The following is a 57,671-nucleotide window of genomic DNA, read 5'->3' as shown; positions in this document are numbered from 1 at the left end:
AATAAACTTTTATATCCAATCGATTTTATTAAATTATTTTCTCCAACAGAAGAAGATATGAAAATAATTAAAGATGATTACGAGAAGATAGTTCGTAAAATTCAAAATGGAAGAGCGCATGAACTTTCTGAGGGTGACACAATGTACCTAGGTGCCTGTACGAAGGGAGCTACAGCTAAAAAAAGTACCGTTCCACAGTACTATGGGGAAAATATTCCTGCGCGCAAAAGGGCTTTTGGTTTTAAAAATTCATATATGACATATATTTTGAATAAGTATATTGCGAAAAATTTAGATACTTATGAACCTATTGTTCAGGAGGCAGGAGAATTAAAGCATATTACATTTGATAAACTGGTTATATCGAAGATTAATTCTTATGTAGGATACATGGATAAAGAGCTATGTGACTTATTTGGTCGAGAATATAATGGTAATAAATCTCAATGGATTGATTTAGCATACCGAATGCTAGGAATAAAATCTAATAGAGCAGCAGAGTTTTTAAAGGCTAATATTGTTGTGAAAGCAATAAGGTTAGAAGAGAATGGCTCTATAAAAGAAAGTAGTTCTCTGCCCCAAATGAAATTAAAGGAATTTATTAATGAGGAATGGGAAGAGTCGAAACTACGATCTTATTTTGAAGAAACAAAGTTTTTATTTGTTGTTTTTAAAAAAAATGGACAATTTTACGAGTTAAAAGGGTGTCAAATATGGAATATGCCCTATACAGATTTAGAGTGTATTGTAAAATCCGGATGGCAGAATGTAAAATCTATTGTTACTAATGGTGTTAAATTGATTAAAACGGAGCGGTCAAATGGTATAGTTATTATGAATAATTTACCTGGTAAGAAGGAGAATGCTATCATTCATATGAAAGCACATTGTGGTCAATCCTTTTACGTATTGGAAGATGGAGAAGAAGTAGGTAAAGGAGATTATTCTCATGCAGAGGAATTACCTGATGGTAGATGGATGGTAAAACAAAGTTTTTGGATTAATAATACTTATATTTTGAAACAACTTAATGGGAATTTGAAATAGGTAGGGATAAAGGAAATAAGCTGTGAGATTAATTTTGTTGAAAAGAAAACAACGTGGATGTCTTTTACAGCCACGTTGTTTATTTTTCTAATGAAAATAAACGAATTTTCATTGGTTATTTCGAATTGATAACATCAGCTATGTACAAATTATTCAACCAATAACACTGCTTTGTAATTTGCTGCCCATCAGGTAAAGTTACTTTGTCAGAGCCATTACGAGCTTTTGGTCTAATATGCGCAACGCCGTTGAAATTTATTTTTGGTAGGTTATTTGTTTCAACGACTTTATCACCACGTTTTTTATATTCAATTTGAATACCCTCATTTATTACTTTATTAACTTCCTCCCATAGTTCACGTACTTCTTTTTCTATTGTAGGGACAGGCATGTTCCAAAGTTTAATACCTTTAAAGTAGAGTTTACGGTTTGGATTTTCTTTTTTTGTTTGGTTAAATTCAAAAATTACGAATAAAAACTTGGTTTGATAGAAGCGTTCTCGAATTTCACTTTCTTCCCATGATTCATTTTTCCATTGATGAAAATCAATCGTTTCAAATGACATGCTTTGTTCTGGCTTTCCGTTTGGTTCTAAACGAATTGTCTTGAATTCTATATTGGCTTTCGCAAATTCTTCAATTTTATCGAGTCGAGTTCCTTTAATACCAAGTAAAGAGCTTACTAATAATGGAACAAAGCTCTTAGTTGTAGGTTTGTAATCGATAAATAATTTTTGAGCGATTTCTTGATCGGTTAGGCCTATGTAATTCTCAAACTTTGAGTAAAGGATTTCTTCTAAAGATTTTCCTTTTAGTTCATTTTTTGTTGTGAAACTTACTAGTTCTTCGTTTAGGAGATATCTACGAACTAGTGCTGTCATATAAGAAGGCTTTAATGAAAAAGCTCTTTGCATTGCTTGAATTTCAGAACACGGTTGTGAGCGAAGTGAATTTTTATTGGATCCTTTTGTGCAAGCTCCTAAATAGTTTGTATCACCTTCAGATAATTCATGTGCTTTGCCTGCACGAATTTTATTTACGATGGTTTCCCAGTCTTGTTTAATTATTTCTAAATCAGCTTCAGGATAGGTGAATAGAAAGCTTTTTGTAATATGAAAATCTTTACGATCTACGTCAGGTACCCATTCATAGAACATTAATAGTAGCTTTTCGTTTTTCTTCCAAAAGCTTGATGTCCCAAAGTGTGTATGAACTTCTTCCATATAGTTGATAATATTTAAAACTAAGCGCTCTTTGGCTGATAATGAACCGTTTTTATTTTGTTTAAATGCAGTTACTTTGAGTTCAATACCAAGGTGTTTAAAATCAGCTTCTGCATTTGAATTTACTTCATATCCGAAAAAGCTCTCCTCAATTACTTGACCTAATCCACCTTTTGATTTTGCGTTTGCGAGTCGGTCAGTTGTATCGATTTCACCAAATGTTTTTCCTTCAGCTTCATGTGCTTTTTTCATTAGTTCTTCTATTGTAGTGTATTCCATAATAAGCTCCTTTCCATATCTATTGCTGCATTATATGTTTATAAAACATTGCATATAAAGTTATGCTATAATTAAAAGCTGTTTCAATTTTATATAAGTAAAATTTATAAGAAGGAAAAGTTAGTTGTTACCATTAAAAAACAGTTATATTGGATCTTTTCAAGATAATTTATTTCGTTTATAATATTGATATGGTAGCGAAGTATGCTCTTAATTGTTATAAGCTAAAAAAGGATGGTTCTTAAACTGTTATAGATAATCTTTTCCTCACTTTTAATTATAAAGAAGCATAAGTAAATAAAATACCGAAAGGATGTTCGTGTATTTATGGTGAAAGTAGTAGAACTTTTTGCGGGAGTAGGAGGTTTTAGATTAGGACTGGAAGCAAACGAAAACTTTGACGTTCTTTGGGGAAACCAATGGGAACCCTCAACTAAAGCACAACATGCATTTAATTGTTATGCAACTCGCTTTGAACATAAAGGAATACATGTAAATAGAGATATAGCTGAAGCTTGGTCGGAAATACCTGAGCATGATTTATTAGTAGGAGGCTTTCCTTGCCAAGACTATTCTGTAGCACGTACTTTATCAAATGAAAAAGGAATACAAGGGAAAAAAGGTGTTCTTTTTTGGGAGATAATGAACATAGTTAATTCTCGCAAGCCAAGATTTGTTTTGTTAGAGAATGTAGATAGATTATTGAAGTCACCAGCAAAACAAAGAGGTCGTGATTTTTCTATTATGCTGGCTAGCTTTAGAGATGCAGGGTATGCAGTGGAATGGAGAGTTATTAATGCCGCGGATTATGGAAACTCACAAAGAAGACGAAGAGTATTTATTTTTGCGTACTTAAAAGAATCTCATTTCGCATCTGTTCAAAATGGAATGAAGTCGTTAGAAATACTATGTGAAAATGGATTCTTCGCTCCGATTTTTAATGTGCATGAAGCATCTGAGCAAAACAAAAAAAGAGGGCAATTTGAGTTGCCGGTCGATATTATTGAGGTTTCTGATACATTTAAAGAGGAATACTATAATTCTGGCGTGATGATAGATGGACAAGTATACACTGAAGAATTAGTCCCAGTAACTGAAAATCCAGAGACTTTAGGTGAGGTTGTTCAGAAAGTATATGATAAATTTGGTCCTGTAGATGAATCATATTATTTGAAAATGGATAAGGTTAACAAAAAGGGAAGAACAGAATTTGAGGAACTTAAATACCTTAAAGGTCCTAAAAAGGAAGAAAGAGTATCAAAGGCGACGGGTCATAAATACTTCTACGCTGAGGGAGGAATGGCTTTCCCAGATGGTTTAGATAAGCCTGGACGTACAATGTTAACAAGTGAAGGAACATGTAATAGAAGTTCTCATGTAATTGAAGATCCTTATACGAAAAGGTTAAGATATTTAACACCTGCAGAATGTGAACTGTTAAATGGTTTCCCGATGGACTGGACAAATACTGGTATGCCTCAAAGAAATAGATACTTTTGTATGGGAAATGCTTTAGTGGTTGATTTGGTTGAGCGAATGGGTCAAAGGATTTTAGAGATTAACAAAGAAGAAGAGAAGATGGATAGTATTGTGCAGTTGAGTTTATTCTAAGAAATAAATAGGGCACATGCTTATTAGATATTTAAAATAATAAAGTATGGGAATAACCTGATTCTATAGCTAGCTATAGAATCAGGTTATTTTTTATGCAAGTTTTTAATTGAGAAGGGAGTAGTTAATAGGGAAATAATCAAATTTATCGCGGAGTAGCAATCCACTAATTTCATTTGTACTTAATACCAACAATTCCTCTATAGATATTGTATAATATGGAATATATTCGAAACGTATTTTTATATTAAGAGGTGTTACATCATTGGAGAAATATACATTTGATTTTCTACAAGAGATATTCCCTGAGTTAGCGGAAATTGGTAGGGATATTGAAAATATTTTTTATCAAGATCCCCAAGCGGTTTTAATTAAGGGAAGAGTATTCTCGGAGTTATTATCAAAACGCATTGCAGAAGAACATGAATTGTACGATATTCAATATTTAAAGCAAGTAGATCGTATTCAAAAATTAGAAAGAGAAGATATTTTATCAAAAGAAATTTCACGTTCATTTGATACAGTTCGCTACTTAGGAAATAAAGCAGCGCATGAACATATTGAAAGTGGAGTAGAGAGTGCTTTTAAAATGCATAAAAATCTATTCCAAATTGCAGTGTGGTTTATGGAAGTATACGGGAGTTATGAGTTTGTCGCTCCGAAATATAAACACCCACAGCCGAAGAGTAGTGTACATATTGTGGAGAAATTAGAAGAAAAGATATCTGCTAGTTTAGAAGAAAAGTTAAAAGTGCTAATTGAGATTGCAAGCAAACAAAATACGCCAAACCAAACCGAGGAATTAATAGAGATAAATAACCCTGAGATTGCAGTAGGATTAGAAGTTGAAGATAAACAATCTGTGGATAATGAGGAAGAAACAGACAACCATTTTGGGTATGATGATTTTATTTTTGGAGAAGGAGAGAGCTATTTACTGGCAGAACTCTCGAAGCTGAAAGAATCATCTCAAGAGGCAATCGAAAATCCTAATGAATTTAGTTCTTTTAAGGATTATTTACATGTTGAAAGAACGATACAGAACGATATGATGTTGGCTCTAACAACAGCAGCAGGAGAAAATACAAGTCAATTAATTTTCTTGTGTGGTAGCGTTGGAGATGGGAAATCACATTTATTATCGTATGTGAAAAATAAATATCCTGAATTGATGGAAGAATTTTCGGTTCATAATGATGCTACGGAAAGTTTTGATCCGCAAAAGAGTTCTCTTGATACATTAGCGGAAGTGTTAAAGCCGTACAGTGATAGTGAGATTGATAGTTCTGGATGTAAGCTAATTTTAGCTATTAATTTAGGGGTGCTGCATAACTTTATTGAATCAGATTATGCAAAAGAGCACTATCAAACTTTAACGAAATTTATTGAGGACTCAGGAATATTCGAGGCGAATGAGGTTGCTACGAATCAACAAAGCAGTAACTTTTACTTAATTAGCTTTAGTGATTATCAACCTTTTGAATTAACTAGTGAGGGGCCAAAATCAGATTATTTTTCATCTATTTTAAAGCGAATTGTAGTCGATTCAGAAAGAAATCCATTCTATCAAGCTTATTTGAAGGATAAGAAACGTGGTATAAATGGATTCTTCATGGTGAATTATGAGTTATTGCAACAGCAACAGATAAGAGATGGTGTTTTAAGCATATTAATTGAAGCAATAGTTAAGCATAAGATGATTATTTCGACACGATCCATGCTTAATTTTATTTATGATATTTTAGTACCTTCTCATGGGAATGAAGATTTTCTTGAGGCAGGTATGATGGAAAAAACAGAAGCTTTATTGCCGAATTTATTATTTGATGGTCAAGAAAAATCAAATCTACTAGCAGTGATTTCTAAAATGGACCCTATTCATCTTCGATCAAATAGTTTAGACCAGATGCTAATTGAGCTAAACAACTCAGTAAATATGAAGAATACTTTCCAAAAACATTTAGTTCTAGAAGGGCTTGATAAATGGGCAAATGGGCTAGAAGAGATGGGACCTTTCTTTGAGTTAAGTGATTCATCTAGGCAGGTATTCAATAAAACGTTAATACGCATGTCATTCTTTTTATCCCCAGCTTTAAATGAGATATTCGCGGATGAAAATTATAAGGAATATATGGAATATTTATATGCCTTTAATAAAGGAAATCGATCCGATTTAAGAGATATGTATAATTTAGCGAGAAAATCGATTTTCTTATGGAATGGAAGTCCGAAGTCAGATTATGTATTTATGGATTATTCAAATGACACTACTCAGGTTGCACAATCACTTAAGGTTAAACCGGTTGTAGGACATTTGAAGGGAACAGCACTAGAGGTATTAAATCGATTTAAATTAAATATATTACTTGCCTTTTCTAACGAAGATAAAGTAAATCCCGTATATTTAGAAATAGATTATCCGCTATATGAAATGATGGTTAAACTTTCAAAAGGTTATCGTCCGAATAAAAAGGACAAAGAAGATTGTATTCAGTTTGTTGAATTTGTGGATAAGATAATGAAATTAGGAAATAGAGAAAAAGAATTATTGTTTGTTCAATCTAATGAAAATGGAATGTTTAAACTAACATACGATGAAGATTTTGAAGAATTTACGTTTAGAAGGGATTAGAAAATGATTGTAAGAGAGAATTTAGAGCATTTGAGAAGTTCTTTAAGTATTAAATCAGAAAAATTAGGATTAAAACATACAATAAATAAAAAAACGCCTCTGTTACCTTTCTCTACACGAGGAACAGAGCGAGCAAAATTTGTTAAAGGATTTCAGGGAGTACTAGGAGAATTCACACGTCTTGTTAGCGGGAATAAACTGAAAATGGAAGTTAATCTAGAAGAACTTATTGGAGAGATTAGTGAATCTGTTGATGTCTCGCAGCAAGATAGGTTGCACTTTGAACAAATATTACGTACTTTTTTACAAGATAGTGACAATACAATTAAAATTTTTCATTTGCATTTATTTCAATATTTACCGTTAAGTGAAAGTGCAGATAAAAAAGGAGAACAAGATATTGCTAGGTTTCTTTTAGATGTCTTATTAGGTGAAAAAGAAACAGTAAAAGAGATTTTTGGAAAAAGTGATTCAACAGATTTAATGTCACGTCTTGTGTTAAAGCGATTGGATCATTTAGAGAAAGATGAAAAAGAAATCCGTTATGTTAATCAAATTCCATTTATTTCGAAGATATTCAAAGAAGATTTTCAATTTTTAGCGGAGCATAAAGATTATTTTAGAAACCATTATCACTTGTTTCTTAGTTATTATTACTTCTTATATATTACTCAATTGACTTTAAAACTTTCACAAGGTGGGAAAGCGAACTTTAGTGAGAACAACGAAGTTTATTTTACACTCGACTGGGAGTCTACGAGTAAGAATAGAAAAGGTTATACTCATGGTTATCAAATGATTAAAGATACAGGTAGACATTTACTACTTCATATTAATTGCTTAGAGCATTTAAATTTCTTAATGGGAGTAGAAAAAGCAGGCGGCTATCCTGAATTGAAGGAAACATATCAGCAATTATCCGATGAGGATAAAGAAGTATTTTTAGAGATGCTTTGTGATTGGGTTATGGAATATAGAAGACATTTAGGTCTTGGGATGTATGAAGAAAATTTAGAATTAGAATATGATACGCTTGTACAATCTTTATTCCATAGTATAGAAGAAGCTTATGAAAAAGATACGATGCAAGGACCTCGACATAGATATTCTTTATCAATAGAAGAGATTGGAAAAAAATATTTCTTAAAAACTCGAGGTTCACTTGGTTATATGCTTAATATTAGTCAAGATATGTTATTGCTACTAACAGCATTAAGTTTGAAAAAGGAAAGAAAACCTTTGAAGCAAGTATTTATAGATTTAGAGGCTAGAGGTTTATTCTTTGATCGATACTCAAAAGAAGAAATTGTACAGTTATTTGATAAGCTGAATTTAATAGACAAAAAAAGTGATAGCGGTGATGCACAGTATGTTAAACCAATTTTATAATTATCTTTCAGATAAACTAATAAATTATTTAAAAGCGGAAAATCTTAGAGGTGGAGAGCGATTTTATCTTCAATTTGATAATCATGAACAAGTGAAAGCGTTTTATGACACATTAAAAGAACAAGATTTATCGCAGGCGTTTTATTATCAGCATAAGCAAGGTGCTCCATACGAAACGATTGCTATTAGGATTTCAGAGGAAATGAAGGTAGTTGTTGCGACTACATCAGAAAATGTTACTCCTGACTTTTTAGTAACACTTCGTAATGAAGTCGGTGAACAAAAGGATGTTTGGGAAAAAACAGCTTTACTTAGTATATGTCATGAGACACTAGACAGTATTAAGGGTGGTAGCAGTGATTTACAAAAAGAAGGCATGCCATTTAATGTAAAATCAATTTTGAAAACATTAAAAGAAGAAATTGAAACTTCTGATCTAAACAAAGAAGAAAAGGAAGTACTATCATTTTATTTACGTAAAAAATTAGATGATACAATTGTGCGACCATCTCTTTGGGATTATGAAGAAATTCTTGGATTTTTATCAAAGCAAGAAATTGTGAGAGAAGATTATTCTAATTTAGGCATTTTCTATGATGAAAATTTAAATCAATTTACTTCAGCTCAAATGAAAAAAAGGCTAGAAGAAAATGCTTCATTTTTTGAGAAAGTACAACATATGCAAGAGTATGAGCATTTAGAGAGTCAATTAGAAAAATTATTCGATGAGAAAGGTGTTTCTCGTCTAAAGAAGGAAGATTGGCAGCAAGCGGATTATGTTCTTGTTAAAGATTCTTATGACAAAATGACTGAAATAGATCGCCCATTAGAATATATCGAATCAGCAAAGAAATATTCAAAAGAAGGTCTGTTATATTGGGAAAAAGCACAAGCTGAGACAAAGGCTGGTAGACGTAAACGCCATATTATTGTTTTTAATCCTACACAGGTAGAAAATATCAACATAAACTTTGAGTTTGAAGAAAAATTGAAGAAGGAATACATTCATAAAAATTCACAGGATTTTTGTGGGGTATCTGGGAAAAAACTATCTGTAAATTTAGTGCATAAGCAAAATGGAACCTCATTCCATAAAGTTGTATATACACATAAAATGCAATCTAAGTCAAAGTATGAGTTTCATATTGCTGTTGTAGAATGTGAAGCCGCATTTTTACAAGCTCTCCAAACAATTTATGAAGTGAATGTGAATACGAAAAATGTAGTTATGAATAAAGCAGAAGAAAGTATTGTTTTTGGAGATATTTCTAGTGAGCCAGAAGAAATATTTATTGAAGAAGATGCACAGATTATAAATTGGCAAGGAGGAAGTTTTGAAGTCTCTGAATCTTCCCCTGCATGGAATGATGATAGCTTATCTTTTTCTGTTCAAATTGAAACAACTTTAATCCCTATTCTTATTAGAGAGCAAGTTGCAAAGACTGTTCCAGTATCAGGAGAAAGGGTATGGAAATTAAAAAGAGAACATCAAGAAAGTTTCGAATATAACCTTGATACAAATAAATTAAAACAGGGTGCAAGGGAATTTTCAGCACGAGAAGGATTTCGAAATTATTTGCAAGACGAGAGAGTATGGATTGAAAATGAAATTGCTTTTGCAGTTAGAGGAGTATCAGGTCTAAATAAGGTTGAATTATCAATTAATCCATCATTGAGAGATGCGTACCAAGAATTATTAAATTACTATAAATTTAATAATACGGTTCCTAGTCTTTGTTTTGTGGATGATCAATTAAGAGAGGTATCTATAAGATACTTGAAAGCTTTTAACGAAAGCGTTGCTCATATACAAGAAAATGTAATGCTAAAAGAAGAAGAAAAGAATCTGTTTAAATTGGGAGTTATAGAGGAGGAACAAAGAGTTATACTAACACCGTTGCATCCTCTTAATGTTGCCTATCAGTTAAGTATTAATGATGAAATTAAAAATGAAGTAGTTGAAATGCATATTTTAAATCGTCTGCATCCTAACAATCTATTGCCATATATATATGGACAGAATGAGGAATTGTATCGTCCAATTGCTCAAAATGAAGCTCCCGAGTGGATTGTCTATGAACCGCTTCATAAGGTAGCGATAGGTGAATCTAATGCATTTCTCGCTAACGTAGTTGAGGAAAAGCTTCAACAATTTGTGGAGCATTTCCAATACTTATTTTTACAAGAATCTAAATCTCCGATAAGAATCAATGTTATTAATATCAATAATGATAAAGAAGTTGTAAGAGGTTTAGTACATTTTATTAAGAAGCAAATAGATAAAAAGGGACCATCCAAAATTATACCGGTAGAGGTCGCTTTATATCATGAAAATAATATATTAAGTGCCTTTGAAAAGTTTTCTATATATGATGATGTTCAAAAGTTCGAGGAGTTCTTTGAATTATCGTTAGCATCAAAGAATCTTGATGCTGTAGATGTATTAAGATTGATTCGAGAAAATGTTTTTTATTATAAACTTATAGGTACGAAAGAATATGGTTATGCTCATATTTCATTCTATAAAATGATTTCAAATGAGAAGCATGCAAAAAGTACAATGGAGGATATTGAGACGGGCTTATCATTAAATGGAATGTTATCCTCTCTATCATCTATTAGTACAGAAGTAGATTATCGTACAGGTTTTGGATTGAAAAATGTATTGAATGATGAACACTTGTTGATTCAAATTGCTAGCTGTATGAATGAACTGGGAAGTAATTTAAATAACGATGGTACAAACCCTTACCGTAAGAATGAAACAATTGTTACGAGAACTTCTACTTATGATGAACAAGTTCTTGAACATTTATATGAGTCTTCTTATTGGGTAACATTTATTGAGCCTAATGTTGGTTTGGATTTCTTCCAAGATTCATCACGCAATTTATTGGTCATTCATTATAGTGATCAATATTCTTCATCAAGTCAGTACGATGCAATTACAGTAACGGATAAAGCAAGACAATACCGATCAGTTATTGAACAGTATTTGGCAGAAAAAGAAATTGTTTCGACACCTGAAAAAATCAATACAGCTATTAGAGCTTTCAATAGTTTAAATGGTGAGTGGTTGCTACGAATTATTGGAAGTAAAGGACAATTCTCAAGAGAAAAGTTAAGCATCATTTCGGCTGTGAAATATATATTAAGTACTTTAGATCATGAGAATATCTTATGGATTCCTATCTCATTAGAAGAAATATTACGTGTTGCTGGAGCGGTAAAATTAACGAAGAGTGAAGGGGTATTTTCTGCAAAAAATCTTGGCGGAAAAGGTGCACATAGTGACGATTTACTGTTAATTGGGATAGAAATGCAAGATAATAATTTATCAGTGCATTATTATCCAGTAGAAGTAAAAATCGGTTTAAATCAAGAAAGTGCCATTGCAAAAGCGAAGGAGCAAATTAATGCTACTAAGCAACTGTTTGATACGCAACTTTCTAAAGTAAGTGAAGATGGTTTACATGTATTTAAACATAAGTTTTTCCGAAACTTTTTCGTACAGTTACTGCTAGCGAATGCAGAGAAATTTATAGCAAACAACATTTGGCCAGAAAAATCTTATGAGAAAATTGAAGAACTAAAGAAAAGATTATTAAATGATGATTATGAAATGAGTGGAGAATTGGATAGTAAAATTGGGAAAGGTGCGATTTTATCATTCAAAAAGGAACAAGCATGGAGATCCATTAAAATAGAAGAAGATATTTTATTAGTGGAATTAACCGAAGAGGATGGATATGAAGGAGTAGTTGAAGAAATTGAGGTGCTCAAAACGAAAATCCATTCTGGTGGAACTGATATTAATCCAGATAGATTATTGAATAAGAATCATGATTCTAATCAAGAGTTAAAAAAACCTAGCAATAAAGTCGTTCCAACTGTACCTCATTCTGAAGAAGAAAAAGAAACAAAAGAATTAAAGGACATCCGCGTTTTGTTAGGAACAGTAGAGGGATCGACTCAAGAAATATATTGGGAATTCGGAAATCCAGAGCTAGCAAATAGACATATTTTAATTTCGGGTAAATCAGGGCAAGGTAAAAGCTATTTCATTCAATGTTTACTTCTTGAACTGGCGCAAAATGGAATTTCTAGTATGATATTTGACTATACAGATGGATTCAAGAATTCTAAGTTAGAACCGGAATTTAAAGAGAAACTTCAAGATAATATTGAACAATTCCTAGTAGCAAAAGATAAATTCCCAGTAAATCCATTTAAGCGAAATCAAAAAGAATTGGATGAAGGAATTTATATCGATGAAGATAATACAGATGTTGCTGAAAGAATTAAAAGTGTATTTTCAGCTGTATATAAAGATTTAGGCATTCAGCAACAAAACGCTATCTATGAAGCAGTAATGCGTGGTTTAGATAAATATGATGAGAATATGAATTTAAATTATTTATTAGCAGAGCTAGAAGAAGATACTTCTGGTCCAGCTAAAACAGCAAGGTCACAGATTAAGCCATTTATTGATAAGAATCCATTTAATCATAATGCTGTATATGATTGGGGAGACATACTGAACCAAAAAGGTAAAGTGTTTATTGTACAATTAACAGGGTTTAATCGCGATGTACAGCTCATGATTACAGAATTTATTTTGTGGGATATTTGGAACTATCAATTGCACCACGGGGATAAAAATAAACCATTCCCAGTTATTTTAGACGAAGCGCAAAATCTTGATCATAGAGAAAAATCACCAAGTGCCAAAATTTTAACCGAAGGAAGAAAATTTGGCTGGTCAGGTTGGTATGCAACGCAATCATTAAAAGGGCAATTTACAACGGATGAAATTTCACGATTACAGAATTCAAGTCAAAAAGTGTATTTCATGCCACCAGAAAATGAAATTAGTGCCATTGCATCGAACCTTGCTCAAGATTCAGCTGTACGTAAAGAATGGGAAAAACGACTTGCAACATTGAAGAAAGGTCAATGTATCACTTCAGGGCCAATGTTACAGAAGGATAGTACGTTGAAGTCGGGTAGTCCTGTGATTATTAATATTAGTGCGTTGCAGGATAGATTGAAGTAATACTTAATAGTGAGATGAAAGTTTTTGAAAACCACCTTGGACAGTATATTTGTTTAGGGTGGTTGTTGTATTTTTAAAGTATATTGAAATTAAAGATGAAAAAGGCACATTATTAACCGTAATATTTGAAGTCTTCCCATCAAAAGTTGATTATAAGAATGATTACAGAGCCCTATGATGAAGTTTATAATTTAGAGTTTCATCTTTAGAAGAACAAAAAGAAATTTTAGCACCTGTTAAAAGAATGATGGAGATTCACAATGAAGTATACGAAGAAATTGAACAAGACGGTAAGTACTTTATAAAGAAAGCCGATGGACATCTTATTGGTGCCAAAAATAATATAGAGTGTAGAATAGAGAATCAAAATCAAATACCAACCAGATATGTTTCAGCTTAGGGGTGCTATATGATTTGCCGAATGTGTACTTAGGAAGTGAAGATGGAAGTAAAGTGACGAGTTAAACAGAGGTAGAGAGATTTATTAATAAGTGTAAATGAAAAACAGGTATTAGGATTGAAATAACAATTCTAATACCTGTTTTTGTTTAGGTGGAGATTGGTATAAATGTCTAAATTAGATCCATATATTTTCTAGTAATTTCTAAAAGTGACGTAAATAATACTGGTTAATTTGTTATTCTTAAGACATTAGATGTTAATTATTTGAAATTGAATTTAGATAATACTAATCATATTTCATGATATTGAAGAAAGAAGTTGATAGGATGTCTCGAGAAATAGATGAATTTTTAAGAACTTATACAAAAGCAATTGAAGAATCGACGGCTGCGGTCTTTGCTGGTGCGGGACTTTCAAAACCAGCAGGGTTTGTAAATTGGAAAGAGTTATTAAGAGATATTGCGGATGAAATAGGTCTCGATGTGGATAAAGAAACGGATTTAATTGGAGTAGCTCAGTATCATGTTAACGAAAATGGTGGCAATAGAGGAAGAATAAATCAGGTTTTAATAGAGGAATTTACAAAAGATACTTATGTGACAGAGAATCATAAAATACTAGCTAAATTGCCGATTCGAACATTTTGGACAACAAACTATGATCAATTGATAGAAGATTCATTAAAGAGTGAACATAAGAGGAGTGATGCTAAAATTACTCCAGAAAATTTTGCGACAACAATGCCGAATTGCGATGCTGTTATATATAAAATGCATGGTGATATTACACAAGCGCATAAGGCAGTTCTAACTAAGGATGATTATGAAAATTATAATTTGAAAAGGCAAATATTCACAACTGCTCTTCAGGGAGATTTGGTTTCAAAAACCTTTTTGTTTATTGGATTCAGCTTTGATGATCCTAACCTTGAATATATTTTAAGTAGAATTAGAATTTTACTAGGGAATAATCAACGCCCGCATTATTGTTTTATGAAAAAAGTTCAAAGAAATGAGTATGAAAAAGAATCTGATTTTTTGTACGCAGAAATTAGACAGGGGCTTAAGATTAAGGATTTAAAACGTTTTAACATAAAAGTACTATTAGTAGAAGAATATAGTGAAATTACTGATGTACTGAGAATGTTGGAAGTTAAGTCGAAACAGAAGAATATTTTTATTTCGGGAAGTGCTTCTAATTATGGCGATTGGGGAGAAAAGCGTTCCTTCGAATTTGCTAGTTCTTTAAGTAAACGACTTATTCGAAATGGTAATAATATTGTTACTGGTTTTGGATTAGGAGTAGGTAGTTGTGTATTATCGGGCGCTTTAGAAGAAATATACAAAATAAGAACTAAAAGAGTAGAAGAAAGATTGATATCAAAGCCATTTCCTCAAGCTGCTGCTGCTGAAGTTGATTTAAGAAAATTATGGACTATCCATCGTAATAATATTATAGATAATATTGGTATTTCAATATTTATATTTGGTAATAAGATAAACCAATCAAATGGTGATGTTCTTGATGCTGATGGGATGATAGAAGAATTTAACATAAGTGTGGACAAAGGTTCAATCCCAATTCCTATTGGAATTACTGGGTTTACTTCAAAAAAGCTGTGGGAAACAGTAATGGGAGACTTTAATAAATATATCCCTGATCAAAAATTAGAGAAATATTATCATGTTATCGGGAATGAAGAATGTAAAGATGAAGAGATTATTCAAAATGTAATTCACATAATAAATCATTTGAAAAGAAGAAAATAAATTTTTAGAATAGGAGATTTGGAAAATATGGCACATAAGACGTTTATTTCGTATAAATATAGTGAAGCTCGAGATCTAAGAGATGATATTCTTGCTGCATTAGGAGCGGACGCGCAGTACTATAGAGGAGAAACCAGCGATTCTCCAGATTTAACTGATACAACAACAGAAAATATTAAGAAGAATCTACGTGATATGGTATATGAGACTTCTGTATCGATTGTAATTATTTCTCCTAGTATGATTGATAGTGAATGGATTGATTGGGAGATTGAATATTCATTGAAAGAAATTACGCGAGCAGATAGAAAATCTAGGACTAATGGTATTGTTGGTGTGATCATGAAGCACAATGGTGGTTATGGATGGATTGAAACTAATCAAAAGAATGCGGATGGTTGTACTTCAAGGGTCATTAGTAATGGCAAACTCTACAGCATTATATCGAATAACAGATTTAATTTGAAAAATCCAGAGTATACATGTGAAAATTGTAAAACGATTAATTCGTTAACAGGGTCGTATATATCCATAATAAATGAAGAGGATTTTTTAGCAAATCCAAGTGAGTATATTGAAAATGCATTTGAGAAAAGTCAGGAAATTGACAAGTTTAATATCATAAAATCTCGATAACTAATATAAAAGGGCATCTGTGCTTCAGCCACAGCATATCAAAAGGGTATTTCTTCATAATCAATGATCGCTGGATAGCAAATGTCTCTAATGCTTTTGAAATGAGCTTGTTATCAAATAATTAAGTAGTTTAAAAATAGCGGATATAAAGAAGGTTTTTTTAAAGTTTGTTATTAAAATTAAGGTGAAATGACTTGGGGGTGCTTAGTAATGGGGAAAAAAATATTTGTTTCTTATAAATATACTGATAGTAACGTTTATCCTTTAAATGGAAAATACGATACGACAGTAAGAAATTATGTAGATGAGCTTCAAGGTAAATTAAAAGAAGAGGATCATATTAATAAAGGTGAAGCTGACGGTGAAGATTTAAGTGATTTTAAAGATGAAACAATATGGACGAAGCTAAAAGATAAAATTTTTGATAGCAGTATTACGCTTGTTTTAATATCTCCGAATATGAAAGAATTTTTTACTAGTGAGGAAGACCAATGGATTCCTTGGGAAATTTCCTATTCTTTAAAGGAACAGAATAGGAATGGAAGAGTAAGTGGATCAAATGCTATCTTGGCTGTGGTCTTGCCTAATCAAAATAACCGCTATGAATATTTTGTTGAAGATAATTCCTGTTCATATTGTAATTGTACAACTCTAAAAACACATACTTTATTTACAATACTCAAGGAGAACATGTTTAATATTAAAACACCCGCTTATAATGAGTGTGACAATCACTATGAGGATAATAAGGTTTATATAGGAGAATCTTCGTACATTCGTACAGTTAAGTGGAAAGATTTTATTGATGATATTGAAGGATATATTAATATAGCATTTGCAATCAAAGATAACATAGAAGACTATAAAGTTTGTAAAAATGTATAAAGTTTAATAAAAGAGTTTTTATATAATTAAGATTTATTTAATACTAAAAAATATTAAAATAAAGTGAAATTGTTTTATATTTGGAAAAACATCCGTTCATGTATAATTAAAAAGGAACGGATGTTTTTAATATTTGATGTGAAGGGGGATTTTGGTGCACACAAAGGATGATTTTACAGAAGTAACAGGAGTTGCTAGGTATGTTTCTACGGATTGTTCTATTGAAGAACAGTGGAATATTATGAAGCACTTAGATTTAAACAATCAGCAACATTATTTTGTAGAAAAAAAGGATATTGCTAGGTTTGAAATTCTTGAAGCAGTATGTAAGTTGGTAGGAGCTATGGTACAAAAAATCAATGAGAATACAATTAAAGGTAAAAAATCATATTATTTTTATATAGGAAATAACGGCTCTTTTAACGCTTTTGCATACAGATATAAAGACATCGATATATATTGTTTGAATGTAGGTGTGTTTCATGAAGTTTATGAGTTTTTTGGTAATGTTATATCAGATGAGTTATTTCCTGAAATAGGTGGAGACTTAGAATTGAGAAAAGATATTATATATTGGGGACAAATGTTTGTCATACTTTATGTAGTATCTCATGAATTAGGCCATATTTACAATGGGCATCTAGATTTATTAGATAAAAAGGAATATTTTTATATGCTAGAAAAAAGTAATCTAGATGCTCAGATGGCGCTAGACAATCGAACAATTGAAATGGATGCCGATGCATTCGCAATGGCTCGGATATTTAACCTAGTTTATAATACAAATTTTAATGGGAGTTCGATTATTATAAAAAAACTGGGAGAAAGCTTTTTTTATAAGTTAATGATGTTTTCACTTCATTCTTTTTATCTCTTTTTTGAAGAAGAGAAATTAAATCTAGGGGATATGGCGTATGAAGCGTATTTTCCAATTAAAGTTCGACAATTTTTAAATTTAGATGTAGCAATTGCTCAATTAAAGAAAAGTGATGTCTTAAATCAAAATGAGATTGAAGATATTTTCTATGAGATGTGTATAGAAGCAGAAAAAACATGGGCGATATATAAAGGTAAAGATTTAGATTTAACGGTGTTTGGAAATTTAGTAGATCCTAGGATTACTCAATATGTAGAGGAAGTTCTTTTTGAAAATTGGAATATCATGAGAGATAAATTAGGTGAATATGCAAGGCTAGAGTTAGCACCTAAAAGGACTGTAAGTAAGGAGAAATGACATGTACAAAACATTTAATCTTAGAGTAGATGGGGATTATTCAGGGTATCATGATATTGGACTTAGTCTGTATCGATTACAAAAGAAAAATATTGATGCTGATTTAAAAAGTTATTTTATGAGAGAATCTGTAGAAGTATTGGATGCGAATTCTATTGAAAATGAGTGGTTCCCATCTATTGAAGCAAGTATTTTTATTTCACATTCACATCTTGACGAAGCGAAAGCAATTCAGTTGGCTGGATGGTTATATTCAGAGTTCGGGTTGAAATCATTTATTGATTCTGGTTTGTGGGGGCATTCGAATGAACTGTTAAAATCTTTAGATGAACATTATTGTTTGCAAGATAATGGTAAGTATAATTATCAACAAAGGAATTTGACAACTAGTCATGTATATATGATTTTGTCTATTTCTTTAATGAAGATGATTGATAAATGTGAAGCATTCTTTTTCATTAATAGTAATAATGTTTTAGATTATTCTATTAATAAATATATTGATGGTAGTTTTACTCAGTCACCATGGATATATAATGAGTTGAGTATAGTAGAGAAAATTAGGATTTCTCCCCCGGAAAGATATAATTTTTTAAACTTTAAAAAAAGCAGTAAAAAGGACTTGGAAATATTAAATGAGGCACAGAATATAAAAATCGCTTATGAGGTAACAGGGGCATTACAAAAAATGATTCCCCTCCATGAAGAACATTTGGGTTTGTGGATGAAAAATTATCAGGAGAAATGTAAAGAGTGCAGCTTCAATAGAAGAGAAAGTTGGCATCCACTGGATGTTCTTTATGCGCAACATGAAAGGTGAATTTGATGCATGCTAGCTGTGATTACCAAACTTATTGAGCGATAATGATGTAAGGTTTAGGTGCCAAATATATTTTGTAGATAAGCTATGGTGAACAAATCTAATCATTTTATAGTTGTAAATTATCAAGGAGGGGATATGAATGAGTTATAATCGAAGAAAAATGATAAAGGGTTTTATTAAAAACTTTACAGAAGACTTAATTGATGAAAACGTTGCGGTTTTTGGTGGTGCGGGACTTTCAGTAGGGGCTGGGGCTGTTAGTTGGAAAGAATTATTAAGAGAAGCAGCGAATGATATTGGTATAGATGTCGATAAAGAATATGACTTAGTTTCTGTAGCGCAATATATTTATAATGAATCTAATTCTAGAACGAAAATTACTAAATTAATTAAAAATCATATACAAAAGAAAGGTGAAATTACTGAGAACCATAGAATTTTAGTTAATTTGCCGATAAAAACATTTTGGACTACGAATTATGATGAATACATAGAGAAAAGCTTTGAACAAAATAATAAGTTGTATGATGTGAAAAAAAGTGTACAAGATTTATCGTCAGAAGTGAGAAATTCAGAAGTAACTATTTATAAAATGCATGGTGATATTAATCGCGCGCATGATGCTGTACTAATTAAAGATGACTATGAGGTTTATGATAAAAAGAATGAACTATTTACTCAAGCATTGAAAGGGGATTTAATTTCTAAAACCTTTTTATTCATTGGATTTAGTTTTGATGATCCTAACTTAGAAAATATTTTATCAAGAGTACGAGTAATGCTGGAAGGGAATACTAGAACACATTATTGTTTTTTTAAGGAAATCCATAAGAAAGATTATGAGTTTCAAAAAATAAAAAATAAAAAGGCGAGAGTAAAGGCATGGGAATATGCTAGAAATAAACAGTATCTTAAAATTAAGGATCTAGAGAGATATGGAATAAAAGCTATTTTAGTTAAGGAGTATTCAGATATAACAAGTATACTTAAAAAGATAGAACAAATATATTTAAGTAAGAATATATTTATCTCAGGCAGTTTTGATGATACACAAGAATATTGTATTGAAGGTAAAGTTGAGAGTTTTGTAGAAAATTTAGCAAAGAGGTTACATGAAGAGGATTATAGGATAACAAGTGGTTATGGGATGGGGATTGGGAGTCTAGTTATTACAGGGGTTTTAAGAGGGAGTAAAATTACTGGAAAAGAAAATCTGGACCGAATCTTAAACTTAAAGCCATTCCCTTTACATATCATAGATAAAAAAGAAAGAGAGACTATCTGGCATAAGTATAGGGAAGATATGCTGGAAAACTGTGGAACTGCTATATTTTTACTAGGAAATAAAAAAAGTGATGGGAAATTACAACTTGCTGATGGGGTAAGAAAAGAATTTGAAATAGCTAAGTCACAGGGAATTAGTCTAATTCCTATAGGTGCTACAGGTTATGTTAGTAGAGAATGTTTTAAAGATATTTGTACTAATTTCAATCAATATTATCCTAATGGGGATAGGAAATTATATAAAGCATTTAAAAAAATGGGTATTAAAGATTTATCAGAAGAGAAAATTATTGATAATATAGTTGGATTTCTTAAATTGTTAAGAGAATATCAAATGAAAGTATAATCACGAACAGAACTTTTATGTGTAATTAGGATTAGTTTGTTTGCCATAAAACATGAACAATAGACAAGAAAAGAATATCGTGGCTTATAAAACATTTATAGCTTATAAGTGTTTTATAAGCTAAAGAGTTAAGGGAAAGCGACACTTGATAAAGCGAATGTTGAACAAACTGAAATACAAGATGAAAAGGGGACATAACTACCGGTTGTTACGATGAATATGATTATGGAGAAATCAGTTGATAATAAGCTTTATGATTATATTAAATAAAATATTGCTTATTTTATTAAAGCAAAACAGGGACTTGAAAAATGATTTTAAGTAAAAAGAGTAAGAGGATTGAAGATAACAAGAAAGGAGAATTAATTTGAAATTAAAAAAGAAATTTTTTATAGAGGTTTTACAAGATATAAGGAGTCCCTTTTTAATTCTTATGGGTGCATTAGGAATAACAGTTATACTTTCAATTTATAAAGGGATTTATAGTAGTACAGATTTTTGGTCGGGATTTCTGGTTAATTTGCATAATTCATTATTGGATGTTTTTATATTTGGTATTATGTTGACCTTTTTTACAAAAAAAATAGATGTATCAAGAGAAATTCGAATGCATAAGGACACAATAGAGGAATATAGAGATTTACAAACGCAAGATGTATCGCATAAAATTGCACACTGTATTAGGAAACTAAGTGACTATGGGATAGAAAATGTAAATTTAACACGATGTTATTTAGAAGGAGCAAAATTAGAACCTATTGATGGTGAATCCATACAGTTGGTAGGTGCTAAATTAATGGGTGCTAAATTAGCGAGAGCTAGGATGAAAAAGATAAATTTAAAAAAAGCAGATTTACAGGGTGCAAATTTATGTGGAAGTAATCTGCAAGGTGCAAATTTGATCCAAGCCTGTCTAAAAAATATTAAGTGTAGTGAAACTGATTTTAAAAGTGCTGATTTAGGAGGAGCGAATTTAACACGGGCTAAGCTTGAAAATTCAACATTTCAGAATACAAATTTTAAGAAAGCTGATTTATCTGAAGTAAGTTTTAAAGATTCATTGTTTCACGATTCTAATTTCAAAGGAGTTTTGAATTTGGATATTCATAAGTTACTGGAATGTAAGTCTTTAAAGAGGGCTAAATTTGACAAACATATTTGGGAAAAAATCAAAAAAATTAATCCTGAATTGTTAAGGAAATAAAAAATCCTGCTGGGCTTAGAAAACTATAAAATAATTTTCTAAGCCCAGCAGGGCTTGAACCTGCAACTTCCCCAGAAAGGGATGCTTTAAACCAGATTAAGCTATGGGACTATCGTAATAGTATCATAGATATGGAGAAAAGAGAACAATATTTTGAACTCCTATTAAATTCAAATTAGGGGATATGTAACGGAACTCAAAGTGGAGGGAATAAAATTATGAAATTTAGATATAGTTCTATGTATATTAGAGAAGAAATTAGGTCTATAGAAGATTTGGTAAAGATATTAAATCCAAGTGTAATCCAATTACAATTAGATACTAATATTTGTATATATCTTAGAGAGTTTTATAGGACACCTAGTAAGACAATAGTAGATGAAGTACTTTGGTATGAATTGAAAAAATTTTTTATGCATATTGAACAATATAATGTATCCATTGATTATTCTCTAGGAGTAGAGGAATCCTGTAGGAATCTTAATAATTTTAAAATTAATTATGAGAAGTTAGATGAAACAGTTGATATTTTAAGAGATCTATTCAAAATGGATTTTCTACAAATAATTGAACATAGTAAATTGATTCAATTTTCGGAACCTGTAAAAGATAAGTCAAAACGAAAATCATCTAAAGCTGAAAGTTTAGAGCAGGAAAGTTCATTTCAAAATTTGATTATTTTAAGTTACGCATGTTTACTTAAATTGTATTTAATTTATAATGATGTAACTGAATCTTCTAATGCAAAAAAAATGATTAATTATATTGATTTTCTAGCTAATGAAATCAATATAATGAGTTTAACTCATGTAATTTATGGTAATTTATTATTAAGTGGTCATCCTAAGGCTGTAAGATTAATCCATCCGAGTAAGAAAACTATTCCACACTTTATACATGGAATTTGGAATGCTGCATTAGACCTTACGTTACCTACACTAGTTAGTGGGAGATTTAGCTCTGCGAAAAAGGTTCCAGTGTTTGTAACAAGGGATGAATTACTTTGGTTAATATTTGATTCAATGAAAATGAAGTATATGTTTAGTGATAGTGAGAAGTTTACTCATCCGCCTTTTATAGAAATAGATTTTTCTAAATGTAATTGGAATATGGACGAAATGGAACAAATAAATAAGCATTACAGTAAGGTTCAAGAAAAACGTTTATATAATTTTATTATACAAAATGAAAGTGTAGAAGAAAGATTAGATAAGTTAAGGAGCTTATGTTTAGTTCTTGAAAATGATGTGAAAGAATTTTTAAGTACTAAAAAGGGGTTGAAGTAACGGAATATTATATAAAAAGCCTTTCTAATCGGTGAAAGAATGAGAGAGGTTTTTAGAGATTTATATATAGTGGATTTGAAAAGATTGAATGCTCTCTTCTATCCTGAAGTAGGAGAAACCATGTATTATCTTGATATTTCACAAATCAATCTAGAAAGTATGATAATAGTTAAAAGGCATAAGTTCACTATCCGAATCCCCAACCCTCTTCACAACCGAAGAAGAAAACTATATAAAAGAAGCAATGCAGCAGTTTAACAACTAGTTAAACTGCTTTTCCATTATAATAGAAGAAAAGCTAACGGAGGGAACCCCCATGCCAACCTACAACAAACTAATCCGAAACAAAATCCCACAAATAATGAAAGCTAACGGAAAAACACCCATAACAAGAATCCTAGCTGAAGACGAATACATAAAAGAAATCTGCAAGAAAACAGAAGAGGAACTAACCGAATATCTAGAAGCAAATACTAAAGAACATAAACTCGAAGAACTATCCGACCTACTAGAACTAATAAACGCTCTAGCCGAACATGCAGGCACAACATTAGAAGAAATTAATAACATCCGTAAAAAGAAAGCAGAAGAACGAGGTGGCTTTTCAAATCGGATCTTTCTAATCGAAGTAACCGATAACTAGCTCCTACCAAGTAATAAATCACTAGGAAAAAATAAAAACAATTGCAAGAACAAATACCGTAGTAGTAGGGAAATTTAGAAATAATACTGAAGTGAATTTTTGTTGAGTATTCTTTCATTTACCTTGTGTTATTTTTTAAAAAGATGAATAGTTTATTGTTTTAAATCCATAATATACCTATTAAAAGTTTTGGGGGTGTATGTGGTGAGTAATGGTAAGTTTATTGAAGCTCTAATGCAAGAAAATAAAGCGCTAAGAAGGACGGTACATGAATTGACCCGTGCTAGTGAGAAAAAAGATGAAGCCTATATGGGATTAGGGGAAGAAAATGAAGAATTAATTCAAGCATTAGGCAAGACTAGACAATATTGTGGAGGCGGTGTAGGAGTTTCTACACAAGCATTAAATAAGGTAAGCTCTAAAGAGGAGCCTCTTAAAGAGGTTCGTATCGAATTTGCTGATGAAATGAAAAATACCCGTTAATGCTTTATTTATGAAGTTGTCCTCAATTTAAAATATAAATAGAGGACAACTTTTTGGCATTTTTGGAGTTGGGGTTCACCGTAATTGGGAATATGACGTGATATATGTTGCTTATAAAAGTGATATTATCCATTCAAGAATGTTAGAGAATGATAATGTTACTGTTAAGGGAAAATCAGCAGATATCTTTACTTATAAATTTACTATGGGTGGCGAAATTAGTATCCTAGCAATGTTAGTAGAAAAGATTGATATTAATTAATTAGAAGAAAAGAAGGAGTTGTTCCATAAATCGGTTTACCGGATTATGGGCAGTTCTCTTTTTTATGAGTAGCTATTTGGCTAGTTTCATTGATTAGAACATGGGAAAATTAATACTATCAATGGATTATACAGATCTCATTCCAGGGGATCCTATTGTGCGAGCCATTCATGATACGTTGGAATTAATAAAAAGATGACGCGTTTTTCTCTCAGTATCAAGATGATGGCCATAGTTCACATCATCAGTAAATAATATTTTTCTAAGAGGAAAGGAGGTTCTAGAATTGGAACCTCCTTAATTAATAATGTTAAGTAGAGAGAAGGTTATTTGTTTACCTTGTTAAATATTTCGTTATTATGATAGTCAATAAACTCTTTAGAGATATTATGGACTTTAACGTTTTTTAACATGGAATGATTTAATGGAATGGCACCATAATCACATAGTGCGTGATGATTAGGGCACAAAACAATAATGTTTTCACTTATATCTGGACCATTATGAGGACTACCTAATGGCTTTATATGATGAGCTTCCGAATAATGTTTATCTGTAGATAATTCAAGTCTTTCGCCACAGATTTGACATGTGTGATTATGTAATCTTTTTAAATCACGGGTTAAACTTGTATCTCTTAGAATTCTATATACTTCAGTTTTAATTTTTTCAGGTGGAGTTGTAATATCGGTAGCTTCAATTAAGCCTTCTTCATTTCGAAGTCCCCAAGTACCTTCTCCTAATCCATTTACTGAGTAAAATAAATCTTTTTTTCCATTAAAGATTTTTGAATGAGATGAATGTGTTTCGATAGTGTTTCTTATATTGCTTTTCCAAGAATCCGGTAATGGTGTAGATCTAATTCTTTTAACCTCATCATAAAGTTCGTCATAATGGCTAACACCATCTAAATTCTTAAAAGCTGTTACAATGTCTTCTAACCAAGTTGTCATAATGTATCTCCTATTCTTTTGAAAATATATTAATATAACTTATATATTCTTCCTTTTATTGGAATACCCTCTTTTTAGAATAGGAAATTAGAAAATAAATTTGCTTTAATTATAAACAGCCCCTCCCATACCCCTTACAAGCCCCTACCAAGTAATAAATCACTAAGAAAAAACACAACAAAAACAAAAACAACAAACACCGTAGTAGTAGTCAAAAAATTTTTTGAAATAACACGCCAAAAACCCACCCCTTCTTCCTATATATAGTACATAGAGGGAATTTTCATTTTTGAATGGAGACGGGAGGAACTTTGATGGCGGTGTATCGTAATGTGCAGGTGAATTTTTGGCAGGATGATTTTGTTTTGGATTTGACGCCGGAGGAGCGGTATTTTTATGTGTATTTGTTGACTTGTTCGAAGACGACGCAGTGTGGGATTTTTCCGTTTCCGAAGCGGTTAGCTGAGATGGAGACGGGTTATAACAGGGAGACTGTTGATAAGCTTGTGCAGCGCTTCATCGATTATGGGAAGATTCTTTATGATGCGGATACGAGGGAGTTATTCGTTTTGAATTGGCTTCGTTATAATCCTGTGACGAATACGAATGTGGAGAAGTGTGTGCTTCGTGAGCTTAAGGGTGTGAAGAATAAGGAGTTTGTACATATGTTTCTTCAGAAGTGCGTAGAGGAGGAACTGAATGTTCCAATGCTTTTAGCTCATTTTGGTATGCCGAGTGATTTGGCTATGGATGATGTTAATCCGGTTTGTGAAGAGGCGGAAGAAGAGGTTATAGAGGAAGAGACGGGAAGTCGCGTGTTTTCTTTTTATGAGCAACATTTCGGTAGTTTGTCTCCTCATACGGTAGAGGAACTGAGTGCGTGGATGGTTGATTTGTCAGAGGAGCTTGTGCTGAAGGCTCTTCAAATTGCGTTTGAGAATAATAAGCGGACGGTTGCTTATGTGAAGGGGATTTTGCGTGGCTGGCACGGGAAGGGATTTACGAAAGTGTCGGAGGTTGAGGCAGATACGGCTCAGTTTAGGAAGAAAGAGTCGTCTGTTAGTACTGGGGAGACGGAGGAGTTTTTGACGAGGTGCGAGGAGTGGGAGAAGAATGCGCTGTCAGAGGAAGAGTTGCAGCGGTTTTTAGCGGAACGTGGGTGGCGTCCATGAGTATTCAAAATGTGGAGGCGGAAAAGACGGTGTTAGGTTCTCTTTTAATTGATGGAGAGCTTATTAAGGAGTGCCGTTTGACGGAGCATTATTTTTCTATGCCGGTGCATAAGTCTATATTTCGGTTAATGCGAAAAATTGAAGATGAAGGGCAACCAATTGATCTTGTGACGCTCGTTTCTCGGATGAATCCAAATTTTTTGGAGAATACCGGGGGAATGGAGTATTTTATAGCATTAATAGAGGGTGTGCCTACGACTAGCAACTTTTCTTATTATGAGGGGCTTGTTCGAGGTGCATGGAAAATGTATCAGGCTGGCGTTCTCGGGCACAAGATGGGAGAGCGTCTTATTGCGGAGAAGAATGAGAAAATTATTGGTGAGACGATTACGGCGCTTTGTGAGTTAGAGGAAAAGGACTATGTATGTGAGTTTGATTTGAAGGATGCTTTAGTTGGACTATATGAGGAGCTTCATCAAGATACGAAAGAGAATACTGGTATTGAGACTGGTTATACATCGCTAAATAAGATGACGTGTGGATTACAGGAAGGGGATTTTGTCGTTCTTGGAGCGCGTCCTTCTATGGGAAAAACGGCGTTTGCGTTAAATATCGCACTGCATGCGGCGAAGTCTGGAGCGGCGGTTGGGTTGTTTTCGTTAGAGATGAGTAGTAAACAATTGTTAAAAAGGCTGGCGTCTTGCGCGGGTGAAGTGTCAGGAGGTAGGCTGAAAAATCCGAAGCATCGTTTTACGATAGAGGACTGGGAAAAGGTGAGTAAGGCGTTTGCGGAAATTGGTGAGTTGCCACTTGAGATTTATGATAAGGCCGGTGTTACAATGCAGGATATTTGGATGCAGACTCGTAAGTTAAAGAGGAAGCACGGTGATAAAAAGCTGTTAGTTATTGTAGATTATTTGCAGCTTATTACGGGCGATCCAAAGCATAAGGGTAATCGATTTCAAGAGATTAGTGAGATTTCACGTAAGCTTAAGTTATTAGCACGGGATTTAAATGTTTGTGTAGTAGCATTATCGCAATTGTCTCGTTCCGTAGAATCACGTCAAGATAAGCGACCTCTTTTATCTGATTTACGAGAGACGGGACAAATTGAGCAAGATGCGGATGTCATTATGCTTATGTATCGAGAGGATTATTATGATAAGGAAACGATGCAGAAAGAGATGACGGAGATTCATGTGGCAAAGCATCGAAATGGGCCTGTGGGTAGTTTTAAATTGAGATTTTTGAAGGAGTTTGGGCGGTTTGTGGAGATGGTAAATTAGTAGGAGAAAAAAGGTGCGATTAAAAGAGATACTATAATTTTTTTACAAAGAGTAGTATAAAGAAAGACGTAAATAATGTTGAGAGATAATCAAAAAGTTCTTAAATATATAAATTTGTTAAGGGAGTATCCCTAGCTTTTTGCTTTATTTGGATAGAGGTAAATAAAGCATAAGTTTTCTATTTAATTAACTTATGCTTTGTTTTTTGATTCTTTGAATATGTTTCTTATTTTTCCATAAAGAAGGATTTTCGCTCTGTAGTAATCCATTGCTCCAAATTATCTTGGCTACGTTGGACAAGTCGATTCACTAACACATCATGCCATACATAATCCTCTAATAGGTATATATGAACGGGGTCATCTGTATAAAAAGCAACATTACGCTCCTCAAGTGATGGTCCATAAATCATCTCTTTAGAATCTATCGATAAAATAAACCAATGTTCTGTAGACAGGGTTTCTGTATAAGGTGTTATACGATGGGCTTCTAGATTTTTAATGGGATTTTCAACATGCAGGGTAATACCTTGTACTGTAACTTTATCAGCTACCTCAGATAGTTCCTCTTTTAACGCTTCATACATCTCATCCCACATTGAAATGACAATACGTTTTTGGGCTTTTTTTATTAATGCCTGACAGTAGCTAATTATTGTTTTATTGTCTTTTAAAGTAATCACTCGATTATCCGTTTTTTCCTCGAAAGTTTCTAGTTTTTTTAATGAATCACTGATTACTTCATAAGTAGACTGCCATTCTGATTGCGCCTTTTGTAAAAAGATTTCAACAGGTAGAGGTGAATAGCGAGTGGTGTCATTTATTTCTTCCTTCATGACAATTCCTTTTTCTACAAGGTTACCCAAAATCTCGTAAATTCGCGCTCTTGGGATACCCGAATCCTTACTCACTTGGTAGGCTGTGACAGGCCCCTGTTTAACAAGAGATACATAAGATTTAGCTTCATATTCATTAAAACCAATTTTTTTAAGCTGTTGCACTATGTAGTCCACTTTTTTCGTCCTCCGATGTTTGCTTTTATATTTTAACGTTACAATAACTCTTTACATATAGCAAATCATTAGTTACTATTCAAATAGTGACTAAGGGGAGGTTGATAAAATGGATCTTTATTTAGACCCATCAGTATTAATTATTTTGATTGCTTTTGGATTTTTAGCCGCATTTATTGATTCAGTTGTAGGTGGTGGAGGACTCATTGCCTTACCCGCTTTATTATTTACAGGATTGAATCCAGCAAGTGCAGTAGCTACGAATAAACTAGCGTCGACAATGGGGTGTGCAACTAGTAATATTGTGTTTTATCGTTCTGGTAATCTTGATTTGAAATCGGCGTTTAAATTATTTCCACTCACTTTCGTAGGTTCCATAATAGGGGCATGGATCGTTCATTTAATGAACCCAGAAGTACTGAAGCCATTGATGCTGATCATGCTTGGTGCGGTTGCTATTTATACGATATTCAAAAAGGATTGGGGTAGTATTTCCACTCATAAAAAATTGTCTGGTCGACACGTCATTATCTTTACTTTTTTTGTTTTTGCTATTGGTTTTTATGATGGATTTTTAGGTCCTGGCACAGGTTCGTTTTTAATGTTTTCTTTTTTATTTATTGGGTATGATTTTTTAAAAGCAGCAGGTAATGCGAAGCTTCTTAATTTAGGAAGTAATGTTGGTGCATTGTTGATGTTTATGTATGTAGGGCAAGTAAACTATGTGTATGGTTTTATAATGGGGATTGCTCAAATTGCTGGAGGGATTGTTGGCTCCAAATTTGCTATAAAAAAAGGAAGCGGGTATGTTCGTGCTCTTTTCATTACAGTAACTTGTTTATTGTTGGCGAAAAATCTGTATGACTATATTCAGTAAGTAATTTTGAACATCTTCACTTCAAAGAACGTAGAAAAGGTCAAATATGAAGGCTACATAAAATATAAGAAGATACTAGGGGCAAATTTCTTTTAACATTTTTTAGATGCTACCTTATTCGAAGATAGCATCTAAAAAAGTCTCATTTAAAAGAAAATCTAAGTGAAGAGAATGAAAATAATATAAACTCATATTTTTCTGGGGTATGTTTATTGATCATAGTGAAATGTTTACTCTATATTCTTCTTATAACTAACCCGCAACAACCCCTTAAAATCCACCTCAGCAATCAACACACTCAATAATATAAGCGTCGCCCCTAAATACCCTTTCCCTGTGAGCGTTTCACCTGTGAAGAAGAAGGCAAACCCTGCGGAAAAGACAGGTTCTAACGAAAAGATAAGACCTGTATGTGTGGGAGTGGTGTATTGCTGGGCGATAACTTGCACAATGAATGCGACTGCGGTGCAAAATATGCTTAAGGCTAAGATGATTAGCCATGAGTCGATAGTGCCAGGAAGTTTTGGGGTTTCCATCACTAATGAAAAAATAAGACTAAATAGGCCGACAAAACCGAGTTGTACTACCCCAAGTGCAATTGAATTCACATGTTTTGTTACGCTTCCAGTAATGATGACGTGAATCGCATAAAATAAGGCAGACAGTATGCAAAATATATCGCCGTTACCGATCTTGAATTCACTAGTTAATGTTAGTAATCCGATTCCTATTATCGTTAACACAATTCCTAATATAACTTTCTTTTCAGGAATGTGTTTTAAAAATATAGCTGATAATATCGGAATGAAAATGACTGTGAGACATAGTAAAAAACCGGCATTAGACACACTTGTATACTTTGTACCGAAAGTCGCGAAAATATAGACGATAAATAAAACGGAAGCTAGTATAAAAGAATATTTTACAGTTTTAAAATCAATTTTGAATAAGTGTTTGTAAAATATTAAACCTGATAAAAGAAAGGCAATAATAAATCGTAATGCGATTAAATTATATTCTTCTATGTCATCAAGTCCAAGCTTTGTAAGTAGGATGGATGCACCCCAAAAGAATGTAACTAGTAGTAGCATTAAATCAGCTTTTAATTGAATTTTCATTTCTATTCCCTCGTTATGTATAATTTATGATCCCATACCCCTATCCCCATTGTTTATTTTAATATTAATTCTGAATATTCGGAACAGAAATTTATCGACGCTTTTTTCTCCATCAAATGGTGTGAAATCAAAAACGAAATCATACCAATTGATGTACGATTTGATGAAGCCTTTTAATCCTCTTTTGAAGCGATTTTATGAGCAGCTTGGAAGAGCGATGGTGCGAGTTGGGAAAGATGGATATTCCCATTCGGTTATTGAAAGTTCGGATTTGAAGAAGCTCGGTATGTAATAGTATGTATATAAAAAAACGCCATATTTCATATGGGCGTTTTTTTGATGTTGCAGTTATTCCTTTTCAAACTGAAAAATATTCCGATTAATGAGTTGATGGAAGTGTTTATCCATTTCTGCTGCAGAAACTTTTCTTTCGTTTTGAAACCACCACGCACTTAATGTTGTGATTACCCCTGAATAGAATTCGGTAATTAAATCGTTTGGTATCGTATGATTTTTGCACAGTCGATTTAGCGCTTCCGTTTCCTGCTTCCTTGTGTCATGACTTAAATAATGTACACGGCTAATAAATTGTTCATCAGACATTTGCGCCTCAAACATTTTACAGATTTCTTCATGATGCAGGAATTGTTCCATCACTTGAAATGGTTTGCTTAATCGATCTAAAAGCGGTATTTCAGCAATCATTTCGCCATATCGTTTAAATCCAAATGCTAATAGAGCATCTTTATCTTCGAAATGTTTATAAAAGGTTGTTCGGTGTACCATCGCGAGATCGCATATTTGGTTAATGGTGATGGTACTATATTTCTGTTTGGATTGTGTCATTAATTCAAATAAGGAATCCCATAGTAATTTATGTGTACGTCTAATACGTAAATCAAGTTGTTTTTCATTATCGTTCATCTACAATTCTCCTTTTTTGTAGATTAAATATACAAAGGCTGAAAATTGATTCTCCCTTTTTAATCTACATATGTATATTATATTACATGTGTTCCGGTTTATATAAAGCTTTTGGAGTAAAAAAACAGGAGGAGAATCAATACATGAATATAACAACTAAGAGCCCTGCAAGTGGCAAAGTTGATACTTCTAATATGAAACATACGCCCATTTTAATTGCATTACTTTTAGGGGCAATGGTTGCATTATTAAACGAAACATTACTTGGTAATGCGTTAACGGTATTAATGAAAGAATTTGACGTAACAGCTTCAACAATCCAATGGCTTTCTACAGCATACATGTTAGTAGTGGGTGTGCTGGTACCGATTACAGCGTTACTTCAGCAATGGCTCACAACGAGACAAATGTTCTTGATCGCTATGGTAACGTTTTTAGTTGGTACATTAATTGCGGGATTCGCACCGACATTTTCCGTTTTATTAGTCGGCCGTATCGTCCAAGCAGTAGCGACGGGGTTAATTTCACCGTTATTAATGAATACGATTTTAATTATTTGTCCACCTGAAAAACGTGGTGCCACAATGGGATTAATCGCACTTGTGATGATGTCAGCTCCAGCAATTGGTCCTACATTATCTGGAGTAATCGTTGATTCACTAAATTGGCGCTGGTTATTTTACATTGTTATTCCTATCGTGATCATTTCAATTATGATTGGAATGAAATACATTAAAAATGTTTCAGAGTTAACAAGGCCAAAAGTAGATTATCCATCTATTCTTTTATCGACATTAGGATTTGGCGGGATTGTGTATAGTTTTAGTGCATCAGGTGATTTAGGATGGCCCGATCCGAAAGTGTATGGCGCTTTAATTGTTGGGCTTATATCACTATTCATTTTTGTCATTCGACAATTAAAAATCGATAATCCAATTTTAGAACTACGTGCATTTAAAGTTCCGATGTTTACAATATCAGTTGGATTAATCGTCATTGTTATGATGTCGTTATTTTCAACGATGACTTTATTACCGATGTTCCTGCAAACAGTTTTACTCGTTACAGCCTTTAAATCAGGACTAATAATGCTTCCAGGAAGTATTATTAGCGCTATAATGGGACCAATCGCAGGTAAACTATTTGATAAATTTAGCCCGAAAGTTGTTATTGTTCCCGGTATTGTGTTAGTAGGGATTGCAATGTTCTTATTTAAAGGCATTACTCCTGATACATCAATGGTACAAATTATTGTCATGCATAGCGTATTAATGGTTGGACTCATGTTTGTAATGACAGCACAAACATATGGGTTAAATCAATTAACACCAGATCTATATCCGCACGGAACAGCGCTGTTTAATACGTTACAGCAAGTAGCTGGCGCAATTGGTACAGCTATCTTTATTTCAAAAATGTCTTCAGGAACAACTAAGTATATGGAAAGCTCCGCAAATCCAATGGACCCAGTAGAGAAGTTAAACGGTTTAACATCTGGATTCCAAGGTGCATTTACACTAGGGTTAATCTTTATCGTTATTGCTTTTATCGTATCTTTATTCTTAAAAGAAGAGAAAGAGGGAGTAGAAGCAGCGGGGGTTTTACAGAACGAGAATTAAGGTTCATATATGAAAGTTATGGTGAAGTTTTCAAAATAAAAAGGAGGTGTCACTGAGTCAAATAAATCGACTTATAGGACAGCTCCTTTTTAAGTAGTAGAAAGTAAAGACGCTTCAATAATGTATCGATCTGGGGCGTCACCGATGTAATTAAAAGGATAACATGTTGTTAATGTTAATGTCGGTGTATCTTTCTCTACAATAACGGTACGATCTTCCGCGTCTGTTATCCAATGTTTGTTAATGCTGTATGTGTATGTTTTATTTTCATATTCTACAATCAGTTGGTCATTTTCTTTTAGCTGACCTAGTTCGGTAAATACAGTATCTCGATGTCCACTTAAAACTGTATGACCGTTTCCGGATGGGGTAGTCGTTAATTCACTCACAAACATGCCCACACCTTTTTTTAGTACTTTATCGTCAGCTCCCCAATATATGGAGTATTTCTTTTGTATTTTAGGAATGATTAAATATGCTACTTTTTGCCCTAATTGATGATTTACTTCTGAAGACGGAATTTGCACAATTTCTTCATGGTTTTGAGGAGTTTCTATTTTAGCGTCATTGTCTTCAGGAGGTGCTGTGATTGGTGTTTGAGTTTCGTATTTCTTTATTTCACTAGATGCTAAAGATTCGGCGGAGCTTCTAGCACTATACCATTCTATAAAACAATAAGAAAAAATCGAAATTCCAATTATAAATAAACATAAGCCTATCCATTGGTTTATTTTCATTTCCATCACTCCATTTTAAAAGGACAGGAGAATCCTGTCCTTTAAAGGAATTATTTTACGCGTTTGTTTTTTTACGACGGAACATTAATACAGATCCAATTGCAGCTAAACCTAAGCTTGCTAACATCATTGTAACACCGTTTGATGCTGTGTTTGGTAACTTTTCACCTTGTTTTTTATCTTCTGTTTTCACAGCTGTATTAGTGTCTTTCTTTGTTTCATTTGTAGTCGTTTGAGTTTTAGTTTGTTCTTGCTTTTTGTTTTCTTGTTTAGCAGGTTCCTGTTTAGTATTCTCTTGTTTAGCAGGTTCTTGCTTAGTATTTTCTTGTTTAGTTTGTTCTTGTGGTTTGTTTTCTTCTTGTTTAGTAGTTTGTTTACTAGCTATAAATTGGTCATAATCCCCTTTTTTCACTTCACAAGGTAAGCCATCGTTGTCACGGTCTAGATCGTGAGGATCGTTAGTTGCGCTATATCCATTGCTATGCCAAAACTCCATAACTTCTTGTTTGTTGTTGAAGTGACCGCAGTTCTTGTCGTTTGGATTTTTTGCTGCAAATGCAGAAGAACTGTACCCCACAGTTAAAAGTGTGAACGCTGTTGCTGAAACTAATAATTTTTTCATGATTTTCTCCCTTTTCCCAATATTATGTAGTACATTGAAATATTTTACATTCTAATATTCAAAAATACAATAGGGAAAATCAATAAATGTAAGATTTTTTAAAATATATATATTTGTAACGTCATACGGTAACAATTGTCTCTAAACGTAAAATTTCTCGAAAATGTCTTCAGGAACAACTAAGTATATGGAAAGCTCCGCAAATCCAATGGACCCAGTAGAAAAGTTAAACGGTTTAACATCTGGATTCCAAGGTGCATTTACACTTGGGTTAATCTTTATTGTTGTTGCTTTTATCGTATCTTTGTTCTTAAAAGACGAGAAAAAGGGAGTAAAGGTAACGCAGGTTTTACAGAACGAGAATTAAGATTCATATAAAAAAGACATCTTTACGAGATGTCTTTTTACATTTCTTTCGTTATATCATACTGCAACAATTGCCGTTGATCATAAAATTTCTCAAAAACGATGCCCATTACATAGAAGAACAATAGACCAAAGCAAATGTGAATGAGTGTAAAGGTAGCTCCAAATGAAGAAAATTCATACACCATAATTGGTAATTTCGCAGTTGTCCAAACACCTAAGAAAAATACGATGTATCTAATGCTTGCGCCTTTTTTTAATAGTAGTGCTGCAATCGGAAAGGCAACATAGAGGGGACCAGCTGCAATTCCGCCTAATAATAAAGAGAATAATATTCCATATATGCCGGACTTTTCTCCCATATATTTCATTAGCGTTTCTTTCTTCACCCACTGATCAAGTAACCCTACAAATACTAGGACAGGGGGGAGTAGAAACAACATATCTAAAATGCTATTCCCCGTTAATTGTAATGCGCTCCATCCTAAAGATTGGTTTATAAAAGTTAGTATGATAAGTCCAATCAGCAAAATGAAAAAGAAGCGATATCTTTTTAGTTCCTTCATACCATCACCACCCAAATGATATATGAGAATAGGAGTGACATGAGTAAGGCAGATGCATTACGAGCGTAAGCAAAGCTTCGTCCGAATATCTTTTGTTCCATCGGCAAGGTTGTCATTCCTACTGACATGAGTGTAGACATGAGTGCCGCAACTTGAGGAAGCCCTGCGCCGTGCTGTATTAACGTATTACCAAGTGGGAACACGACAAAGCTTGGAATGAGTGCCACAGATCCGAGTATTGCTGAATAAATAATACCTAAGAATCCGGACTGTTCTCCAATGATAGAAGAGATAAAGGACGGTGTTAAGATAGAAAGTGATAGTCCGACGAAAAGCATAATGGAGAGCATGGCAGGGAGGAGGTTTCGAAATATTTTCCATGATTTTAATAGGGCAGCTTTCGTTTTAGTCCGATCCTTCATAAAAGAAATCCCTGTAAGAATAATGGCCAAAGTGTAAAGGATAGCGCCATTAATCATGATAAGATTCCTTTAAGTCTTTATATTTGTCTAAGAAAAATGATAAGTTTTTCATTTTTTCCTCAATATCCATTTGAAAATCTGCTAATTGTTCTTTTCCGGCTGTAGTAATTTTGTACATCTTTCTCGGCTTATCTGGAACTGATGTACTTACATAAGATTCAATAGCACCTTCGTTTTCTAATTTCTTCAGTGTGCGGTAAAGGATGGCACTATCGATTGGATTGACCGGAAGTTCTTCTTCACACTTCTGAAGTAGTTGCCCGCCATAGTTATCACCTTCTGCTAAAAATAACAAAAGAAATGCACCTGTATGTCTTCCTGTATGTTTCATGAATATACCTCCTAGAATGAATTGGAATATATACTGTTAATGACAGTATACTGTTGTTAACAGTATATGGTGCATGAAGTGCTATGTCAATTTTAAAATGTTACGGAGGGGAAATGGTGATCCCTATTCTAATCTTGTTAAATAACAAAATAAAAGCCTACTGTTTTCTTGTGACAGTGGCTTTCATAGTTGGTAAACTACTATATTACGCTTAGGGAATCTCGCACTTTGATAGTAACACATATATGTTAGCCCTATATTGAGAAATAAAAAAAAGACACTCTCAAGAGTGCCTCTTATTAGCAGCCTAATCCGCCGCCCCAACAGCTAGCTCCAACGATGATTAATAAAATAAAGAGCACAACAAGTAAGGCGAATCCACCGCCAAAACCACAGCCTCCACCACAACTACCACCATAGCCCATATTAACTCCTCCTTCCATAAAGTCCATATATTAATGGATTTATTTCACTTTATGTTTTTACGGATAAACTTGAGCAGGTCCTTTTGAAAAATAAAAGTACTCGGTATTTTAAGAGAGTTGACGAACTTATTTTTGTCACGAGTATTACGCTTATTACATATGGTATTTTATTCTGTGCATTTGGGGAAAGGAGATCGTTATGGCTAATTCTGAGATGATATTACGTTTACTTACGGATTTAAAGATTGAACAGCAAGCTTTAAGAGAACAGCTGGAGAAAATGCAAACAGCATTGACCATTCTTGAAGAAAAACCGACTACTCTTGAAGAAAAACCAGCTGCTCCAAAGAAAAGAGCTAATTCTGGACGCCCAACATCTTTTCGTGATTGGAGAGCATCTACTCAAAGGGATTAAGAAATCCTGTTATAGTAAGTTATACAAAATTATAAATGAAAAAGTACAGTCTACTGTAGTTAATACAGAGGCTGTACTTTTTGTTGTGTTAGTTTAAGTTGTGATAGGAGGTTTGTATTTTCTTTGACTATTCCACCTTTAACTCGATCCCTTTATCCAGCATATCTCCATTAATTTTCAAAGTTAATCCTTGCGTATTTTTCGGAACATCGAATACAATGTTACCTTCCGAATTTTCATTAGGATTAAGGACACCAAATTTAAATGTAGCAGTATTTGCAGCTTTAAGTACTAATTGAGATTCGTTAGAAATGTGGTATTCTCTTCCGGCTCCGTCAATTAATTGGAAATTGTTGCTATTTAGTGTAATGGGTTCCTCTTGACGATTATAAACTGCGACGTCTAATAATTTAAATACACCTTGTGCTTTAACTTCTCCGTTACCTATAACGTCTAATGAATCGGCAGAGTGTATTGATATGTATACATCAGAAGAATCTCCATGGGTGGGAAGTTCTTTTTGAGGATCCTTGTTGCTAAGTTCATCATTCTTTGTTTCTTTAGAAGTCTCCTGTTTGTTTTTCGTGTTACTGCTAGAGGCATCATGTGAACTGCAAGCGGATAATCCAAATAAGAATGTGCTACATAATAATGATGTTACTAACTTTTTGTTCATAGTTTGTTCCTCCAAAATAGAAGTACTTTTATGGGTGCCATGACGATTTAATAAATCTATAGTTTTCTTTATGTGTATTAAATATTACATCTTATTATATTGACTTCGGGATAAAAGGAAACTTGATGCAAATAAAAAAGACACTGTGAAGTGTCTTTTTTATTTAAGTTATGCGCATTACTTAATAAGACGTTAGTTTCTCATCCTGAACATGAGTAACCATGTAGGATGATTTCATTATAGCATTTTAACCAATAATAGGTCTATATGGATTTTTTTAGTGATTACGTTTAGTTATTCAGAATGACAAATATAAAAAAGCACCGATGCTTGGAATGATGAATCGATTTGCAGCCGCGATACTCGGTGCGATTATTATGTATGAAATTGAACACCATGATTTCATGTGGACATTTGCAGCTGGAATTATGAGTGGTTATTTCTTAATTATTATTAATTTAGGATATTACAGTATGAAAGATGCGAAGAAATAAAGTGCTGTGTAAATAACTAATTTGGATGACTTGAATGTATAAACCTAAAAACTTTCCTTTATGGAGAGCTTTTTATTACAAAGAAAAGACACTCATATAAGAGTGTCTTTTCCAATAGTTTTTTAGCAGAAGCAAGAAGCTCCAACAATGATCAATAAAATAAACAATACAACTAATAAAGCAAAGCCGCCGCCACAACTACTACAACTACCACCAAATCCCATAATAGTTCCTCCTTTAATAAGAGGGGAAAACAAGGGTACACTCATGTATTTTAACGGATTCAATTTACTTTATGTTTTTTACGCAATAATTGAGCAGGTCCTTTTGAAAATAAAGAAAAGACACCCTAAGGTGCCTTCCTTCGACTTGAACCATCTTAATTTTAATAATATTGGACTCCCGTCCGAATATTATTTTACCATGTTAAGTTGTTTTTGGAAATAGTTCATATCGATAATTACAATACACGTTTTAGTTTTTGAATTATTTATTTGTCTAAAAGTTGAAATTAAAAAAGGAACGATATACTTGAGGGTTTTTATGAGTGATTGCAATCATACCATTAAAAAGAACCCCATAAATGATAAACCATCCCACTAACAAAAAACACTAATCCTAAAAACAAAACAATTAAAGCAAGTACTCCATTTTGATTATGTTCCATAAAATTAGCTCCTTTTAGATTTATTTTTGTATAAAAAAAGCCTTTAGTCGTAATTATGGCTAAAGGCTTTGAGCATTATACTTTTCACTTTATAAAATCTTATGAGAAGAATTTATAATGTTTTTTATCCCGCTATTTGTGGGAGTCGGGCTGCCCGTAAACGCCCGATTGGTGAAGGCTAATACTCAGTGAGGGATGAACAAAACCCTCACTGAGTAAAGTTTCACTTTATCAAATTTGAAACTGAAAATGTACTAGCTTGATAATGAAGTTTGGCTATTAGAATTGAAAAATTTTAGTTTTACTATAATTAATAGAAATGAAAGTAGTGTGAATATAAATCCGCTCCAAATAAGCTGGTGAATACCTAGGTTTGAAATAAACCAGCCTCCAATAGTTGTTCCTAGGGTAATTCCGAGATTTGAGAACGAAACGAATAGACTATTACCAAATTCAGGTGATTCTTTTGCTTCGCTTATTAGCCATGTTTGACCAACAATTAATCCACCAGCATGTACGATTCCCCAAATGAATACGATAAAAATCATTGGAACAAGGTAGGAGCCTAAATAATAAACTAATATGTAAACAACAGAATATAGAATAGGGAATGATAGTACGGTGTTTATTATGCTTTTTTGCAGGAGACTACCAAATAAATGGTTACCTAAAATCATAACTATACCAAATATGAATAGCATGATACTGATGAGAGATCCATTCATGGAAGTTACTTTTGCAAGGTACTCGGCGAAGTAGCTGTATACGGAAAACATGGCTGCAAAAAGGAATGTGACGGTTAAAATATTTAACCATAATCCTGGTTTGCCGAGTATACGAATTTGTTTGCCGAAAGACATTTTTTCTTTAACAGGCATAGAAGGAAGTAGGATTAGTATTCCAATGAATGCAAGAGTGTTAACAAGCGCTCCAAATAAGAAAGCAATTTCGAGTGAAAATTGGTCTGCAAGGTAAGAGGTTAGTGGTACACCTAAAGCAAAGCCAACGGTAATTCCCATAAAAACTTTTGTAACCGCTTGACCGCTCTTTTCTGGAGGGACAAGTTTAGCAGCTGTTACAAGAGCGATTGAAAAGAAGAGTGGATGAAGTGCTGCCGGTAAAATACGAAAAATAAGCATGATTTCAAATTGTGTTGTATAAGCGTAGATTATATTTGAAATAACAAATGCAAAAATTGCTGTTAATAAAATTATTTTGCGATTAATACTAGAGACGAGCAGAATTAAAAACGGACCAGAAATAGCAACAACTAGTGCAAATATACTTACTAAAAATCCAGCTTGTGTAGTTGAAATACCGAATTTTTGAGTGATTTGTGGTAATACGCCGACAATACCCATCTCGGTAGTAATAATTCCGAACACACCTACTGCGAGTGTCAGAATAAGTAAAGGATTTACTTTTTTCATTTATAAAACTCTCCATTCGTATCAGTATTTTGAAAGTAAATTCATTAACAAAGAAGCATTATTACAAGCATGATTGGATGCCAATATTATCAGGACTATGTAATCTGAAATACAATAACAGATATCTAAATAACTAGATATGATATATTAAAAAATTTTCTCCTTTCTATGTTTCTTGCTTTTATAGGTAGTGCAATTTATAAAAAAGTAATTGGATACCTGTAAAAAAGCAGAATGTTTGAAAGCTAATAATCAATTGATATGCAGATTGATTATTAGCTTTCATTTTATAATTCGTTTTGAACGTATTCAGAAAACTCTCGTATTGTTTTTTCATTTCGGCGATAGTATGTCCATTTTCCAATTCGGTCAGAGTCTAGTAGTCCTGCTTTTTTCATAGTTAATAAATAACTAGAAATAACCGATTGGGCTAAACCAGTTTTAAGCTGGATATCTCCTACACACACTCCAACTTGAAAGTTAAGGCCTTGTTGTAGATAAGGTTTTTCATCGAAATGGTTTTCTGGATTTTTCAACCATGATAAAATTTGACATCTTGTTTCATTTGACAATGCTTTATAAATTAATAAAGGTTCCATAAGGATATTATATCTACTTTTATAGATTTGTAAATGGGTTTTGGTGATTTTAAGGGGAGAAGGTATACGTGATCCCCTTAAATAGGAATGAGGTGCTCTTGATCTGTACCTTTTGTAAAGGACATTCTAAAAAAGTTAGGCAACCTAAAAAAGATGATTTCGGTATGCAAACAGGAGTCACCTTCTTTAAATTCTATTGATAGCAAGAGTGATTATAGTACGTCATATATTTCTTAATTTCATGTTTTAACTGAACAAACGATTCACATGATTTTATATATGCTTCATCGGTTAAAGTACTACGAGGATTACGTGCAAAAATGATAATATTGTTAGGTTTAAGCATGTTGTTGCCTAGCTATCAATGGCGGATTCCTAAGAAGAGTAATAATAAAACCCAACTGAAGATTTAAGAAAAATTTTATGTTTACCCCATTTTTTATTTTAAAAGTTTTTCCTATCCTATAAATGAGTTACATCAAGAAGGAGATTAAAAACGACAAAGTCATAGATGAAAATGTAAAGTTAGGGGATTCTACATGCATACAGGAGTTTTGATGAGTTATTTGTATACTTATTTCTTTACTATTATTTTTTGTGTTGTGTTTCAAATTGGATTTTATTTTAAAGCGAAAAGAAATATATCTATTGGGCATTTTCTATGGGTATATGTTTTTCTATTCTACCTTTCGCTAGTATATGGGGTGACGCAAATCGCAACTGTATGGGATATAAGTAGATATGAAACGTGGATTCGTGTCAGTCAAATTAACTTGACTCTATTTGATACGGCAGGTAGTACTACGTATCTTTTGAACATTGTACTGTTTATGCCGTTAGGTTTTTTATTACCGGCTATTTGGCCGCATTTTAGAAAAATGAAAAACACCGTATGTGCGGGATTCTTTTTTTCATTGGTAATTGAGTTAAATCAATTACTAAATAATAGAATTACAGATATTGATGATTTATTTACGAATACCCTCGGGGCGATTGTTGGGTATGTATTATATAGAGTTTTATTTAAAATGATATTTAAAAGAGAGGAAAAAAAGCTTGATACCAACTCTTCTCTAGTCATAAAATACGAGGCTATTTTTTGTTTAGTGTGTTCATTTGTAGGTGCGATGTTAATTTATTATCCTGGAGACCTGTAATCCTCCAATGAGATACGACCTCGTTTATAAAATGATTCTAGTTCTCCTCGCTTAAACACGGTAAAATGTGAATGATTCATCCCTTTTTCTAACTTAATAGATACAGTTTATGTATTACATGATAGGTAGGTGTAAATGTGTTAAATGTTCAATTATTTCAATACTTACTAAAAGAGTCTCAAACAGCTCTTCATACAGATGGAAAACGAGTGTATATGTTAAAAGATGAAGGGTTCTCACCGTATCCTATCTATTTAAATCACCCTATTATGATGGGTGTGGGAACGAATTGGAATCAACATAAAGGATTTGAAGAAATCATTAAAGGATTTATAGGTGCAATTAACAAACTTCCTATGTATATGGTATTTGAAACTTATTTGTGTAGGGACTCTATTGAAGGGTTTTTAGAAGAGAATACATTTCATTTTGAGCTGGTTTTTACTAATAAGAAAAGGGATACGAATTTTTTTAACGTGTTAATTACTAATAGTGATGATATAAATACACTTATGAAGTATTTTTTCCAATCAGCACAAGATTCTCTTTATACGTTATTAAGTTATTCAGCGGACTTTAAAATTATCAGCAATAATACTGGTGAGATTGGATTAAAGGCTGACAGTTTCTATCCAAGCTTTTCATTTATGTATGATGCGCAAGAATTATTTATTATTGGCGGGGAAGAAAAGTGGTCAGATATCCATTATATAAAAAGATTTTTCCATCTTGAGCAGATTACAGATGAGCTAACTATTGATGTAAGAAAATGAATTTAATGATGATGTGTTAAAGTTTTTACCAAGTAGAGAAGTTGATAAACGTATATTAATATTTTCTGATTTAAGAATAGGTGTATTAATTGGTGATGAGTGTTTTAATTATATAAGTTTTGGATCTAAGGAATTAAAGTTAGTTGAGCAACTTTGTGTAGGAGAAGGATTATTTGTATGTCACACTAAAGACCGAAAGTGATAAGGTGCTGTATAAATAACTAATTTGGATGACTTGAATGTATAAACCTAAAAACTTTCCTTTATGGAGAGTTTTTTATTACAAAGAAAAGACACCCATATAAGAGTGTCTTTTCCGATAGTTTGTTTAGCAGAAGCAAGAAGCTCCAACTATGATTAATAAAATAAACAATACTACTAATAAAGCAAAGCCGCCAGAAAATCCACAGCCGCCACAACTACCACCAAATCCCATAATAGTTCCTCCTTTAATAAGAGGGGAAAACAAGGGGTCACTCATGTATTTTAACGGATTCAATTTACTTTATGTTTTTTACGCAATAATTGAGCAGGTCCTTTTGAAAATAAAAAAAAGACACATTAAGGTGCCTTTCTCCGACTGGATAACCGCATTTCGAAACTGGTGGATAACTTGCAAATAGTATGTATGCTTCGATTTATTTACAGATACCTAAGATTTATACATTCTTCATATAAGTCAGTACTTTTGATTACTAAACATTCAATCATCATAATGTTTAGTTTATTGTTACCAACCACTCGCTCCAACATCCGTCTTCAACCACTTCACCCAATCCGAATCTTCTATTTTAAGCAAACTGAGCGAAACACCTTTCATATCTAAAGAAGTGAGAAGGGTACCAACCTTTACGAACTTCACATGTAAGCCTTCCAGCTCACATAAACGGCGAATATCGTTTGCGAAAATGTATTGTTCCATTAATGGTGTCGCACCGAGTCCGTTAATGAGGATGGCGAAGTTGTCACCTTTTCTCCAGCGATAAATGCTTTTTAGTTTATTCATTAGTTCGATTGCTAATATTTCAGAAGAGGATAGCGCTTCTTTACGGTAACCTTGTTCACCGTGGATGCCGACTCCATAAAACACTTCATCGTCGTTTAATGTGAATGAAGCTTTTCCTTGTACTGGATCATTTGCAGGTGAAAGGGCGACTCCTAATGTGTGTAAGTTTTGGATGACAGAACGGCCAAGTGCTGTTAGTTCTTCTAAAGAATGACCGCTCTCAGCGGCCGCGCCTACTATTTTTTGAATGAAAACAGTGCCAGCAACGCCGCGTCTTCTTTTGTTAAAAGAAACATCATCTTCAATTGAAACGTCGTCATTTACGATGATGTGGTCAATTTGTCTTCCTTCTTCTTTTGCGATTTGTTCTGCCGCTAAAAAGTTTTCTACGTCATCTTTAAAGTTTTTTATGATGAATAAAATACTTTTATCTTTTGGCATTAAGCGAGTTGCCGCCACAATTTGCTCCACTGTAGGCGGAGTGAAAATACTTCCGTTTACTGCCGCCGTAAGCATTCCTTTTCCTACATAGCCTATATCAGCAGGTTCATGTCCACTCCCACCGCCGCTTATAATGACAACGTTTTGTTTCAGTTTTTCGATATCTTTTACATAAATGATGTTATTTGTTTCGTCGTAATTCACTTTGTCGTTATGTTCAAAATAAAAGCCATGCAGCATATCTTGAACAATATTTTCTACATCATTCATAATCTTTTTCATTGCTTTTGCCACCCTTTAATTACTTTGCTGATTGCTCAAGTAAAAGTAGTAGTTGATTATTTATCATATTTTTCATGAGAGAAGACATAATGGACGGATCTACTTCACATTTACTTTCAATCCAATCTTTTATCGTCCCAACGAAGCCGTGACTATAAAAAGAGGCAATCGTATTTTTTGTCTCATTTGAAAGGCTGAATCTACAGCTCATGGATAGTTCATCAATAATCTTCATATATAAGTTTTTCGTATGCTCAAATAAATAGTGATTAAACGAGTTTTGCTCAATGACTTTAAATGCATTTCGGTAAAATTTTTGATTTTCATAAAAGTAATCAAATAATAAATCGAAAATGTTTTCCCATGTTTCATAATCAAGAAAGTCTATAATATTTTCTTTCGTTTCTTCTTTATAAATCCAGCTTAATAGTTCGAATTTATCTTTAAAATGATAATAAAAAGTTTGTCTACGCATTTGACAGTGTAACATAATATCGCTCACTGATATTTTATGAAACGATTCTGTTTCCATTAAATGTTTCAATGAGTTCGCGATTATCTTTTTAGAAATTATAGAAGAGGTCATCTGAATCATCCCTAGAATGTTATTAATATAAAAATCCTATCTATAAATGAGAGCGGTGTCTTTAGACAGATTGTCCATTTTGTCCGTTTACTATAAAACGCTTTCATTTTAACATGAATAGTAAGAAGAAGATTTCAAATATATCACAATATATTAAAGGAATTGAGGGAGAATCACAATGAAAAAGATTATAAATAAACCAGAAACATTAGTAATGGAAATGTGCAACGGAATGGTTATGGCTCACCCAGAACTTGAGTTTTTGAAAAAATATAAAGTTATTAAGAAGAAAGAAATGAATGAAAATAAAGTAACGTTAATTAGCGGCGGCGGTAGCGGTCATGAGCCGGCACATGCAGGTCTAGTCGGAAAAGGAATGCTGGATGCAGCAGTGTGCGGAGATGTGTTTGCTTCTCCTTCGCAAATTCAGGTATACCAAGCAATTAAAGAAACAGCTAGTAAAAAAGGAACGTTATTAATTATTAAAAATTACAGCGGCGATATTATGAATTTCAAAAACGGTGCACATTTAGCGACTGAAGATGGAATTGAAGTCGACTACGTAAAAGTAGACGATGATATTGCGGTAGAAGATAGCCTGTATACAGTGGGACGCCGCGGTGTTGCGGGAGTTATTTTAGTGCATAAAATTGCCGGCGCAGCAGCGGAAGCAGGAATGGATTTAGGAGCGGTGAAAGCTGTAGCGGAAAAAGCAGCGGCTAACGTGCGTACAATCGGTTTAGCATTAACTTCTTGTACAGTTCCAGCAAGCGGATCACCTACTTTTACACTTGCGGAAGATGAAATGGAATACGGCGTTGGTATTCACGGTGAACCAGGAATTAAACGTGAAAAAACGATGTCAGCTGATGAATTAGCTAACCGTATGACAAATGATTTAATAAAAGATTTAGGAGTAAAAGATGGCGAGGAAATCGCACTTCTAGTAAATGGTTTTGGCGGAACACCACTGCAAGAACTTTACTTATTTAATAATGCAGTTACGAGAGAATTAGCTGCTAGAAACATTAAAATTAATAGAGTATTCGTCGGTAACTATATGACAAGTATCGATATGGCTGGTATGTCTTTAACAGTAATGAAATTAGATGATGAGCTAAAAACATTACTATCGAAAGAGTGCAATACACCTGCGTTTAAAGTAGATGGACCTGTTGAAAGTGTAGAGTACGTGAATGTGCTTGAAGATGTAGAAGAGAAGGAAGTTTCATTTGAAATAGAAACAGCGGAAGAGCACGCTGTTATGAAAGATAATGTCATTACGTTAAACAACATGATTTATCTCGTTGATAAAATGAGCGACATCATTATTAAAAACGAAGTACCGTTCTGTGAGTTAGATACGCATGCTGGTGACGGTGACTTCGGAATGAGTGTGGCAAAAGGATTTAAGCAATTAAAACGTGAATGGCAATCTATTTTAGGACAAGAGAATGTAACGATTGGAACGTTCCTTGATAGTTGTTCTATGATTATTATGGAACATTGCGGCGGCGCTTCAGGCCCAATTTGGGGTGGTGCGTTCCGCGCAGCTAGTAAAGAAGCGGGCGAAAAACGTGAACTAACAGTAGGAGAATTTGCTGAAATGTTACAAGCAGCACTTCACGGCATACAATCTATCGGTGAAAGATCGTTCGGTAGAGGAGCGGTAGTTGGTGATAAAACACTTGTTGACGCACTTGCTCCATGTGTGGATTCTTGGATCGATAGCGCTTCAAACGAAGTAGACATAAAAACTGCCTTTGAAAAAGGAGCAGAAGCAGCCGTTAAGGGAGCAGAGTATACGAAAGAAATCGTTGCTCGCATGGGCCGCGCTGGTACAGTTGGTGAAAGAAGTTTAGGCTATCCAGATGCAGGTGCACATGCGCTTGGAGTTATCTTTACGGAGATTGCGGGTAGTTTGAAATAGGAATGAGAAAATCCCCTCTGCCTTATGGTGGAGGGGGTTTTTTTATATAGTTGAATGATATATTAATATGGTTTAGAAGCAAATCAATTACTTTAGTTGCAAATGATTTCGGTGCATAGTTCAAGGTTAAATGGGCTGAAGTTAATAAGTAGTCTGCTATATGATGTTTAAGAAAGGGCACTCCATTGAGGGAGTGCCCTTTTCGTAATTCATGATATAGAATCTCTTTATATTACCAGGAGTCACCGTGGCTGGATTGCATGTACATAATTGTACTAGATTTAGTCGAATCAACTTGTTCCTTAGATTCTGATTGTGAAGGGAATGCTAATCCTATAGATAAAGCAGCTGAAAGGGTTAAACCTAAAATCGTTCCGAAAATTTTCTTCATTATTTTAACGCTCCTTTTTCGAAAGTTTTTTCTTTAGCTTGATGACTAATATAAAAGTATTTACTAGCTTTTACAGTGTCGCTTTCTTCGTAAAACTTGATTGCTAATTTTTCATTGTATTCTTGTGTGTAATTATAGAGTTGTTGTGTGTCGAAAAATGAGATAGCTTCCAAAGATAATTCTTCGAGAATAACAGCTGGAACACCTTTATTCATACAATCTAAAAGTTTGAAATGATATAGGTATTCTTTGTTGTCTAGCTTCTCACAAATTGCTAATCCTCGTTCGATTAACTCGGCCGACTGTTCAAGTTCACCAATCTTTAAATGTTCTCTAGCTTTAAGGAAGATGGCCCTAAAATGCTCTGGAGTTTTAGTTGTTACTTCTGATAAGTGTCGAATTGCTAAAGTGGATAAGTTTTGGCTACTATATAAAAAACCTAAATTATTGCGGATTCTTAATATTAGGGAATCCTCATTATTTTTACGTAAAATATCTATTGCAGAATTAAATTTTTCTTCTGCTACAGGGAATTGTTTTATATCAATACATGCTAAACCGTATAAGTTCTCACAAGCGGCAACATTATTTTCATAACCATTATGTTTAGAGAAGATTTCTTTAGCTTTAGTCACATGTTGAATTGCTAATAGAGGTTGATAGGTATGAAGATAGAAGTTAGCAAAACGATAGCTAAACTCGGCTATTTCAAGATCGTCATGAATATGTTGTAATAGCGTTTCGGCTTTTTCGTAGTATTCCCAGGCTTCATTGTTGTTGGAAATTAGTGTGGCGTGAATCCCTTTGAAAAAGTGATAATAATAAGACAACGATTCATTTTTAGGTATATCCAGTGAATCAATTGCCTGGAAGCTTGTTGGTGTGATGCTTAAATGATCAAGCAAAACTTTAAAGCGAAAAGTAAGAAGTGAGTAATGGAATAGTAAATTTGGATTTTCATTAATACTTTTTATGTGTGTATCAATCTCTGTTTTTAAATGCTTTGCTTCTTTTAGGTGCTGGGCACGTATCTCTTGATACCAATTATTTAAAAGTTGTGTGATCATATCTTTTGTTTTTAGATGACTTACCATAATTCTCCCCGCTTTCTACTATGTTTATTTGTATATTGGTATGTATATACTAACAAGAAATTAAGTGTGATAGAGTGATATATTGCAAGAAAAAACTTTTTCAATAATTTAAGGAGTAATTAGAATATAAATGGAAAAGGAATTTAATGGGATTCCTTAGGTGGTGATCATTTATTTATTGCCAAAAAATAAGTGAATCGAGCAAGTATGACTATTGCACTTAAAATAAATAAATAAAAGCCTTTTTGTAAAGTGAATCTACATAAACTGATTCAGAATCTTATAAGAATCCATATGGAAAGTATTCATTCAAATAACAAACAGCCCAAGTTCAAATGAGGAACCTGGGCTGTTTGTGTGTTGTATTTCCTTAGTATTGTAAATAAGCATTTTATTCCATCGTCATCAAGATAAAAGAACAAGTGATCATACTTTATGGTTATGTAAAAAACTTAAAAAAGCATAACCCAGCAGAACCTTTGTATTTTACTATCCTACGCATTTCACCCTGCATAAAAAATATTTCTCAACATTTTATTTGTTGAAAAAGATTGAATATTCTCTATAAAGAGAATATTATGTTTCTATCGGCAAAAAAAACGATAATTCGCAGACACTGGGGAGGAAATACATTGAAAAAGAATAAGAAGTTAAAACCTTTATCAGTTTTAGCAACAGCGGCAGTGCTAAGTAGTAGTTTTGCTTTTGGAAGTCATGCAGCGTATGCTGAGACGCCAACACCATCTCTACCAATAGATGAGCATTTAATACCGGATGAGCGTTTAGCGGAAGCACTAAAACAACGGGGAGTAATTGATCAATCTGCATCACAAGCTGAGACGTCAAAGGCTGTTGAGAAATATGTTGAGAACAAGAAAGGGGAAAACCCTGGGAAAGAAATCTTGACAGGAGATAGTCTTACGCAAGAGGCTTCTGATTTTATGAAAAAAGTAAAAGATGCAAAAATGAAGGAAAATGAACAGGCGCAACAGCCCACAGTAGGGCCAGCAGCTGGACAAGGTGCAGGATTGAATTCTAGTAAATTAAATGGAAAAGTACCTACTGCACCAGCGAAGCAAGAAGAGTACAACGGCGCTGTTCGAAAAGATAAAGTACTTGTTTTACTTGTAGAATTTAGCGATTTTAAGCATAACAATATTGATCAAGAGCCAGGATACATGTATTCTAAGGACTTTAATCGTGAACATTATCAAAAAATGTTATTTGGTAATGAACCATTTACGTTATTTGATGGATCGAAGATTAATACATTTAAACAATATTATGAAGAACAATCTGGCGGGAGCTACACAGTTGATGGAACTGTAACGGAATGGCTTACTGTTCCAGGAAAAGCTTCAGATTATGGTGCGGATGCAGGTACTGGCCATGATAACAAAGGTCCTTTAGGGCCACGCGATTTTGTGAAAGAAGCATTAAAAGCAGCGGTAGCAAAAGGAATTAATTTAGCAGACTATGATCAATTCGATCAATATGATCAAAATGGTGATGGAAATAAAAACGAGCCAGATGGCATTATTGATCATTTAATGGTTGTGCATGCTGGCGTTGGTCAAGAAGCTGGCGGCGGTAAATTGAAAGATGATGCGATTTGGTCTCATCGTTCAAAACTTGGATCAAAACCATATGCGATTGATGGCACAAAATCTTCTGTTTCGAATTGGGGCGGAAAGATGGCTGCATACGATTATACAATCGAGCCTGAAGATGGAGCGGTTGGTGTGTTTGCGCATGAGTATGGTCATGATTTAGGCTTACCAGATGAGTACGATACAAAGTATTCAGGACAAGGTGAACCTGTTGAGTCATGGTCTATTATGAGCGGCGGCAGCTGGGCTGGAAAAATTGCAGGAACAGAGCCAACGAGTTTCTCACCACAAAATAAAGAGTTTTTCCAAAAGAACATGAAGGGCAACTGGGCGAATATCGTTGAGGTAGATTATGATAAACTTCGCACGGGAGTCGGTGTTGCAACATATTTAGATCAAAGTGTTACAAAATCAAAACGACCAGGAATCGTTCGTGTTAACTTACCAGACAAAGATATCAAAAATATCGAATCGGCATTTGGTAAGAAGTTTTATTACAGTACAAAAGGAAATGACATTCATACAACACTTGAGACACCAGTATTTGATTTAACAAATGCAAAGGATGCTAAGTTCGATTATAAGGCATTCTACGAACTTGAAGCGCAGTATGATTTCCTTGACGTATATGCGATTGCAGAAGACGGAACGAAGAAGCGTATTGATAGAATGGGCGATAAAGATGTAAAAGCCGGCGTGGATACGACTGATGGTAAGTGGATTGATAAATCATACGATTTAAGTCAATTCAAAGGGAAAAAAGTAAAACTGCAATTTGAGTATTTAACAGATATTGCAGTAGCTTATAAAGGATTTGCGTTAGATAATGCAGCATTAACTGTCGATGGCAAAGTTGTTTTCTCGGATGATGCAGAAGGCCAGCCAGCAATGACGTTAAAAGGATTTACTGTATCTAACGGATTGGAACAGAAAAAAAATAACTACTATGTAGAGTGGAGAAATTACGCTGGTTCTGACACGGCGTTACAACATGCGCGTGGACCAGTGTTTAATACAGGAATGGTTGTATGGTACGCGGATCAAAGCTTTACAGATAACTGGGTAGGCGTTCATCCAGGCGAAGGATTCTTAGGAGTAGTAGATTCTCATCCAGAGGCAATTGTAGGGACATTAAACGGACAACCGACTGTGAAGAGCAGTACGCGTTATCAAATTGCCGATGCGGCATTCTCATTTGATCAAGCGCCAGCATGGAGAGTAGATTCGCCAACTCGAGGTATCTTTGACTATAAAGGATTACCAGGAGTTGCAAAGTTTGATGATTCTAAGCAGTACATCAACAGCGCTATTCCAGATGCAGGACGTAAGTTACCGAAACTAGGATTGAAGTTTGAAGTAGTAGGTCAAGCTGAAGACAAGTCTGCAGGTGCAGTTTGGATTCATCGATAGAATAAGGTGAAACTATGAGGGAGCTGCCCCATAAGTTGGTGAAACCGACTTATGGGCAGCTCTCTTTTTATTGTGGAAACGAGGCAGTTTAGTTTAGGAACCAGTTCATTGGAAAGGAAGATATAAAATTCATTTTCAATAAAAACGAGAAATGATATCGCTAGAAAATTTCCTTTTACTTCCATGTACGAGGTATAAAACAAAGGGAGAAAGTCAGTAGCGGTCCTGTTATATTCTGCATAGCAGCGATTTATATGTCGAGAAATCAAAATAGATTTATGTAGCATGTCGCTTTAGTTTTAAAAGTAGAAATAAATCAATAAATTACAATCTAGCATAATTCAAATTAACTGAAATGCATGAGCAAAAATACATTCTCATACGAGATTTTTATTAAATTACAAAATACTTATCAGACTTGATTGTAAGAAATGATAAGTATCGTTGGTATAATTGTATTGTTATTATCCTTAAGACCATTTAAAGAAGACTTTGATAATTGATTTTTTATGATGTACAGAAAAAATTAATTATCACATCCTTTTATTTTCACACTAGAACCTAAAAAGAGGTTCTGTTACAAAGTTTTTTAACAAGAAAAAGTTATGTTGCAAAAAGGGTTGTGCCTATTAATTATATGAAGAGAGGCATGTAGTGTGTTACTAGACAAAAATACTTGATACACCAATGTTACCTTCACTCACCCTCCTCATTATTATAAGCTAATAGTGGTTCGTACATCATTATAGCGTGATTCTCCGTTACATATTGGTCTTCTATAAACTGTTTCTGTTGATTATATACTCTACGTTGAATAACATTATGTCGTATATAACCACCCCAGTATGCAGATTGGATTGAGTGTTCTTTTTCATATACTTCATATTGATAAAGCTGCGGATGGGTAACTCTCCATTCACCGACTAAATGCTTATCTGTAATATAAAGGTGAAGTTGATACGATTGGTCCGTTTCATTTTTGATTTGTAAATCCAAATAGTTATAAGAACAAGTCGCTCCACTTCCAAATGGTTGGGTCCGCTTGGAATCAGGAAAGACATCAAAACTATGACGATATCGCTCTGTTACTGTCAATGGTGTATGTAAGGTCATCCAATATATTAAATTTGAAAGCTGACAAAGCCCTCCCCCAATGCCTGCTTGAAAAGATCCATAGTGTAGTATCATGCCCTCTACATACCCTTTTCTTCTCGTAGGCTTACCTATTAAACGCCAGTAAGAGAATGTTTCTCCCGGTCTAATGACGATACCATTTAGTTGTTTAATAGCAATCTTCAAATTAACAACTTTATTCTGTTGATACCACATATCTACATCTTTGAGCTTACGAAGTAGTATCGTTCGGTGCTGAATCGCTGTATAGGGTAACTTTTCTTGTTGAAACGTTTTTGCATATGTTTTGCCGTCTGCTAACCACTGAATGTACCTCTTTGTAGAGTAATACCATGTCCCAAGTAGAATGCGATACTTAGACCGCTGTTTAGGACGTAAGTTCACTAAATTCATTTTATTTCCTCTCTCCCTCGTTTTCATATGTTACCATTTCCGTAATTACGATCCCAATCAATTGCCGTATTAATGCCTTTGAATTTACCCAAGTTTTCCCGCACAGAACTGTAATATTAATTGTCGCATTCTCTCGTTTTTTAACTACATTCTTATATGTATATCCATCAATAAATTGTACTTTTCTTAGCTGAATAGTAATTAACATAAATAGATAAAAGACGCAAAAAAACAGTATAATTAATCTAATGGGGACCTTGTTTTTTCCATTTTTCGAATTGCTTATAGTCGTGTGAAACTCTGCTTCAATACGATAAATTCAAATAAACACATTATAAATATAAAGGATAACCTTAAATAAAGAATAATGAAAATTAAAGAAATTCTAAAGTATTAATATATTTTTACTAAATATTGATTGATAATAAGTTGTTTTTTGAGACTTTACTAGGTTCTGTTGCAAAGTTTCTTAGCAAATAAAAAGTTAAGTTAATTACAATGAATCATGTTAAAAGGTATGTTCTCAGGATTATATTGCAATTTTAATGGAGATAGCATTGTTTTTTAGGCTAAATTTTAGCGAAATAAAAGCTCAAAAAGCGATATGTATAGTAACAATATTACATTAGTGTTTTTCTTTTTATTTATATATTCGCAAGTAAAATAGCATAATATCAGTACGAATCACTATAGTAATATGAGTTTTTGCATATTTTGAAATTTAATATATCCTCCGAAAAGTTTTAATTGTATAATGTTTCTTGTCATAGTCTTTTAGATTTTTCGACAAAAAATAATAAGAATAGAAGACGTATTGGGAGAATGCATTATGTACATAAAACTATTAAAATCAATTACATCATTATCACTTATTGGTAGCGCTTTATTATATACAAATGTTGGTGAGATGAAAGCTGCTGAAGCGGGCGTTTTTTCTGATGTACCAACATCGCACTGGTCCTATCCTGCGATTAAAGACTTAGCGAGTAAAAATATTATTTCAGGTTATGGAAATGGGATGTTTGGTTTTGGTGATGTTGCGACGAGGGAGCAAGTTGCAGCTTTAATTTATCGTGTGTTAGTACCGAATAAGCAAGGCGGTACGTTTAGTAATGATGGTGCTCGTTATGTATTACAAGATGGGTCTACTTTAAATAATCCGTATGGAGATATTCGCTCAGGTTCTACAATGTTTCCGGAAGAGGTTTTAACGTTAACGAAATTGGGGATTTTTAAAGGTGATGGAAATGGCGGTTTTAGACCGAAAGATTCTGTTAGCCGCGCAGAAATGGCGCAAATTATTAAAAATGCGTTCCAAGTTTCAGCTAAACAAAAACATACATTTAATGATGTTCCAAATGGATTTTGGGCAGAAAATGCGATTAGTGCCGTGCAGTCAAACGGGATTGCATCTGGTACAGGAGACGGGAAATTTGAACCAGCTAAAACGGTAACGCGTGAACAGTATGCACAGTTTTTATATAATGCATTGAAATATAAAAAGCCTGAGGTTGCGGTGCAAGATACAGGAGATGCGGCATTATTAGCAGTATTCAAAAATGAAGTACAAACGCGTATTAATACGTATGAAACGAGTATTACACTTCCATATAAAACGAAAAATAGTAATACAAAAGAAGTGATGAATACACTTTTCACCGCATATAAAGAAGTCGCAAGTAAAAATGAGTATACAAATTATAATAGATCGAATGTTTCATACTCACTATCTGGATCGCCAGGGAATTATACGTTTACGCTAAATATTACATATCGTGAAACGAAAGAACAAACAGAATATGTGATGAAACAAGCGAAAGCGATCGTTTCTTCTATTATTCAAGTCGGGATGGATGATCATGAAAAAGTGAAGGCGATTCATGATTATGTTGTAAAACATGTTTCTTACGATACGTCTTATAAAGCGTATACAGCATATGAGGCACTCGCGAATCGTTCTGCCGTTTGCCAAGGTTACACACTATTAACCTATCAATTATTAAAAGAAGCTGGAATTGAGAATCATTTTGTAGTAGGAACTGGAGACGGTCAGCCTCATGCTTGGAATTTAGTTAAAATCGATAGCAAGTGGTACCATCTTGATACAACATTTGATGATCCAGTGCCAGATGTACAAGGCCGCGTAACGTATTCATATTTCAACTTATCAGATGAGCAAATTGCGAAGAATCACGTGTGGAACCGAGGGGACTATCCGCAAGCTACTACAAATTATTATGATACACTGACGAGTAAAATTGTAGAGGGAAACTCTAAATCAGCTGTGTACCAGCAAATTTTGAAAGATACAAAGTTAAATTATTTAGGAAATGAATACATCGCAAATAGCTATAATGAATTAAAAAGTAAAATGCAGCAGCGCTATAGTGCAAAGCCAGAGAAAATTGAAGTTCTTTATAAGCAATCAATGGACGGTTCCTTACAAGATGTGAAAAAAGCAATTGGAGAAATAGGTTTTCCAAAAGGAGCGAACCGTGTTTCTTATAAAGCTGAGCCGTATAATGCAAAAGAAGGATATTCTTTGGTGACGATTACGTTTACATATTGATAATAAAAAAGCATCTATTTCAGGTGCTTTTTTATTATTTCGGTTCGACATAATGTGACAAAGGAACGGAACTTCATCTGTTATGATAACTTTGGGAATTTTACATTTTGGAGGATCAGTAATGAACAAAAAGAAGATTTTTGCTGCGTTAATAGGAATCGTAGTTTTAATTGTAATTATTAATGTAGTTGTTACGAAAGGGAAGACGGCATCAACTAGTGAAAGAATGTACACTGAGAAAGAATATAATAAATTAGTAGATGAGCATTTTGAAGAAATGCAAAAGTTAAAAAGTGATAAGAGTGTATTAGAAACTGAAAATAAATCTCTTGATGCACAAGTTAAGAAGTTAAAAGATGAATTAGCGAAAAAAGAGCAACAAGTAGTGCAACAGCCAGTTCAACAAGAACAACCAGAGCAACCAGCACCAGCTCCACAGCCGGAAACGAAAGAAGAGCCGAAACCAGAACAGCCTACGGGTGCATTCGCAAATCCTGTGAAAAGTATAAATAAAACAGAGGCAATGAATAAAGTGAAAGAAAAGGCGAAGCAAGACTTCCAAGATGACTATATGACGCAAAACTTTGTTGCTGAGGAGCAATCAAAAGCATTTGACTTCTTAAATGGAGTAGAAATCAAATCACAAGAAGAATTAAATGTGATGAAAAATGCATTGAAAGATTTTTCGAATGACTTTATGACAGTGAAGTTTGTTTATGAAGAGCAAATGAAGGCGAAGAATAAGCAAGGATAATACTAAAAACGCTATCTTTTAAAAAGGTAGCGTTTTTGATTTTTTATAAATCAAAAAAGGCATTTAATTAAGTAGGGGTCTCGACACATTTCCTATAATGATTGATATGTTACGTCTTTCAAAAAAATCTACTTTATAGAGCATGCCTACAATTTATATTTTACTATTTGTATTTTCATGAATATGTATAATTACATAAAATTTAAGGGGAAAAGAGAGTATACTTTGGTATTGTGTAATAAAGATAGAGCCCGCCTACGGAAATAGGTGGGATTTTTTAACGTATAAAGAAAAGACACTCATATAAGAGTGTCTTTTCCGATAGTTTTTTAGCAGAAGCAAGAAGCTCCAACTATGATTAATAAAATAAATAATACAACTAATAAAGCAAAGCCGCCGCCACAACTACTACTACAACTACCGCCAAAGCCCATAATAGTTCCTCCTTTGATAAGAGGAGAAAACAAGAGGTCACTCATGTATTTTAACGGATTCAATTTACTTTATGTATTTACGCAATAATTGAGCAGGTCCTTTTGAAAATAAAGAAAAGAGATCCTAAGGCGCCTTCCTCCGACTTGAACCACTTTACTTTTAATAATATGTATTGGACATTAAGTAAACACGTCCTATAAAACAGAATCATTTATTTTCACCAGATTGTTAGTGTACAAATACAAGAGAATCGAGATCGTTTGTTTGGCTAGATTAAAGCAACGCCACATCTATATGGTTGAGATGTGTTACGCCTTCTAATCGGAGAATCTGCTTTAGCTTGGATACAGTAAGCTGATAAACGACACCTAAAATATCAAAGACGGTCTTTTTCTCATATCGATGGGATTTCCGTCCTTTTTTCTTTTCAACATGAGATTGC

Annotated in this window: 48 protein-coding genes, 1 tRNA gene and 7 pseudogenes (2 of these 56 only partly in view); 30 read left to right on the top strand and 26 right to left on the bottom strand. The window is 33.5% G+C overall.

Annotation, left to right across the window (positions count from 1 at the left end):
* A protein-coding gene (locus tag ACE38F_RS23285) for a Sau3AI family type II restriction endonuclease (protein ID WP_375370372.1) crosses the window boundary here: on the top strand, positions 1 to 1,047 show its 3' portion. Its footprint begins 429 nt before the window's first position; 1,047 of the gene's 1,476 nt are visible here — the last part of the coding sequence; its start codon lies off the left edge, out of view; its stop codon occupies positions 1,045 to 1,047.
* Positions 1,048 to 1,162: 115 nt separating this feature from the next.
* On the opposite strand, the gene ACE38F_RS23280 is transcribed toward ACE38F_RS23285, so the two are convergent.
* Complete coding sequence (locus ACE38F_RS23280) at positions 1,163 to 2,548, bottom strand: Sau3AI family type II restriction endonuclease (RefSeq protein WP_375370371.1); 1,386 nt, start codon at positions 2,546 to 2,548, stop codon at positions 1,163 to 1,165.
* Between the two features lie 327 nt (positions 2,549 to 2,875).
* On the opposite strand from ACE38F_RS23280, the gene dcm reads away from it, so the two are divergent.
* From dcm to ACE38F_RS23215, 13 genes and pseudogenes are all read left to right on the top strand, one after another.
* Positions 2,876 to 4,159: a DNA (cytosine-5-)-methyltransferase gene (dcm, locus tag ACE38F_RS23275; protein ID WP_375370370.1), complete on the top strand. Its 1,284-nt coding sequence runs from the start codon at positions 2,876 to 2,878 to the stop codon at positions 4,157 to 4,159.
* Positions 4,160 to 4,424: 265 nt separating this feature from the next.
* Positions 4,425 to 6,791, top strand: coding sequence for a DNA phosphorothioation-dependent restriction protein DptF (gene dptF, locus ACE38F_RS23270; protein ID WP_375370369.1), 2,367 nt, complete (start codon positions 4,425 to 4,427; stop codon positions 6,789 to 6,791).
* A 3-nt stretch (positions 6,792 to 6,794) separates the two neighbouring features.
* Entirely contained in the window at positions 6,795 to 8,180 is a 1,386-nt protein-coding gene (gene dptG / locus ACE38F_RS23265) for a DNA phosphorothioation-dependent restriction protein DptG (protein ID WP_375370368.1), read from the top strand.
* On the top strand, positions 8,161 to 13,236 hold the full coding sequence (gene dptH / locus ACE38F_RS23260; protein ID WP_375370367.1) for a DNA phosphorothioation-dependent restriction protein DptH: 5,076 nt from the start codon (positions 8,161 to 8,163) through the stop codon (positions 13,234 to 13,236). The genes dptG and dptH overlap by 20 nt, the downstream gene beginning before the upstream one ends.
* An 85-nt stretch (positions 13,237 to 13,321) precedes the next feature.
* Positions 13,322 to 13,442 (top strand): annotated as a pseudogene (locus ACE38F_RS23255) (DUF2357 domain-containing protein); the annotation flags it as partial.
* 522 nt (positions 13,443 to 13,964) lie between these two features.
* Positions 13,965 to 15,407, top strand: coding sequence for an SIR2 family protein (locus ACE38F_RS23250; RefSeq protein ID WP_375370366.1), 1,443 nt, complete (start codon positions 13,965 to 13,967; stop codon positions 15,405 to 15,407).
* 27 nt (positions 15,408 to 15,434) lie between these two features.
* On the top strand, positions 15,435 to 16,043 hold the full coding sequence (locus ACE38F_RS23245; RefSeq protein WP_375370365.1) for a TIR domain-containing protein: 609 nt from the start codon (positions 15,435 to 15,437) through the stop codon (positions 16,041 to 16,043).
* Between the two features lie 210 nt (positions 16,044 to 16,253).
* Positions 16,254 to 16,928 carry a TIR domain-containing protein gene (locus ACE38F_RS23240; RefSeq protein ID WP_375370364.1) on the top strand — a complete coding sequence of 225 codons (675 nt, stop codon included), beginning with the start codon at positions 16,254 to 16,256 and terminating at the stop codon, positions 16,926 to 16,928.
* 154 nt (positions 16,929 to 17,082) lie between these two features.
* On the top strand, positions 17,083 to 18,162 hold the full coding sequence (locus tag ACE38F_RS23235; RefSeq protein WP_375370363.1) for a M48 family metalloprotease: 1,080 nt from the start codon (positions 17,083 to 17,085) through the stop codon (positions 18,160 to 18,162).
* Between the two features lies 1 nt (position 18,163).
* Entirely contained in the window at positions 18,164 to 18,982 is an 819-nt protein-coding gene (locus ACE38F_RS23230) for a hypothetical protein (protein ID WP_375370362.1), read from the top strand.
* Positions 18,983 to 19,124: 142 nt separating this feature from the next.
* Positions 19,125 to 20,615 carry an SIR2 family protein gene (locus ACE38F_RS23225; protein WP_375370361.1) on the top strand — a complete coding sequence of 497 codons (1,491 nt, stop codon included), beginning with the start codon at positions 19,125 to 19,127 and terminating at the stop codon, positions 20,613 to 20,615.
* A gap of 132 nt (positions 20,616 to 20,747) precedes the next feature.
* Positions 20,748 to 20,885: pseudogene (locus ACE38F_RS23220) on the top strand (DUF3427 domain-containing protein); the annotation flags it as partial.
* 97 nt (positions 20,886 to 20,982) lie between these two features.
* Entirely contained in the window at positions 20,983 to 21,819 is an 837-nt protein-coding gene (locus ACE38F_RS23215; RefSeq protein ID WP_375370360.1) for a pentapeptide repeat-containing protein, read from the top strand.
* Between the two features lie 39 nt (positions 21,820 to 21,858).
* Here the strand turns inward: ACE38F_RS23215 and ACE38F_RS23210 are convergent.
* Positions 21,859 to 21,930, bottom strand: a tRNA-OTHER gene (locus ACE38F_RS23210).
* Positions 21,931 to 22,037: 107 nt separating this feature from the next.
* On the opposite strand from ACE38F_RS23210, the gene ACE38F_RS23205 reads away from it, so the two are divergent.
* From ACE38F_RS23205 to ACE38F_RS23195, 3 genes are all read left to right on the top strand, one after another.
* Positions 22,038 to 23,105, top strand: coding sequence for a hypothetical protein (locus ACE38F_RS23205; RefSeq protein WP_375370359.1), 1,068 nt, complete (start codon positions 22,038 to 22,040; stop codon positions 23,103 to 23,105).
* Between the two features lie 316 nt (positions 23,106 to 23,421).
* Positions 23,422 to 23,748 (top strand): phosphoribosyl-ATP pyrophosphohydrolase, encoded by a 327-nt coding sequence (locus ACE38F_RS23200; RefSeq protein ID WP_375370358.1) that lies wholly within the window; start codon positions 23,422 to 23,424, stop codon positions 23,746 to 23,748.
* 204 nt (positions 23,749 to 23,952) lie between these two features.
* On the top strand, positions 23,953 to 24,231 hold the full coding sequence (locus ACE38F_RS23195) for a hypothetical protein (RefSeq protein ID WP_375370357.1): 279 nt from the start codon (positions 23,953 to 23,955) through the stop codon (positions 24,229 to 24,231).
* A gap of 588 nt (positions 24,232 to 24,819) precedes the next feature.
* On the opposite strand, the gene ACE38F_RS23190 is transcribed toward ACE38F_RS23195, so the two are convergent.
* Positions 24,820 to 25,446: an HNH endonuclease gene (locus tag ACE38F_RS23190; RefSeq protein ID WP_375370356.1), complete on the bottom strand. Its 627-nt coding sequence runs from the start codon at positions 25,444 to 25,446 to the stop codon at positions 24,820 to 24,822.
* A gap of 314 nt (positions 25,447 to 25,760) precedes the next feature.
* On the opposite strand from ACE38F_RS23190, the gene ACE38F_RS23185 reads away from it, so the two are divergent.
* Both ACE38F_RS23185 and dnaB read left to right on the top strand, forming a co-directional pair.
* Entirely contained in the window at positions 25,761 to 26,618 is an 858-nt protein-coding gene (locus ACE38F_RS23185; RefSeq protein ID WP_375370355.1) for a DnaD domain-containing protein, read from the top strand.
* Positions 26,615 to 27,904, top strand: a complete 1,290-nt coding sequence (gene dnaB, locus ACE38F_RS23180) for a replicative DNA helicase (RefSeq protein WP_375370354.1) — start codon at positions 26,615 to 26,617, stop codon at positions 27,902 to 27,904. Before ACE38F_RS23185 ends, dnaB begins: the two co-directional genes overlap by 4 nt.
* A gap of 226 nt (positions 27,905 to 28,130) precedes the next feature.
* On the opposite strand, the gene ACE38F_RS23175 is transcribed toward dnaB, so the two are convergent.
* Positions 28,131 to 28,916: a TrmB family transcriptional regulator gene (locus tag ACE38F_RS23175; protein WP_375370353.1), complete on the bottom strand. Its 786-nt coding sequence runs from the start codon at positions 28,914 to 28,916 to the stop codon at positions 28,131 to 28,133.
* A 109-nt stretch (positions 28,917 to 29,025) separates the two neighbouring features.
* Here ACE38F_RS23175 and ACE38F_RS23170 point away from each other — a divergent pair, with 109 nt between their 5' ends.
* Positions 29,026 to 29,793 carry a TSUP family transporter gene (locus ACE38F_RS23170; protein ID WP_375370352.1) on the top strand — a complete coding sequence of 256 codons (768 nt, stop codon included), beginning with the start codon at positions 29,026 to 29,028 and terminating at the stop codon, positions 29,791 to 29,793.
* A gap of 230 nt (positions 29,794 to 30,023) precedes the next feature.
* Here ACE38F_RS23170 and ACE38F_RS23165 read toward each other — a convergent pair whose 3' ends face one another.
* Complete coding sequence (locus ACE38F_RS23165; RefSeq protein ID WP_375370351.1) at positions 30,024 to 30,911, bottom strand: DMT family transporter; 888 nt, start codon at positions 30,909 to 30,911, stop codon at positions 30,024 to 30,026.
* A 348-nt stretch (positions 30,912 to 31,259) separates the two neighbouring features.
* The gene (locus tag ACE38F_RS23160) at positions 31,260 to 31,835 is read right to left on the bottom strand and encodes a TetR/AcrR family transcriptional regulator (protein WP_341038841.1); all 576 of its coding nucleotides are present in this window, start codon (positions 31,833 to 31,835) and stop codon (positions 31,260 to 31,262) included.
* Between the two features lie 143 nt (positions 31,836 to 31,978).
* Here ACE38F_RS23160 and ACE38F_RS23155 point away from each other — a divergent pair, with 143 nt between their 5' ends.
* Positions 31,979 to 33,454, top strand: coding sequence for an MDR family MFS transporter (locus ACE38F_RS23155; RefSeq protein ID WP_375370350.1), 1,476 nt, complete (start codon positions 31,979 to 31,981; stop codon positions 33,452 to 33,454).
* Positions 33,455 to 33,543: 89 nt separating this feature from the next.
* Here ACE38F_RS23155 and ACE38F_RS23150 read toward each other — a convergent pair whose 3' ends face one another.
* Positions 33,544 to 34,191, bottom strand: a complete 648-nt coding sequence (locus tag ACE38F_RS23150; RefSeq protein ID WP_375370349.1) for a class D sortase — start codon at positions 34,189 to 34,191, stop codon at positions 33,544 to 33,546.
* Between the two features lie 55 nt (positions 34,192 to 34,246).
* Positions 34,247 to 34,813 (bottom strand): excalibur calcium-binding domain-containing protein, encoded by a 567-nt coding sequence (locus ACE38F_RS23145; protein ID WP_375370348.1) that lies wholly within the window; start codon positions 34,811 to 34,813, stop codon positions 34,247 to 34,249.
* A 157-nt stretch (positions 34,814 to 34,970) separates the two neighbouring features.
* Here ACE38F_RS23145 and ACE38F_RS23140 point away from each other — a divergent pair.
* Positions 34,971 to 35,180, top strand: a pseudogene (locus ACE38F_RS23140) (MFS transporter); the annotation flags it as partial.
* 37 nt (positions 35,181 to 35,217) lie between these two features.
* Here the strand turns inward: ACE38F_RS23140 and ACE38F_RS23135 are convergent.
* The 4 genes from ACE38F_RS23135 to ACE38F_RS23120 all read right to left on the bottom strand — a co-directional run bounded on the left by ACE38F_RS23135 (position 35,218) and on the right by ACE38F_RS23120 (position 36,983).
* Entirely contained in the window at positions 35,218 to 35,745 is a 528-nt protein-coding gene (locus ACE38F_RS23135; RefSeq protein WP_002188537.1) for a permease, read from the bottom strand.
* On the bottom strand, positions 35,742 to 36,224 hold the full coding sequence (locus tag ACE38F_RS23130; protein WP_375370347.1) for a hypothetical protein: 483 nt from the start codon (positions 36,222 to 36,224) through the stop codon (positions 35,742 to 35,744). The genes ACE38F_RS23135 and ACE38F_RS23130 overlap by 4 nt, the downstream gene beginning before the upstream one ends.
* Positions 36,217 to 36,558, bottom strand: coding sequence for a PadR family transcriptional regulator (locus ACE38F_RS23125; protein WP_002202937.1), 342 nt, complete (start codon positions 36,556 to 36,558; stop codon positions 36,217 to 36,219). Before ACE38F_RS23125 ends, ACE38F_RS23130 begins: the two co-directional genes overlap by 8 nt.
* 299 nt (positions 36,559 to 36,857) lie before the next feature.
* On the bottom strand, positions 36,858 to 36,983 hold the full coding sequence (locus ACE38F_RS23120) for a YjcZ family sporulation protein (RefSeq protein WP_106408349.1): 126 nt from the start codon (positions 36,981 to 36,983) through the stop codon (positions 36,858 to 36,860).
* A gap of 199 nt (positions 36,984 to 37,182) precedes the next feature.
* Between ACE38F_RS23120 and ACE38F_RS23115 the strand changes: the two genes are divergently transcribed.
* Positions 37,183 to 37,398: a preprotein translocase gene (locus ACE38F_RS23115; protein ID WP_375370346.1), complete on the top strand. Its 216-nt coding sequence runs from the start codon at positions 37,183 to 37,185 to the stop codon at positions 37,396 to 37,398.
* Positions 37,399 to 37,525: 127 nt separating this feature from the next.
* Here ACE38F_RS23115 and ACE38F_RS23110 read toward each other — a convergent pair whose 3' ends face one another.
* Positions 37,526 to 38,074, bottom strand: a complete 549-nt coding sequence (locus tag ACE38F_RS23110) for a DUF4352 domain-containing protein (protein ID WP_375370345.1) — start codon at positions 38,072 to 38,074, stop codon at positions 37,526 to 37,528.
* A 308-nt stretch (positions 38,075 to 38,382) separates the two neighbouring features.
* Between ACE38F_RS23110 and ACE38F_RS23105 the strand changes: the two are divergent.
* Positions 38,383 to 38,568 (top strand): annotated as a pseudogene (locus ACE38F_RS23105) (ATP synthase I); the annotation flags it as partial.
* Between the two features lie 122 nt (positions 38,569 to 38,690).
* On the opposite strand, the gene ACE38F_RS23100 reads toward ACE38F_RS23105, so the two are convergent.
* The 4 genes and pseudogenes from ACE38F_RS23100 to ACE38F_RS23085 form a co-directional block, all read right to left on the bottom strand.
* Positions 38,691 to 38,792 (bottom strand): YjcZ family sporulation protein, encoded by a 102-nt coding sequence (locus tag ACE38F_RS23100; protein ID WP_000505688.1) that lies wholly within the window; start codon positions 38,790 to 38,792, stop codon positions 38,691 to 38,693.
* A 697-nt stretch (positions 38,793 to 39,489) separates the two neighbouring features.
* Complete coding sequence (locus tag ACE38F_RS23095) at positions 39,490 to 40,665, bottom strand: MFS transporter (RefSeq protein ID WP_375370344.1); 1,176 nt, start codon at positions 40,663 to 40,665, stop codon at positions 39,490 to 39,492.
* 287 nt (positions 40,666 to 40,952) lie between these two features.
* Positions 40,953 to 41,264, bottom strand: coding sequence for an ArsR/SmtB family transcription factor (locus tag ACE38F_RS23090; protein ID WP_375370343.1), 312 nt, complete (start codon positions 41,262 to 41,264; stop codon positions 40,953 to 40,955).
* A gap of 193 nt (positions 41,265 to 41,457) precedes the next feature.
* A pseudogene (locus ACE38F_RS23085) lies at positions 41,458 to 41,559 on the bottom strand (TetR family transcriptional regulator); the annotation flags it as partial.
* Between the two features lie 244 nt (positions 41,560 to 41,803).
* On the opposite strand from ACE38F_RS23085, the gene ACE38F_RS23080 reads away from it, so the two are divergent.
* Positions 41,804 to 42,421: a VanZ family protein gene (locus ACE38F_RS23080; RefSeq protein ID WP_375370342.1), complete on the top strand. Its 618-nt coding sequence runs from the start codon at positions 41,804 to 41,806 to the stop codon at positions 42,419 to 42,421.
* 137 nt (positions 42,422 to 42,558) lie between these two features.
* Complete coding sequence (locus ACE38F_RS23075; RefSeq protein WP_375370341.1) at positions 42,559 to 43,194, top strand: hypothetical protein; 636 nt, start codon at positions 42,559 to 42,561, stop codon at positions 43,192 to 43,194.
* 328 nt (positions 43,195 to 43,522) lie between these two features.
* On the opposite strand, the gene ACE38F_RS23070 is transcribed toward ACE38F_RS23075, so the two are convergent.
* From ACE38F_RS23070 to dhaS, 3 genes are all read right to left on the bottom strand, one after another.
* Positions 43,523 to 43,630 (bottom strand): YjcZ family sporulation protein, encoded by a 108-nt coding sequence (locus tag ACE38F_RS23070; protein ID WP_000505673.1) that lies wholly within the window; start codon positions 43,628 to 43,630, stop codon positions 43,523 to 43,525.
* A gap of 294 nt (positions 43,631 to 43,924) precedes the next feature.
* A complete protein-coding gene (dhaQ, locus tag ACE38F_RS23065) occupies positions 43,925 to 44,923 on the bottom strand; it encodes a DhaKLM operon coactivator DhaQ (RefSeq protein ID WP_375370340.1) in 999 nt (332 codons plus the stop codon).
* Positions 44,924 to 44,942: 19 nt separating this feature from the next.
* The gene (gene dhaS / locus ACE38F_RS23060) at positions 44,943 to 45,509 is read right to left on the bottom strand and encodes a dihydroxyacetone kinase transcriptional activator DhaS (RefSeq protein ID WP_002140640.1); all 567 of its coding nucleotides are present in this window, start codon (positions 45,507 to 45,509) and stop codon (positions 44,943 to 44,945) included.
* Between the two features lie 178 nt (positions 45,510 to 45,687).
* Here dhaS and dhaK point away from each other — a divergent pair, with 178 nt between their 5' ends.
* Positions 45,688 to 47,439: a dihydroxyacetone kinase subunit DhaK gene (gene dhaK / locus ACE38F_RS23055; RefSeq protein ID WP_375370339.1), complete on the top strand. Its 1,752-nt coding sequence runs from the start codon at positions 45,688 to 45,690 to the stop codon at positions 47,437 to 47,439.
* Positions 47,440 to 47,671: 232 nt separating this feature from the next.
* Here the strand turns inward: dhaK and ACE38F_RS23050 are convergent, their stop codons facing one another.
* Both ACE38F_RS23050 and ACE38F_RS23045 read right to left on the bottom strand, forming a co-directional pair.
* The gene (locus ACE38F_RS23050; protein ID WP_088077832.1) at positions 47,672 to 47,830 is read right to left on the bottom strand and encodes a general stress protein; all 159 of its coding nucleotides are present in this window, start codon (positions 47,828 to 47,830) and stop codon (positions 47,672 to 47,674) included.
* The gene (locus ACE38F_RS23045) at positions 47,830 to 48,924 is read right to left on the bottom strand and encodes a response regulator aspartate phosphatase (protein WP_375370338.1); all 1,095 of its coding nucleotides are present in this window, start codon (positions 48,922 to 48,924) and stop codon (positions 47,830 to 47,832) included. The genes ACE38F_RS23050 and ACE38F_RS23045 overlap by 1 nt, the downstream gene beginning before the upstream one ends.
* Before the next feature lie 632 nt (positions 48,925 to 49,556).
* On the opposite strand from ACE38F_RS23045, the gene ACE38F_RS23040 reads away from it, so the two are divergent.
* Entirely contained in the window at positions 49,557 to 51,944 is a 2,388-nt protein-coding gene (locus tag ACE38F_RS23040; protein WP_375370337.1) for an immune inhibitor A domain-containing protein, read from the top strand.
* 696 nt (positions 51,945 to 52,640) lie between these two features.
* On the opposite strand, the gene ACE38F_RS23035 is transcribed toward ACE38F_RS23040, so the two are convergent.
* Positions 52,641 to 53,471, bottom strand: coding sequence for a VanW family protein (locus ACE38F_RS23035; RefSeq protein WP_070146245.1), 831 nt, complete (start codon positions 53,469 to 53,471; stop codon positions 52,641 to 52,643).
* 88 nt (positions 53,472 to 53,559) lie between these two features.
* A pseudogene (locus ACE38F_RS23030) lies at positions 53,560 to 53,757 on the bottom strand (hypothetical protein); the annotation flags it as partial.
* 543 nt (positions 53,758 to 54,300) lie between these two features.
* Here ACE38F_RS23030 and ACE38F_RS23025 point away from each other — a divergent pair.
* Together ACE38F_RS23025 and ACE38F_RS23020 are read left to right on the top strand one after the other, a co-directional pair.
* Complete coding sequence (locus ACE38F_RS23025) at positions 54,301 to 56,040, top strand: S-layer homology domain-containing protein (RefSeq protein ID WP_375370336.1); 1,740 nt, start codon at positions 54,301 to 54,303, stop codon at positions 56,038 to 56,040.
* 121 nt (positions 56,041 to 56,161) lie between these two features.
* The gene (locus tag ACE38F_RS23020) at positions 56,162 to 56,794 is read left to right on the top strand and encodes a hypothetical protein (RefSeq protein ID WP_375370335.1); all 633 of its coding nucleotides are present in this window, start codon (positions 56,162 to 56,164) and stop codon (positions 56,792 to 56,794) included.
* 329 nt (positions 56,795 to 57,123) lie between these two features.
* Here the strand turns inward: ACE38F_RS23020 and ACE38F_RS23015 are convergent, their stop codons facing one another.
* On the bottom strand, positions 57,124 to 57,228 hold the full coding sequence (locus tag ACE38F_RS23015; protein WP_076535851.1) for a YjcZ family sporulation protein: 105 nt from the start codon (positions 57,226 to 57,228) through the stop codon (positions 57,124 to 57,126).
* A gap of 415 nt (positions 57,229 to 57,643) precedes the next feature.
* Positions 57,644 to 57,671 (bottom strand): annotated as a pseudogene (locus tag ACE38F_RS23010) (transposase) (its annotated part continues 308 nt past the right edge of the window); the annotation flags it as partial.

The organism is Bacillus altaicus (genome assembly GCF_042136375.2).
Classification (GTDB): domain Bacteria; phylum Bacillota; class Bacilli; order Bacillales; family Bacillaceae_G; genus Bacillus_A; species Bacillus_A cereus_U.
Note: the sequence above shows the minus strand (reverse complement) of the source record. Positions and strands in the feature narration are given on the sequence as shown.

Bases quoted from the DNA above. Each gene is read 5' to 3' on its own strand.
- ACE38F_RS23280 (WP_375370371.1), bottom strand. From the start codon at position 2,548: ATGGAATACACTACAATAGAAGAACTAATGAAAAAAGCACATGAAGCT.
- dcm (WP_375370370.1), top strand. From the start codon at position 2,876: ATGGTGAAAGTAGTAGAACTTTTTGCGGGAGTAGGAGGTTTTAGATTA.
- dptG (WP_375370368.1), top strand. From the start codon at position 6,795: ATGATTGTAAGAGAGAATTTAGAGCATTTGAGAAGTTCTTTAAGTATT.
- dptH (WP_375370367.1), top strand. From the start codon at position 8,161: ATGTTAAACCAATTTTATAATTATCTTTCAGATAAACTAATAAATTAT.
- ACE38F_RS23250 (WP_375370366.1), top strand. From the start codon at position 13,965: ATGTCTCGAGAAATAGATGAATTTTTAAGAACTTATACAAAAGCAATT.
- ACE38F_RS23245 (WP_375370365.1), top strand. From the start codon at position 15,435: ATGGCACATAAGACGTTTATTTCGTATAAATATAGTGAAGCTCGAGAT.
- ACE38F_RS23240 (WP_375370364.1), top strand. From the start codon at position 16,254: ATGGGGAAAAAAATATTTGTTTCTTATAAATATACTGATAGTAACGTT.
- ACE38F_RS23230 (WP_375370362.1), top strand. From the start codon at position 18,164: ATGTACAAAACATTTAATCTTAGAGTAGATGGGGATTATTCAGGGTAT.
- ACE38F_RS23225 (WP_375370361.1), top strand. From the start codon at position 19,125: ATGAGTTATAATCGAAGAAAAATGATAAAGGGTTTTATTAAAAACTTT.
- ACE38F_RS23205 (WP_375370359.1), top strand. From the start codon at position 22,038: ATGAAATTTAGATATAGTTCTATGTATATTAGAGAAGAAATTAGGTCT.
- ACE38F_RS23200 (WP_375370358.1), top strand. From the start codon at position 23,422: ATGCCAACCTACAACAAACTAATCCGAAACAAAATCCCACAAATAATG.
- ACE38F_RS23190 (WP_375370356.1), bottom strand. From the start codon at position 25,446: ATGACAACTTGGTTAGAAGACATTGTAACAGCTTTTAAGAATTTAGAT.
- ACE38F_RS23185 (WP_375370355.1), top strand. From the start codon at position 25,761: ATGGCGGTGTATCGTAATGTGCAGGTGAATTTTTGGCAGGATGATTTT.
- dnaB (WP_375370354.1), top strand. From the start codon at position 26,615: ATGAGTATTCAAAATGTGGAGGCGGAAAAGACGGTGTTAGGTTCTCTT.
- ACE38F_RS23170 (WP_375370352.1), top strand. From the start codon at position 29,026: ATGGATCTTTATTTAGACCCATCAGTATTAATTATTTTGATTGCTTTT.
- ACE38F_RS23165 (WP_375370351.1), bottom strand. From the start codon at position 30,911: ATGAAAATTCAATTAAAAGCTGATTTAATGCTACTACTAGTTACATTC.
- ACE38F_RS23160 (WP_341038841.1), bottom strand. From the start codon at position 31,835: ATGAACGATAATGAAAAACAACTTGATTTACGTATTAGACGTACACAT.
- ACE38F_RS23155 (WP_375370350.1), top strand. From the start codon at position 31,979: ATGAATATAACAACTAAGAGCCCTGCAAGTGGCAAAGTTGATACTTCT.
- ACE38F_RS23150 (WP_375370349.1), bottom strand. From the start codon at position 34,191: ATGAAAATAAACCAATGGATAGGCTTATGTTTATTTATAATTGGAATT.
- ACE38F_RS23145 (WP_375370348.1), bottom strand. From the start codon at position 34,813: ATGAAAAAATTATTAGTTTCAGCAACAGCGTTCACACTTTTAACTGTG.
- ACE38F_RS23135 (WP_002188537.1), bottom strand. From the start codon at position 35,745: ATGAAGGAACTAAAAAGATATCGCTTCTTTTTCATTTTGCTGATTGGA.
- ACE38F_RS23130 (WP_375370347.1), bottom strand. From the start codon at position 36,224: ATGATTAATGGCGCTATCCTTTACACTTTGGCCATTATTCTTACAGGG.
- ACE38F_RS23125 (WP_002202937.1), bottom strand. From the start codon at position 36,558: ATGAAACATACAGGAAGACATACAGGTGCATTTCTTTTGTTATTTTTA.
- ACE38F_RS23120 (WP_106408349.1), bottom strand. From the start codon at position 36,983: ATGGGCTATGGTGGTAGTTGTGGTGGAGGCTGTGGTTTTGGCGGTGGA.
- ACE38F_RS23115 (WP_375370346.1), top strand. From the start codon at position 37,183: ATGGCTAATTCTGAGATGATATTACGTTTACTTACGGATTTAAAGATT.
- ACE38F_RS23110 (WP_375370345.1), bottom strand. From the start codon at position 38,074: ATGAACAAAAAGTTAGTAACATCATTATTATGTAGCACATTCTTATTT.
- ACE38F_RS23100 (WP_000505688.1), bottom strand. From the start codon at position 38,792: ATGGGATTTGGTGGTAGTTGTAGTAGTTGTGGCGGCGGCTTTGCTTTA.
- ACE38F_RS23095 (WP_375370344.1), bottom strand. From the start codon at position 40,665: ATGAAAAAAGTAAATCCTTTACTTATTCTGACACTCGCAGTAGGTGTG.
- ACE38F_RS23090 (WP_375370343.1), bottom strand. From the start codon at position 41,264: ATGGAACCTTTATTAATTTATAAAGCATTGTCAAATGAAACAAGATGT.
- ACE38F_RS23080 (WP_375370342.1), top strand. From the start codon at position 41,804: ATGCATACAGGAGTTTTGATGAGTTATTTGTATACTTATTTCTTTACT.
- ACE38F_RS23070 (WP_000505673.1), bottom strand. From the start codon at position 43,630: ATGGGATTTGGTGGTAGTTGTGGCGGCTGTGGATTTTCTGGCGGCTTT.
- dhaQ (WP_375370340.1), bottom strand. From the start codon at position 44,923: ATGAAAAAGATTATGAATGATGTAGAAAATATTGTTCAAGATATGCTG.
- dhaS (WP_002140640.1), bottom strand. From the start codon at position 45,509: ATGACCTCTTCTATAATTTCTAAAAAGATAATCGCGAACTCATTGAAA.
- dhaK (WP_375370339.1), top strand. From the start codon at position 45,688: ATGAAAAAGATTATAAATAAACCAGAAACATTAGTAATGGAAATGTGC.
- ACE38F_RS23050 (WP_088077832.1), bottom strand. From the start codon at position 47,830: ATGAAGAAAATTTTCGGAACGATTTTAGGTTTAACCCTTTCAGCTGCT.
- ACE38F_RS23045 (WP_375370338.1), bottom strand. From the start codon at position 48,924: ATGGTAAGTCATCTAAAAACAAAAGATATGATCACACAACTTTTAAAT.
- ACE38F_RS23035 (WP_070146245.1), bottom strand. From the start codon at position 53,471: ATGAATTTAGTGAACTTACGTCCTAAACAGCGGTCTAAGTATCGCATT.
- ACE38F_RS23025 (WP_375370336.1), top strand. From the start codon at position 54,301: ATGTACATAAAACTATTAAAATCAATTACATCATTATCACTTATTGGT.
- ACE38F_RS23020 (WP_375370335.1), top strand. From the start codon at position 56,162: ATGAACAAAAAGAAGATTTTTGCTGCGTTAATAGGAATCGTAGTTTTA.
- ACE38F_RS23015 (WP_076535851.1), bottom strand. From the start codon at position 57,228: ATGGGCTTTGGCGGTAGTTGTAGTAGTAGTTGTGGCGGCGGCTTTGCT.